We start from the raw sequence: 44,465 nt of genomic DNA, 5'->3' as shown, positions 1-44,465 counted from the left end.
CGTTCGGCTAATCGTTCCCCTTGCCGGGCCGACAGTGGACTTTCACCACCAAGTCATCCGGCCGCCACCACGCGTACCGGAACAGCGCCAGTCAAGGCGCTACGCGCCATGCCTGGCGCACGCCAAAAAAAATCGCCCCGCGAGTGCGGGGCGATTTGTTTAGCCAACCCATCCGGGCGCAGCGCCCGGATGGGCGGTTTTTGACCCAAACTGAATAATCAGTCCTGCAGGTAGTTTTCCGGCAGCGGCAGTTTCGCCACACCGCTGTCGATCGCCGCCTGTGCCACGGCGGATGCCACCGCTTTCAGCAGACGGGAATCGGTCGGTTTCGGAATGATGTACTGCGGACCGAACTCCAGAGAATCCAGGCCGTACGCAGTCAGTACTTCCTGGGTCACCGGTTCCTTGGCCAGCTCAGCAATGGCACGTACGGCTGCGGCTTTCATCTCTTCGTTGATCGCGGTGGCACGTACGTCCATTGCGCCGCGGAAGATGAACGGGAAGCCCAGTACGTTGTTGACCTGGTTCGGGAAGTCGGAACGGCCAGTGGCCATGATCACGTCATTGCGGGTTTCGTGAGCCAGTTCCGGACGGATCTCCGGATCCGGGTTGGCGCACGCGAAGACGATCGGATTGGCGGCCATCTTGGCCAGCTGTTCAGCAGCCAGCAGGTTCGGACCGGACAGACCGACGAAAACGTCGGCGCCGTCGATGGCGTCATCCAGAGTACGTTTGTCAGTTTCTGTTGCGAAAGCTGCTTTTTCCGGCGTCAGGTCTTCCCGACCAGAGTGGATCACACCCTTACGGTCCAGCATGTAGATGTTTTCTACTTTCGCACCCATGTTAACCAGCAGCTTCATACAGGCATTAGCTGCGGCACCAGCACCCAGGCATACGATGCTGGCTTCGGACAGTTTCTTACCGGCGATCTCCAGCGCGTTGATCATGCCGGCGGCGGTTACGATCGCCGTACCGTGCTGATCATCGTGGAAAACCGGGATACTACAACGCTCGATCAGAGCGCGTTCGATCTCGAAACACTCTGGCGCTTTGATATCTTCCAGGTTGATACCGCCGAAGGTATCAGCGATACGGGCAACCGTATCGATGAACGCCTGCGGGCTCTCGGCGTCGACCTCGATATCAATAGAGTCCAGACCTGCAAACTTCTTGAACAGCAGAGCCTTACCTTCCATTACCGGCTTGGAGGCCAGCGGCCCCAGATCGCCCAGGCCCAGAATCGCGGAACCGTTGGAGATAACCGCGACCAGGTTGCCTTTTGCCGTGTAGCGGTAGGCATTTTCCGGATCCTTGGCAATCTCACGAACCGGCTCGGCAACACCCGGGCTGTAAGCCAGGGCCAGATCACGAGCACTTTCGGCCTGGGTGGTCAGCTCGACGCTGATTTTCCCCGGACGCGGAAACTCGTGGTAATCGAGAGCGGCTTGTTTCATATCTTCAGACATGGCTGCTGTTCCAAATAGTTAACAAAAGACGAGCCACTCATCTTATATAAAAGGTATACCCCCTACAACTGAGGTTTTTTGCCACGCAACATGCAGGAAATTCGCCTTAACGGCGGGGCTTTCAGAGCGGTTTCAGATGATCGGGATGGGTCAGTGTCAGCAGCCAGCGACGCCAGCCGGGCTTCAGTGTCCGACCATCGGCCTGACGGTCGATCAGCCAGCCGCGTACCTGCACCGGTTGATTCAGCAGGTTCTGCAGCCGGGCCCGGCCGATCCGTTCAGCCAACGCACTGTCGATCCGCAGCGCCAGCCGCGCGTCCAGCTCGATATACCAGTGGCGGCGACCCGGTTGCACCCTGCTGACCCGGCCGCTCAGCAGCATGAAGCCGCCATCACCCGGTTGCAGCTGTGCGGCCGGCTTGGCTTTCGCCAGCGGGGTCCCCCAGACGCCAAGCCGCGCCTGCCGGGCTTCATATTCGGCCCGCTGCAGGCAGTCGGCCAGCCGGGTATTGGGTTCGACAGCCACCCAGAAACCGTCACCGTTACGCAGCAGTTGTTCGGACAGATTACGACCATCGGGTGAAAAAAGGTGGCCCAGCAGCCGACCGTAGTGGTCTTTTGGCTGGATGCCAACGACCAGCCGCAGCGGTTGATCGTCGATCAGTGCGAGCAATGCCTGGCGGGCAGCCTCGGCATGGGCTTGATCCGGCCGGCCATCGCGGCCCAGCTCCGGGGTATTGATACCGAGCAGACGCACCCGGCGGCCATCGCTCAGCTGGACGGTATCGCCATCGTAGATATGACGTACCCTGACCTGTTCGCCGCCCGGCAGTTGCGGGCAGTCGGCCAGTGCAAGGCCTGCGAACAGGCCGGAAAACAAAAAGGCACCCCAGAGGAGTGCCTTTTTGAACGAACGCCGGGCCATCGCTTACTTCTTGAGGGAGCGGGCACCGAAACGCTTGTTGAAGCGGTCAACACGACCACCGGTGGTCGCTTCTTTCTGCTTGCCGGTGTAGAACGGGTGGCAAGCGGAGCACACGTCCAGGTGCATGTCCTGACCCAGAGTGGATTTAGTCTTGATAGTGTTACCGCAAGAGCAGTTTGCAGTAATTTCTACGTAATTCGGATGGATGTCAGCTTTCATCGCTATATCTCTCAATGTGCGCCGCCACCCGGTCATTTTTCGCCAGGCACCGCGCTGAGTTAAGGTCCGGCCAAGGCCGATGGTGTGAGTAAGCGGCGCATTATACGCATCGGCCAAGATAGCTGCAATATAGACAACAGCTTTGAGTATTGAGTTTACAGTAGACAGTGAAGCTGCCGTTCTCCTTCCCCCCGACAGCCGCTACCGCCAACTGTATACTGTCTACTCAACACTTTGATCACCATTTATAACCCCCGATAAAGTCCCTACACTGTCGCCCTGTTCCGTACGCCCCGAGGAAACCATGTCAGTACTGCGCCTGGCGATCCCCAGCCCGGTTCGTCGCCTGTTCGATTACCTGCCGCCGGCCGGCGTCGATGCCACCGTCCTGCAGCCCGGTGTCAGGGTGCGGGTACCGTTCGGCCCGCGCCAGTTGATCGGCATGCTGATCAGCGTCGAGCCACACAGCGATCTACCGCGGGACAAGCTGAAGCCGGCATTGGAGATTCTCGATCCGACTCCGCCGCTACCGGCCCATCTGCTCAAGCTGGCCCGTTGGGCGGCCAGCTACTACCAGCATCCGGTCGGCGATGCGCTGCTGCAGGCACTACCGGTGCTACTACGCAAAGGCGCTCCCTGCGAGTACGCCCACGAACACCTGTGGCGCGCCACCGCCGATGCCTCGCTGGATGCGCTCGGTAAAGCGGCGCGGCGCCAGCGGGAACTGCTGCAACTGCTACAGGAGCATCCACAGGGGATCAGCAGCGACGCGATCCGTGCCGAGGGCGGCAACACCCAGCTATTGAAAACCCTGCTCGACAAGGGTTTGGCGGAGTCGTTCGTCCACCACCCTCCGTCCCGCCACGCCGGCGGCAAGGACTCGCTGCTGCGCCAGCCGTCACTGCCGCTGAACGACCAGCAGCGCCAGGCGGTCGAAGCGATCAATGGCGCCGACGGCTTCCAGCCGTTCCTGCTGGAAGGGGTAACCGGCTCCGGTAAGACCGAGGTCTACCTGCAGACGATCGAAGCGGTCCTGCAACAGGGCCGCCAGGCGCTGGTACTGGTACCGGAGATCGGCCTGACGCCGCAGACGGTGGCGCGCTTCAAGCAGCGCTTCCAGGTGCCGGTGGTGGTGCTGCACTCCAACCTGACCGACCGCCAGCGGCTGGACGCCTGGCTGAAAGTCCGCGAGGGGCTGGCCAGTATCGTGATCGGCACCCGCTCGGCGCTGTTCACACCGCTGCAGGCCCCCGGCATCATCATCGTCGACGAGGAGCACGACGCCTCCTTCAAGCAACAGGATGGTTTCCGTTACTCGGCCCGCGACCTGTCGGTGATGCGCGCCCGCGAGGAGGATGTGCCGCTGGTACTGGGCAGCGCCACACCATCGCTGGAGAGCCTGTGGAACGCCGAGCAGGGCCGCTACCGCCACCTGCAATTGACCGAACGGGCCGGCAACGCCCGGCCACCTAAGTTCGAACTGCTCGATATCCGTCAGCAGCCGATCCGCGATGGCCTGGCCGAGCCGATGATCGAACAGATCCGCCAGCACCTCGGCGCCGGCAACCAGGTGCTGGTGTTCCTGAACCGGCGCGGCTACTCGCCGACGCTGAGCTGCCACAACTGCGGCTGGATCGCCGACTGCAGCCGCTGCGACGCCCACATGACGCTGCACCTGAGCCCGCCGCATCTGCACTGCCACCACTGCGACAGCCAGCGGCCGATTCCGGCCCAGTGCCCGGACTGCGGCAGCCCGCAGCTGAAGCCGGTCGGCAGCGGTACCGAGCGTAGCGAACAGATCCTGCGCCAGCTGTTCAGCGACTACCCGGTGCTGCGGGTGGACCGCGACAGCACCGCCCGCAAGGACGCGCTGGCCCAGATCATGGCGCAGGTACACAGCGGCGAGCCCTGCATCCTGGTCGGCACCCAGATGCTGGCCAAGGGGCACCACTTTCCCAACGTCACCCTGGTGGCGATACTGAACGCCGATGGCGGCCTGTTCAGCGCCGATTTCCGCGGCATGGAACGTACCGCCCAGCTGCTGGTGCAGGTGGCCGGGCGGGCGGGCCGTGCCGAACGGCCCGGCCATGTGCTGATGCAGACCATGCACGCCGACCATCCGGCGATCCAGTGCCTGGTGGATCAGGGCTACAGCGCCTTCGCCCGCAGCGAACTGCATGACCGCCACCGGGCCGCACTGCCACCGTTTATGCACCTGGCGTTGCTGAAAGCCGAAGCCAGCCGCCAGGGCCGTGCCGAGGCCTTCCTGCGGGCGGTGCGCGATCTGCTGGAACGCGGCGGCTTGCCACCGGCGGTCGATCTGGTCGGTCCGTTCCCGTCGACAATGGAAAAGAAAGCCGGTGTATTCCGGGCCCAACTGCTGATCCAGAGCCCCCAGCGCGGCGTGCTGCAGCAGTGGCTCGGCATGCTGTGCGAGTTCCTCGAGCAACAACCGGAAGCGCGCAAGGTGCGCTGGACGCTGGACGTCGACCCGCTGGAGATGAACTGAGCGGCTAGGGGCCTGTCGGGCTTGGCCGATCGTAGCGAAGGAAAGCGGGATTGAGACAGATCTTTCGAACGACTGAGGCAAATAGCGAGCGATTTAACGAATTCGTTCGGAACAGATGACCAATAGCCGCTTTTCCGCACGACTGCATGGATGCAGGAGTTAGGGCGAAGCAGGAAGCCGGCGCCGAGTAGGCCAGAGCTAAGTCCGACAGACCCTTAGAAGCCGGTCAAGTCTCGAAATGTAAAAGGAATAGAACAACAGTGTTTCTTGAGCGATCCATCGCCCCGGCTGGACTTGGACTTTGGAGTGAGCTATAAGGGATTGCCCCTAGCCGTTGCTCATGTACGTTCGGGCCGACGCTTACCCCCATTGCGACGGTTGTTTTAGGAGGGGCCATAAAAATAACAAAGCAAGGATTGGGGAACATCATGAGTTTATCGATCACCCAGAAGATCGCACTGGGCTTTTCCACACTCGTACTGTTCATGATGGTGATCGCCGGCGGCGCCACCTTCGGCATCAACACCATCAGCTCCGGGATGTACCGGGTCACCGACGAAGCCCTGCCGAACCTGACCGGCGGCTTCAATCAGATGATCAACCTGCAGTCCGCCAACCAGGCGCTGTACAGTGCGTTGGCCCAGCAGCGGGTCAAGGACCTGAATGCAGAACGCAAACTGTTCGACAGCCGGCTGACCACATTCAACGAACAGCTGACCGCGCTGGAACCGCAGATCGCCGACCAGCCCGAGCTGACCGCCCTGCTCGGCGAGATCCGTAGCGCCAGCGGTGCCTTCGCCAATGCCGCCCAGCAGGTGATGGACAATCAGAAAAACCGGTTGATCCTCGATCGCCGGGTGGTCGAGGCTGAGATCAAGCTGCAGAGTGACAGCGACGCCCTCAATGGCTGGTCGCAGCGCTATATCAGCAACGAGGACACCCACCCCGACAACGCCCGCGTCGCCCGCGGCCTGACCCGGGCGGTCAGCGCGCACCACTTCCAGATGATCAACTACAAGCGTACCCGCGATATCGAGGATCTCAGCAAGGCGCTGGAACGCAACAAGGGCGAACTGGTCGACAGCCATGCGTCACTCGCCAAGGTCGAGCCCAAGGCCAAGCAGGTCAAGATCCTGGTCGACAAGATCAACAAGGCACTGTACGAAGAAGACGGCCTGGTGGCGATGTACCGCCAGCAGCACGCGCTGATCGCCACCCTGCAACAGCAGATGGAACAGACCAGCAAGCAGGTTGCGCAGACCAATCAGGCCGCCGAGCGCTTTATCGCCGCCGCCACCGCCCAGGCCGATCAAGCGCGCCAGCAGGCGGACAGCACCACCCGCTTCGCCGGCCTGCTGATCCTGGCGCTGGCGGCCGGTTCACTGCTGGTGGCAATCGCCGTCGCGGTATTGACCATCAACGCCATGCGTCGGCCGCTGGCCGAGATCCGCCAGAAGCTGGCCGGGGTACAGGACGGCAACCTGCAGGTGCGTTTCGACGACCAGCGCAAGGATGAGTTCGGTGAGCTTGGCGGGACGCTCAACGCAGTGGTGTCTGAGCTGCAGTCGGTACTGCGCCAGGTGGTCGACGGCTCCCACAAACTGGCGTCGGTGGCGGACCAGAACGCCGCCATCAGCCGCCACGCCACCGAAGCGATGAACGCCCAGAGCCGGCAGCTGGAGCAGACCGCCGCCGCCGCCACCGAGATGGAATCCAGCGTCGCCGAAGTGGCTGGCCACAGTAACACCACCCTGGAAGCGGTGCAGGATTGTGATCAGCTCGGCCAGGATGTTTACAGCTACGTCAAGCAGACCCTGCAGAGCATCCAGCAGCAGGCCAACGAGATCGAGACGGCGGTGGGGGTCAGCAACCAGTTGGCCGGCTACAGCAGCGAGATCGACAGTATCCTGGTCACCATCGGCTCAATCGCCGAGCAGACCAACCTGCTGGCACTGAACGCCGCCATCGAAGCGGCCCGTGCCGGCGAGCACGGCCGCGGCTTCGCGGTGGTGGCCGACGAGGTGCGCGAGCTGGCCAGCCGGACCCAGAACTCCACCCAGGAGATCCAGTCGATGGTCGAGAACATGCAGGGAGCGATCCGCCAGGTGGTGGATATCATGCAACGCTCGCAGCAGCAGGCCAGCGATTGCGTCGGCCATGCCAACACCTCGCGCGAGGCGCTCAAGCAGATGGGCGCGGCGGTCGCCGATATCCGCTCGATGAGCACCCAGATCGCCGAAGCGGCCAACCAGCAGCGCTCGGCCGTCGAAGAGGTCAGCCGCACCCTGGTGCAGGTCAATGAAGCGGCCGCGGAAACCGCCACCGGTGCCGAGCAGGCCGCCGGCGGCAGCAACGAATTGCTGAACCTGGCTCAGACCCAACAGCAGCTGGTACAGCGCTTCCAGATCTGATCATGCCAAGGCCGGCGGCGCCCGCCGCCGGCCGCTTTTCCCGGCCGGCATTGTGCTGCGCAAAAAACGGCCAACCGCCCCTTAACAATGTCACAGGATATCGCGATAATACGCGGTTCCTCGGCGGGGCCTGCAGTTAGTCGCCCCACCCCATACACCAACCGGTAACCACATTAGGCTGATGAAACAACAAATTGCGGAACTGATCGCGTCTGCCGTTGACGCACTGCTGGCCGACGGCACCCTGCCGGCCGAAACCCGGGTCAATGTCATGGTGGAAAACACCCGTGATAAATCCCACGGCGATTTTGCCTCCAATATCGCCCTGACCCTGGCAAAGCCGGCCCGACGCAATCCGCGCGAACTGGCCCAGGCGATCGTCGCCGCGCTGCCGACTTCCGAGCTCGTCGAAAAAACCGAGATCGCCGGCCCCGGGTTCATCAACTTCTTCGTCAGTCAGGCCTCCACCGCCGAGGTGGTCAAGCAGATCCTCGCCGAGCAGAGCCAGTTCGGTCGCGGCAAGGCCGACAGCCGCGAACGGGTGCAGGTCGAGTTCGTCTCCGCCAACCCGACCGGTCCGCTGCATGTCGGCCACGGCCGCGGCGCCGCTTACGGCGCTTCCGTCGCCGACCTGCTGGAAGCCGCCGGGGTACCGGTAGAACGCGAGTACTACGTCAACGACGCCGGCCGCCAGATGAACATCCTGGCCACCAGCGTCTGGCTGCGTTACATGGAAAAATGCGGTGCCGAACTGTGCTTCCCGAGCAACGGCTACAAGGGTGACTATATCCACGATATCGCCGCCGAGCTCTATGAGCAGCACGGCAACGCGCTGAGCCATCCGGTGTCCGACCTGATGCAGGGCATCCCGGCCGACGAGCCGGCCGGCGGCGACAAGGAAGCGCACATCGACGGTCTGATCGAGCGGGCCCGTCTGCTGCTCGGCGAAGAGGGCTACCGGCTGTTCTTCGATGCCGCGCTGGACTCGATCCTCGGCGATATCCGCGACGACCTGGCCGGCTTCGGCGTCACCTACCAGCAGTGGTTCTCAGAACGCAGCCTGACCAGCAACGGCGATGTCGACAGCGCACTGAACAAGCTGCAACAGAACGGCCACCTGTACGAGCAGGACGGCAACCTCTGGTTCCGCTCCACCGCCTTCGGCGACGACAAGGACCGGGTAGTACGCCGCGCCAACGGCCAGACCACCTACTTCGCCTCCGATATCGCCTACCTGCAAAACAAGTTCGAGCGCGGCTTCGACAAGGTGCTGTACATCTGGGGCGCCGACCACCACGGCTATATCGCCCGCATGAAAGCCGCCTGCCAGGCACTGGGTTACGACCCGGAACGGCTGCTGGTGCGGCTGGTACAGTTCGCGATCCTCTACCGTGGTGAAGAGCGGGTGCAGATGTCGACCCGTTCCGGTTCCTTCGTTACCCTGCGCGAGCTGCGCGACGAAGTGGGCAACGACGCCTGCCGGTTCTTCTATGTGACCCGCAAGGCCGACCAGCACATGGATTTCGACCTGGAGCTGGCCAAGTCCCAATCCAAGGACAACCCGGTGTACTACATCCAGTATGCCCACGCCCGGGTCCGCTCGGTGCAGCGCAAACTGGCCGAAGCCGGTCTGGAATGGGATCGCGAAGCCGGCCTGGCCAAGCTGGAACTGCTCGACACCGAGCACGAAAAGGACCTGATCACCAAGCTGTCCAAGTACCCGGAGGTGCTGACCAACGCCGCGCTGAACTATGAGCCGCACATGCTGGCCAACTACCTGCGCGAACTGGCCAACGACTTCCACTCCTACTACAACGCCAACAAGATGCTGATCGACGATGCCGCGCTGCGTAATGCCCGCATCACCCTCAGCGAAGCGGCTCGCCAGGTGCTCCATAACGGCCTGACCCTGCTGGGCGTGGAAGCACCGGAGCAGATGTAAGCCGATGGCAGCACGCAAGGACTACGGCCAGAAAAAGGGCGGCCGTGGCGCCAGCCGCACCGCGCCCAAGCGCCCCTCCGGCAATGCCCGCAAGCCGGCACCGGCCAAGCGCCGGCTACCCTGGCTGAAACTGCTGGTCGCAGTGGCCATGGTCGGCGGTCTGGGTTATCTGCTGTACAGCCTGACTCAGGTGAACCCGAGCCAGCGGATCAGCCAGCCGGCCCCGGCCAAGCCCAGCGTCCAGCCCGCCGCCAAGCCGGCGGCGAAAGCCAGTGTCGCCAAACCGGCGCCGCAGCCGGAGGCCGAACAGGGTGAGCGGTTCGAGTTTTACAAGATGCTGCCCAAGAGCGAGGTGCAGACCGACCAGGTAGACGCCTACAGCTCTACACCGCGCGATGCCAAGACTGAGTACAAGTACCTGCTGCAGGCCGGTTCGTTCCGCGATCCGGCCGATGCCGAACGGATGCGCGCCCAACTGATCCTGCTGGGACTGCCCAATGCTCACACCAGCAAGTCTACAGGCCAGAACGGTGTCTGGTACCGGGTACGGGTCGGCCCGTTCGACAACCGGTCGCTGATGAACCGCGCCCACGACAAGCTGGTGCGGCAGAATATCCAGCCGATGGAGATCAAGCTGAAGTAAGTGTCGGAGCGACAAGCTTTAAGCGCAAGCGACAAGCTTAAAGCAGTCCGCCGGATCGGATAGACCGGCGGTAGCGGAGGCGCTGAGCTTCGTAGATATCCTCTCTCGATTCCAGCCACAACGGCCTTTTACCGCCGTTGTGGTTGGAACTCTTGCTGATTCTTCAACACGCCAATGTAGGGCCGGACCCGGCCAGGTAGGCCCGGCCGGCCAAACGCCGGCAGGCGTTTTCAACCGCCTGCGGCGGTGGCGCCCCGGGTGACGCCCTACGGGGCCCCTCCACTCAACGCTCGCCGTAACGGCGCAGCAACCAGTGATCGAGCGACAATTTGCCCGGCCCGCTGACCACGAAATAGGCCAGCATCACGCCCCACATGATATGCTGCTGTACCCCGGCCGGACTGATATCCGGGTAGGAGGTCACCGCCACCAGGTTGAACACGAACAGCGCCAGCGCGCTGAACCGCCCCAACAGCCCCACCAATAGGAGCGACGGCAGGATCAGCTCCGCACCGGTCGCCAAGTAGGCAGCCATCGCCGGCGACAGCAGCGGTACATCGTATTCATACTCGAACAGCGTCAGGGTTGTCGACCAGCTCTGTATCTTGGTCAGCCCGGAGACAAAGAACACCCGGAACAGCCAGACCCGCAGTACCAGCGCGAACAGCGTCCGGGCCGGGGTTTCCAGCGGCTGCAGCCGCTGCATCAATCGGATAATCGCTCGCATACGCCTACCCCTGTTGGAAACCTTCAAGCCAGCCACATTGCAGGGCCAACGGCAGCAGTAAGGCGGCCTGCTCGCCCAGCCGATCGCAGATCTGCGGCAACGTCGCCCCCGCCATGACCAGCTGTAGCAGCTGCCACCGATCATCGTTCAGCCGCTCGATATACACCTGCCGGTCGGGCCGGTACACCACCAGCTTTACCGGCCCCTCGGCCAGATCGACCGTTTCATCCTCGGGCCAGTCCGGTTGATGAAACTGCCACAACCGGTCGACCGGAAAATCCGCCTGCAACAGGCTCAGCCCGGCCCGACAGCTAAAACGGAGTGTTTTTCCATTCGCCTTGCCCAGGGCGGTCGCCTGGGCAAAACCTTCGAAGTCAAATGTATTGGCGTTCGCTGCATGAAAGGCCCGCTGCCAGGCCCACTCCAGCTCGGCCAGGGCCGCCAGTTGCGGCACCGATCGGGCCGGCGGAAATTCGCCGATAAAGGCGGCCAGGGACTCACCATAGTCATCCAGCCGGTCGACCCGGGAGGGATGGCAACGGATATATTGCCCTGCCAATGCATCGAAAAAGTCCGCCCCGACGAACTGCCGGCAGACCGGATAGATCTCTGCCAGCGCCTTGTTCAGGATGCCGTACAGGCTACCCTTATAAGCCCGCAGGCCGCGCTCACCGTCTCCGCCCTGCAGCCCATCGCGCAACTGCACGGCGTCGATCGGTTGCTCGAAATAGAGCCGGTTCAGGAACTGCTGCTGGAAACGCGCCAGTGCGGCCAGGTCATCCATCGACGGCGACCTCCTCGCGCAACCGTTCCGCCCGCTGCGCCTCTTGCCAGAGTCGATCGAACGGCGGGATGTCGTTGTCCCACTCGATCAGTGTCGGCACCTGTCCGAAGCGGCACAGCGCATCCCGGTAGAGCTGCCAGACCGGCGGATGGACCGGCTGGGAGTGGCTGTCGAGCAGCAGCTCCCCTTGCAACTGATAGCCGGCCAGATGGATCTCCCGCACCCGCTCGACCGGGATACCGGCCAGGTAGTCCTGCGGGTCAAACCCCTGGTTACAGGCGCTGACATAGATATTGTTGACGTCCAGCAGCAGCTCGCAATCGGCGCGGCGGCAGATCTCGGCGACATACTGCCACTCGCTCATCTCCGATTCGGCGAAGGCGACATAACTGGACAGGTTCTCGACCAGAATCCGCCGCCCGAGCCGGTTCTGCACTTGGTCGATCCGTTCGCTCAGATGACGCACCGCCAGCTCGTTATAGGGCAACGGCAACAGGTCATGACTGTTGTGCTCGGCGCTGGCGCACCAGCACAGGTGCTCCGAGATCCAGGCCGGCTGATAGCGCTCGACCAGCGTCACCAGCCTGTCCAGGTAGGCCTCGCTGAGCGGCCGGGCCGAACCCAATGACAGGCCCACGCCGTGAAAAGTGATTGGGTAATCGTTGCGGATCCGGCTCAGGTAATAGTGCGGCTGGCCGCCATCGCCAAGGTAGTTGTCGGTCATCGCCTCGAACCAGGGGATCGCCGGCTGTTCGGCCAGGATGGTCTGATAGTGGCAGCTGCGCAGCCCCAACCCAACACCCTCGATACTCTGTCGTGTCATCGCGGTCTGTCCGGCCCGCAGGTGCAATCCGGCGTTCAAGGCCGAATCGCGCCTGCTATTATGGCTATTCGGTCAGTCACTTCTTACTCAAGACTGTACCGCCAACCAGCTTGCTACAGGTCCCTTCCGGCAGGTAAACCCACTCGGCCGCATCGCCATCCGCGGAGGCCTGGCCGGCGCAGCTGTGCTGAGCGGTACCGCAGTCGTTCATGCCGGCTTTAACCACCCCGGCACACTTCTCCATCCCCGCCTTGCCAGCCAGCGCAACGGGCGCCGCGCTCATGCCCAGTGCCAGGATTCCCGCCACCGCGGCAGTCTTGATTGCTTCTCGACGTTTCATCACAGGTTCTCCCAAGGCTCGTTTTCCAATCGCTTGCGACATTATTGAGTTGGCAAGCTTGCTGCTCAGTCAATAGGACCGGGTCAGCCACCGAAAGCTTGCAAAGTTTTTTGAATTTTTTTGAACCATCGCTCTCTTATCAGGCGTACGCCCCCCGCAATTGAACCGCAGAGAGCCTGACCATCATGGGCATTCTTGAGATCTTTCGCTGGCGTAGCCGCTCCCGATTCGAACAACTTGTCGAGCAGCACAGCGCGCCGATCTACAGCTATGCAATCTGGCTGACCGGTGATCGTTGCCGGGCGGAGGATCTGGTGCAGGAGGTATTTATCCGCGCCTGGCAGCATTTCAATCAGCTGCAGGAGCCGAAGGCCTGCCGCAGCTGGCTGCTCACGATTCTGCGCCGTGAGCATCTGCGCTGGCTGGCCAAACAGGCAAACGGCCATAACGAGGTGTCACTGACGCGGGAACAGGCCGACCCCACCACTCTGGATGAACAGCTGCAGCGCGACCAACTGCAGCAGGCGATTCTGGCGCTGGAACCCGGCTACCTGGAGCCGATCCTGCTGCAGGTGCTGGGCGGCTACTCGATCAGCGAGATCAGTGGCGAACTGGGGCTGAGCGAATCGGCGGTGCAGTCACGGCTCTATCGGGCCCGACAGCAGCTGTTGCGCCAACTGGCGCCCAACCAAAAAGCAACGCGAAGGATGGGGTAAGCGCAATGGATGACCTTGAATTCCGCCGCCGGGTGCTGAGCGGCGATACCCATTCAGCCGAGGTCGAGCAGGCCGCGGCACATAACGCCGAGCACCAGCGCTGGCTGGAGCAGGCCCGGACCCTCGAACAGGAGCTGCAGCAGGTGGCGCGACGGGAAGTGCCGGCCCCACTGGCGGCGAAACTGCAGCGAATCCCCCGCCGCCGCTCCCGGCTGCCGCTGCAGCTGGCGGCGGTCGCCGCCACGGTGGTGTTCAGCCTGTTGATCGGTCGCCTCTGGCTGCAGCCGTCACCAGAGTCGCTGCCGCAGGCGTTGATCAGCCATATCGAGGCGGAGCCGATCAGCCTGGCCCCCCACCCGGCGCTGTCAACCGACAGCGTGCAGCTGACCGTCAACCGGCTCGGCTACCGGTTCAACCAGCCACTGGCCAATGTCAGCTATGCCAGTATCTGCGCCCTGCGCGGCCGACCGGTGGTCCATCTGGCGCTGCGTAGCAATGGCCACACCGCGAGCCTGTTCCTGATGCCGGAGGAACCGCTGGAACGGCAGCTGCGTTTCCGCCAGCAGTTGCTGCACGGCCGGATACTGCCGCTGGGTGACGGCAGTGCGGCGGTGATCAGCGACGACCCCGCGCTGGTTGAACAGCTGGCGCGAATCACCCTGCGTCAATTGCAGTTGTAGGCCTTTTAGCGTCGCCCCCTTGAAATCCGGCTGGCTGCCTCCATCTCTGGAGCAATACCCACGCTTAGAGTTGGAGCTTCGCATGACCACGATCGTTTCCGTACGCCGTGATGACAAAGTCGTCGTCGGTGGTGACGGCCAGGTATCCCTCGGCAACACCGTGATGAAGGGAACCGCCCGCAAGGTGAACATGATCCCGAAACACCAGGTAATCACCGGTTTCGCCGGCAGCACCGCCGATGCGATCACGCTGCGGGACCTGTTCGAGCAGCAGCTGGAAAAGCACCACGGCAATATCGTCAATGCCTGCATCCACCTGGCCCGCGAATGGCGCAGCGATCGCGTGCTGCGTCGGCTGGAGGCACTGATGCTGGTCGCCAACCACGAAAAGACCTTCCTGATCTCTGGCAACGGCGACGTGATCGAACCGGAAGACGGCGTCATCGCGATCGGCTCCGGCGGCAACTTCGCGCTGGCCTCGGCCCGTGCGCTGGTCGACAACACCGCGCTGAGCGCCCGCGAGATCGTCGAGAAGAGCCTGCATATCGCCGCCGGCATCTGCGTGTTCACCAACGACAACCTGACTATCGAAGAGCTGGATTCCAGCCACTGATCCCGAGGAGCAACCGATGTCCAATATGACCCCGCGTGAGATCGTATCCGAGCTGGACCGCCATATCGTTGGCCAGGACGAAGCCAAGCGCGCCGTCTCCATCGCGCTGCGCAACCGCTGGCGCCGGATGCAGCTGGATGAGGAGCTGCGTGCCGAAGTCACCCCGAAAAATATCCTGATGATCGGCCCGACCGGGGTCGGCAAGACCGAGATCGCCCGCCGCCTGGCCAAGCTGGCCAACGCCCCGTTCATCAAGGTGGAAGCGACCAAGTTCACCGAAGTGGGCTACGTCGGCCGCGATGTGGAAACCATCGTCCGTGACCTGGTCGACATGGCGATCAAGATGATCCGCGAACAGGAGGTGGAGAAGAACCGCTTCCGCGCCGAGGAAGCCGCCGAGGAGCGGATCCTCGACGCACTGCTGCCGCCGGCCCGTAGCAGCGGTTTCGATCAGTCGGAGCCGAGCCGCGAAGAGAGCGCCACCCGCCAGGTGTTCCGCAAGAAGTTGCGCGAGCACCAGCTGGACGACAAGGAGATCGATATCGAGCTGGCCGAACCGCAGGTCGGCGTCGAGATCATGGCACCGCCGGGTATGGAGGAGATGACCAGCCAGCTGCAGAACATGTTCTCCAACCTTGGCCAGAGCCGCCGCAAGCAGCGCCGGCTGAAGGTCAAGGAGGCGTTCAAGCTGCTGGTCGACGAGGAAGCCGCCAACCTGGTCAATGAGGACGACCTCAAGCAGCGCGCCGTCGAAGCGGTCGAGCAGAACGGCATCGTATTCCTCGACGAGATCGACAAGGTCTGCAAGCGCACCGAGAACACCGGCGGCGATGTCTCCCGCGAAGGCGTGCAGCGCGACCTGCTGCCGCTGATCGAAGGCTGCACCGTCAGCACCAAGTACGGCATGATCAAGACCGACCACATCCTGTTCATCGCATCCGGTGCCTTCCACCTGGCCAAGCCGTCCGACCTGATCCCGGAACTGCAGGGCCGCCTGCCGATCCGGGTCGAACTGAACGCGCTGACGCCGGACGACTTCAAGCGGATTCTGACCGAGCCGAGCGCTTCGCTGACCACCCAGTACAAGGCGCTGCTGGCCACCGAAGGGGTCACCCTGAGCTTCACCGAGGATGGCATCGCACGGATCGCCGAGCTGGCCTACCAGGTCAACGAAAAGACCGAGAATATCGGCGCCCGCCGCCTGCACACCATGCTGGAGCGGCTGCTGGAGGAGCTGTCCTACAGTGCCGCCGATAACCAGGGCCAAACCGTGCAGGTCGACGCCGCTTACGTCAACAAGTCCCTCAGCGAGCTGAGCCAGGACGAAGATCTGAGCCACTATATCCTGTAACCGGGGTATCCCCGCCGGTTAATGATCAAGGGAGCCCATTGGGCTCCCTTTTTTATAACTAGTTATCAGATAACCGTGTTGAGCTGACAGCCCAGGCAGCAGGCTGGAATAGCTCGTGCCTTGTCGCTGGAAATACCGGTATGCAATCCGCGCAACTCAGCCGCAACCCAAGCGGCTGTCGCGGCTGCAGATGCGGTATAGTTGATAGGTAGAAACACCCTGGAAACAACATTGACCGATGAGATATTGAGCGCGTTGCCACGGCGACCGCCCGGAGAGCTGCAATGAGCGAAGTCCCGCGCCCGGAAGCGATCAAACTGCACAAGAAATCCCGCACCCTGGAACTGATCTACGCCGACGGCAGTTTCGAACTGACCGCCGAGTTCCTGAGGGTCCATTCACCGTCAGCCGAAGTGCGCGGTCACGGTATCGGCAACGGCATCCTGCAAACCGGCAAGAAACATGTCGCGCTGACCGGCGTACAGCCGGCCGGTAACTATGCCCTGAAACTGAGCTTCGACGACGGTCACGACAGCGGCTTGTTCACCTGGGAGTACCTGCACGACCTGGCCCATCGCCAGGACGAATACTGGCAGCACTACCTGCAGCAACTGGCCGAGGCCGGTGCCAGCCGTGACGGAGGGCTGATTGCCCGCGGCTAACACCAATCTGCGGCAGCGGCTGCAGCGGGCCCGCCAGAGCCAGGATCCACACCTGCTGATCCGGCTGGCAAGCGACCGCGAGCCGTTCGTCCGCTTCGCGGTGGCCGCCAATCCCGCCACCCCGGTCGCCCAGCTTACCTGCCTGGCGGAAGACCGCCGCTGGCACGGGCGCTGTGCCCAGCTGGTCGCCGCCAACCCGAATTGCGACCCGACCACCCTGCAGGCACTGAGCCACCATCCGCTCGACGCGGTCCGGCGGGCCCTGGTCCAACGGCCGGATCTGCCACCGGCGGCACTACGCCAGCTGGTTAATGATCCGCTGCCGGAGATCCGACTGGAAACCGCCCGCTCATCCCAGCTAAGTGCCGAAATGCAGTTCCAGCTGTGCCAGGACCCTGTGCCGGCGGTACGCGCCTTGCTGGCGCAGAATCCGGTCTGCACGGCGGCGATCAGCCGTCGCCTGTTGGCCGACCCGGACCCGCGGGTGCGCCTCTACGCATTGGAGCTACCGGCCCAGCCGCCAGAGCAGATCCTGCGCAGCTGCCAGGACCCGGATCCCGGCGTGCGCCAGGCCGCTAGCAGCCACCCCATCCTCGACGCCGGGCAATTGCGGCTGCTGGCGCAGGATAGCCGACTCGGCGTCGCCATCGCCCACCACCCCAACTGTCCGCCCGAACTGCTGATCAGCCTGGCCCACCTGCCGGACAGCAGCACCCGCCAGGCGGTGGCAGAGCGGCCGGACACCCCGGAACCGGTGCTCAACCGGCTGGCGGACGACGAGGATTTCTACGTCCGGGTCCGTGTCGCCGATAACCCGGCGGCACCGGCCGAAGCGCTGCAGCAGCTGGCCGGCGACTGCGACAGTCACCTGCGCTACCGGGTGGCGTTGAACCCGGCCTGCCCGCGGCCACTGCTGGCCCGGCTGGTGTGGGACGACGCCGACCAGGTCAGGCATGCCGCCCGCTACCGGATTCAGCACCACCGCTGAGGGCATAGCAAAGACAAACAGACTCTACAGCGCTACAATGGCTGCCTATTTTCCAGCCTGATACAGACCGCATCATGTCCGAGCAGAATAAAGATCAAACCACCCATTTCGGTTACCAGCAGGTCAAGACTGACGAAAAGGTCAAGCGCGTGGCCGACGTGTTCCATTCGGTCGCCGGCAAGTACGATCTGATGAACGACCTGATGTCCGGCGGCATCCACCGGCTCTGGAAGCGGATCACCATCGAGCAAAGTGGTGTTCGGCGTGGCATGCAGGTGCTGGATATCGCCGGCGGTACCGGCGACCTGACCATGCGCTTCGCCCGGCTGGTCGGCGCCGAAGGCAAGGTGGTGTTGGCCGATATCAACGACTCGATGCTGAAGGTCGGCCGCGACAAGCTCTATGACCACGGTGTCACCGGCAATGTCGAGTTCGTCCAGGCCAACGCCGAGTGCCTGCCGTTCCCGGACAACAGCTTCGACGTGATTACCATCGCCTTCGGCCTGCGCAACGTCACCGACAAGGACGCCGCACTGCGCTCAATGACCCGGGTGCTGAAGCCGGGCGGCAAGCTGATGGTGCTGGAGTTCTCCAAGACCGACAATCCGCTGCTGACCAAGGCCTACGATATCTACTCGTTCAATATCCTGCCGCAGATGGGCCAGTTGATCGCCGGCGACGCCGACAGTTACCGTTACCTGGCGGAGTCGATCCGCATGCACCCGGATCAGGAGACACTGAAGGGGATGATGGAGCAGGCCGGCCTGGTAAACTGTAAGTACCAGAACATGACCGGCGGCATCGTCGCGCTGCACACCGGCATCAAGCCCTGATCACAACGGAGCCCCACCATGCTGGAGCTGCTCAACGCCACCCTGCTGACCGTCGCCGAACAGAGCATCAACGGCCTGCTGGGGCGAGATCCTGTCACCCTCGAGCGCCTTGCCGGGCTGGAGGGTAAGGTGATCGTCGTCGAACTGAGTGCGCCGACGCTGCGCTTCAGCCTGATGCCCTGCGCCGACGGCCTGCAGCTGTACAGCCAGCTGGATACCGAGGCCGATGTCACCCTGCGCGGCCTGCCGGCCGACTTCGTGCGGCTGCTCGGCAGCGCCGACCAGGCGGAGGCGATGTTCGGTAACGGTATCGAGGTGCAGGGCGACAGCGGCCTGGCGACCCGGCTGCAGAAGATCCTGGCGGACGCCCGCATCGACTGGGAGGCGCAACTGGCAGAGCTGATCGGCGACCTGCCGGCCCACCAGCTGGCTAACCTGGTCGGCTTCAAGGTGCGCCAGTACCGCACCACCGGCGACAGCCTGTTGGCCAACCTGCAGGAGTACATCAAGGAAGAGAGCCAACTACTGGCACCGCGCCCGGAAGTCGAGGCGTTCATGGCCCAGATCGACCGGCTGCGTGATGACAGCGACCGGCTGGCGGCCCGCTTCGAACGGCTGCGCAGCCAGGTTTTTCAGGACCGGGATTAAAACTGCGGCCCGGCTTAGCGGTCGCGGCTGAAGCCCCACCTACAGACCCCGCTGTTAACTGTCCACTCCAACCTGTTTACTCACAAAACAAAAAAACCGGCACCACCGAAGTGGCGCCGGCCAGGCAGGGTGCTTACCCCTAGAAACTGGCCCGATCAGCTGGCCACGCAGCTACGTACGCCGCTGTCGGTCTTGGCGGCTGCCGGCTGACCCGCTTTCGGGTCGACGACACGCACCGTGGCAACCTTGTTCTGGGTGAAGAAGTCGATCCCCTCCTTACCCTGCACCTTGTTGTTACCCACCAGCGAGTCCTTGATACCGCCGAACGGCATATACGGATGCGGCGCGCAGATGCCGACGTTGACGCCGACCATGCCGACATCCGCCTCGTTGATGAACTTCTCGATGTAGTAGGCGTTCTGGGTGAAGATGCAGGCACCGTTGCCCATCGGGTGGTTGCGGATCATCCGCAGCGCACCGTCGATGCAGCCGACCTTCATCACGCTCAGTACCGGACCGAAGATCTCTTCGCGGGCGATCTGCATGCAGGGGGTCACGTCGGTGAACACGGTCGGGCCGACGAAGTAACCATCTTTGTTGGCATCCGCCAGCTGCGGGTTGCGGCCATCCAGCGCCAGGGTGGCACCACCTTCGACACCGATGTTGATGTAGTTCTCAATGCGTTCCTTGGCACGGCTGGAGATTACCGGCCCCATGAACACGTCCGGATTCAGCGCGTCGCCGACAGTCACCTTCCTGGAGGCTTCCAGCAGCCGCTCGACGAACTCGTCGTGGATCTCCGGTACGCAGGCGATATTGGACACCGCCAGGCAGCGCTGGCCGGCGGAACCGTAGCCGGACATCAGCACGTTGTCGATCAGCAGATCCATCGGCGCATCTTCCATCACCGCCAGGAAGTTCTTGGCACCGCCCAGCAGCATGGTTTTCTTGCCGTTGCGGCCACAGCCTTCGGCGATCGCCTTGGCGGTCGGCGAGCTGCCGACCAGACAGACACCGGCGACGTTTTCATCGTCATACCAGGCTTCCACCACCTCACGGTCGCCGTGCACCACGTTGACCACCCCTTTCGGCAGACCGATATCCACCAGCAGCTGCATCAGCTTCTGCATGAACAGTGGCGATTCGGTGGACGGCTTATAGACAAAGGTGTTGCCGGTACCGATAGCGAACGGGATGAACCAGCCGAATACCAGCGCCGGAAAGTTGAACGGCGCCACGCCGCAGAACACGCCCAGCGGCGCCTTGTAGATACGACCGCTGATATTGTTGGCGATACCGCTGATGGTCTCGCCCTGGATCAGCGCCGGGATGGTGCAGGCCATCTGCAAAATCTCGATCACCCGCTGCACTTCGCCACGAGCCTCGGCGATATGTTTGGCCTGGTCCAGCGCGATCGCCTGGGCCAGTTCTTCCTTACGGTTGACCATCTCCGATTGCATCGCGAACAGGAAATCCATCCGCTTCGGCAGCGGGGTATCGCGCCAGGCCGGGTAGGCTTCCGCCGCCGCCGCCACCGCGGCTTTGGAGGTGCTGGCATTACCCAGCGGCACCTGGCCGATCTGGGCGCCGGTGGAGGGGTTGTACAGCGGCGCCGTCGGCAGCTGGCGCTGCTCGATCCATTCGCCGTTGATATGGTCGCGGATAACGATCTCTGAGTTGCTCATACGCTGAATCCTGTTGCCGACGGCGTACCGTCGCTCGGTTGAACGATGGATCCAGTGTAGGGAGCCGACCGGTCGGCGCAGAGCACCAGTTGAACAACGCAGCGGCGGCCAACTGATACCCTACCTTCGGATGAGTATGGAGCCAGTAGCCGCTTCTCAGTTACCCACAGGGCTGTGGATAAGTTCCGCCAAGCGGCGGATACCGGGCTCGATCCGCTCCGCCGGGATCGAGCTGTAACCCAGTTTGAAGCAGTTCTGCGGCGGGTTGGTCGAATAATACACCTCGCCCGGTTCGATCAGGATTCCCTGCTGGCGCGCCTGTTCGGCCAGCTGCCGGCTGTCGAGCGAAGCCGGCCCCTCCACCCAGTAGGAGGAACCACCGAAACTGGGTGGATTGGAGCTGTCCGGCAGATGTTGATGCAACGCCTCGGCCATCAACCGCCAGCGCTCCTTGTAGACCAGCGCCTGCTTGTTGATCAACTGGTCGTAATAGCCGCGCGAGATGAACAGCGCCACGGTGCGCTGGTTGTTCATCGGCGCATGGCGCATCATCAGCCGGCGCAGCGCGTGCACCTCGCGGATCAGGGTTTCGTCGGCCACCATGTAGCCCAGCCGCAGGCCCGGCGCCAGGGTCTTGGAAAAGCTGCCGACATAGATCACCCGGCCACCGTGGTCGATGCTCTTCAGCGCCGGACAGGGGGTGGCGGTGAAGTTGGCTTCCGCCTCGTAGTCGTCCTCGATGATCAGGAAGTCGTGCTCGGCCGCCGCCGCCAGCAGCTGCTTGCGGCGCGCCAGCGACATGGTCACGGTGGTCGGGAACTGGTGGCTGGGGGTGACGTAGACGCAGTCGCATGAGGCCAGCCGCTGGTCCACCCGCATCCCCTCGTCGTCCAGCGGGATCGGCACCAGTTCGGCCGGCCGGCTGGCGGCGATATTGCGCACATCGACATAGTTCGGATCCTCGATCGCGAACCGGTCGCCCGGCTTCAGTACCAACTGGGTCACCAGGTAGACCGCGTGCTGGGCGCCGCAGGTGATCAAAATCTGCTCCGGCCGGGCCCAGATACCGCGGCGCGGCAGGATATGGGTCTGGATATGCTCGATCAGCATCGGGTCGTCCAGCAGCTGGTCGGCGGCCCAGTTGCCGACCGCCGCCTCGGTCACCGAATCGCGGCAGCACTCGCGCCACTGCTGGATCGGAAAGCTCTGCGGGTCGAACTGGCCGTAGACGAATGGGTACTGATAGCGCTGCCAGTGCTGCTGCTTGACGATATTGCGTTGCTCGCTGGGGCGCTGATGCAGGAAGCGCTCCCAATTGACCTGTTCGGTCGGCTCGACCGGAACCGGTTCCGGCACCGCCTGGGGGCGGAAGTCGGGATTGACGAAATAACCGCTGCGCTCACGTGACAAGATCACCCCGTCGGCCAGCATCTGCTCGTAAACCCGGATCACGGTGTTGCGCGACACCCGCAATAGCTGCGACAGCTTACGGGTCGACGGCAGCGGCATATCAGCGGGGATATTGCCGTTAAGGATCGCTGCGGTCAGCTGGGAACGGATCTGTTGTTGCAGGCTGCGGCCGCTTTCCGGCTCGAGGTGGAACAGGTGAAACACCATCTCTTCATTCGCTCCACGGGTTGAATGGCTCGAGTATGAAGGCCGTTTACGGGACGGTCAAACAGCACCGCCGGCCCGCAAACGGCATTATATCTGGCCTGAGAACGCGCCCGGCAGAATAACCGGGATGAAAGCGCCAGGTCTTAAACGATGCTGCTTTCCGGTTCCTATCAGGCGGTTGAAAATCGCTGTGATGGCAACGCAGGCGTTTTTTAGACAGCCGGCAAAGAACAGATAAACCCATTCCGGTATACATTTTTGGGTAGCGGATATTCTCTGTTTTGCCCGCGCATCGTCGCTCTCGGACGACCCGGCAGGAATGTTTGTCGTTTTTGGATAACTTTTTGGCGGCCGGGGTTTCTATACTCGGATACAGGTGCCGCAACGGCGCTGCGAGTGGAATGACAAGGAGGGGGCGCAATGACCGAACTCTCTGGCACCGGGGACAGATCCCAACCCTATCGGGTCGGCTTTTTACTGGTCGACAACTTCACGCTCATCGCCCTGGCGACCGCAATCGAGCCGTTGCGCATGGCCAACCAGATAGCTGGCTCTGAGATCTATACTTGGCAGTTGCTGTCGGTGGACGGCCAGCCTGCGCGTGCCAGCGATGGTATTGCCATGCTCCCCGACGCCGCCATCTCCCACCGGCAACGCTTTGACCTGGTGATCGTCGTGGCGGGGGTCGATGTGACCCGCAGCTATTCGCGCCGCGAACTGACCTGGTTGAAAGCCATGGCGCGCCAGCGGACGTCGATGGGCGCAGTCTGTACCGGCGCCTATGTGCTCGCCAGTGCCGGTCTGCTGGACGGCTACGGCTGCAGCACCCATTGGGAGTGCCTGGCCGCCATGCGGGAAGGATTCCCCAAGGTCCATTGCAACGATCGCCTCTATACCCTGGAGCGCGACCGGATGACCTGTACCGGCGGCAGCGTGCCCCTGCACATGATGTTGAATTTCCTGGCTCGCCGACACGGCAAGGCGCTGGTCGACGCGGTGTCCGATATGTTTATCTGCGACCGGGTGCGAGAGGCAACCGAGCAGCAGCCCATGTCGCTACGCCAGCAACTGATGAGCTCCCAGCCCAAGCTCGCCGAGGTGGCCCAACTGATGGAGGCCAACATCGAGGAACCCCTGGCGCTGCAGGAGTTGGCCCAACTGGCCGGGGTGTCGCGACGGAAACTGGAACGCTGGTTCCTCAAGCACCTCGGCTGCAGTCCCTGGCGTTACTATCTGAAGCTGCGCCTGGCTCGGGCTCGGCGGCTGCTGAAACAGACCGCCTGCCCCATTGTGGAGGTCGCCTCCATGTGCGGGTTTGTCTCCGCCACCCATTTCAGCCGCTGTTATCGAAAATACATGGGCATTGCGCCCCGAGCAGAACGGCTCATGACTTGCGAAGACCCGCCTCCTGTTGATCCGCAGGCCGAACCCTTGGAAGAGGTGTTTTCCGCTTCACGTCATGCATTGCGCAAGGCGCGCGTCGAGCCAACCTATGGCGTGTGCGACAGCAGCAGGATTTCTCAGGCCGCTGACCGGGTGACGAAAGGGTGAGAGACTGCCGGGATATCGGCTGGCGTCTGCCGACACCCATGCGTCTACGAAAGCCCGATCACCCGCCCTTCCCGATCCAGTGAGATGTCCAGCGCCGCCGGGCGGCGGGGCAGACCGGGCATGGTCATGATGTCGCCACAGAACACAACCACGAAGCCGGCACCGGCGCAGAGACGCGCCTCGCGTACCGGCAGGGTGTGACCTCGGGGAGCGCCGCGCCGTTTCGGGTCAGCGGAAAAACTGTATTGGGTTTTGGCGATGCAGACCGGCAGGTGCCCGAAACCGAGTTGTTCATACTCTTCCAGTTGTCTCCGTGCCTGTGGCGCAATCTCTACGTCTGCCGCACCATAGAGCCGGGTAGCCAGGGTGTGGATTTTCTCCGCCAGCGGCATGTCGTCCGGGTAGAGCAAGCGAACGTCGTGCGGCTCGCTCGCCAGCTGATCCATCAATGCCCGGGCCAGTTCAGTGGCCCCGTCGCCGCCCTTCGCCCAGTGTTCTGCCACCACCGCTGTCACGCCCCATTGCGCGCACAGTGTTTCCAGTAACGCCAGTTCCTGGCGGCTGTCGCCGGGGAACCGGTTGATGCACACCAGGGGATCGAGGCCGAATTGCCGCAGGTTGTTGATGTGCTGCTGCAGATTTACGCTGCCGGACTTCAGCGCCAGGATGTCGGGAGCCTGCAGCTGGCTGGCACTGACACCACCATGCATTTTGAGTGCCCGTACCGTACATACCAGCACCACCGCATCCGGACGCAGTCCGCTTTGTCGGCATTTGATATCGATAAACTTCTCCGCGCCCAGATCGGCACCGAAACCGGCCTCGGTCACCACCACATCGTTCAGCGCCAGAGCCGCGCGCGTGGCGATCACCGAGTTGCAGCCATGGGCGATGTTGGCAAAGGGACCGCCGTGTATGAATACGGGGTTGTGCTCCAGGCTTTGCGCCAGGTTGGGCTGCAAAGCATCCTTGAGCAGTACCGTCATGGCGCCTTCGGCACCCAGTTCCGCGACCCTGACCGGCGACAGATCACGGCGCCGGCCCACTATGATCCGGCCCAACCGTCGACGCAGATCCGACAGATCTTCCGCCAGGCACAGAATGGCCATGATCTCCGAGGACACCGTGATGTCGAAGCCGGACTCCCGAGGTGTACCGTGCGCCGGTCCGCCGAGGCCCGTCAGGGTGTGACGGAGCGTGCGGTCATTGAGATCCATCACCCGCCGCCAGCTGACCCGGTGCGGATCCAGATCGGCTTCATTACCCCAGTGAATATGATTGTCGATCAGCGAGGCAAGCAGGTTGTGGGCCACGGTGACGGCGTGAAAGTCGCCGTTGAAGTGCAGGTTGATATCTTCCATCGGGATCACCTGGGCGCGGCCGCCACCGGTGGCCCCGCCCTTCATGCCGAAGCAGGGCCCCAGTGAGGGTTCGCGCAGGCAAACCGACGCACGGACGCCGAGCCGGTTCAGTCCGTCGTTCAGCCCCACGCTGGTGGTGGTCTTGCCTTCGCCGGCGGGGGTGGGCGAGATGGCGGTCACCAACACCAGCTTACCCTGTCTGTCGGGCTCGTTGCGCTGGCAGTGGCCAAGATTGAGCTTAGCCTTGTAGTGACCGAACGGGATCAGGCTGTCGGCGTTCAGGCCCCAGTGTTGTTGCGCGAGCAGCAGTATGGACTGGGGTTGTACCGCCCGGGCAATGTCGATATCGGGACTACCCGGCGGAGGCAGTGGAGTATCGTCGGTGGTGCGGTTTTGCAGTTCGTTTTGCGGCATGCTCACGGCGATTTCCCCTTTTCCATGCGGGTGCGCGGGGGCACCCTGCTTTGACTGTCACAACGCTTCATTTCGACAGCTACGAACTTTTTCTCTGCGGCTCGTCCCGCAGCCGATGCAACCAGTGAGCGGCGCTTTCCAGCCCGCCGAAGGTGAACAGGTGCATGCCCGCCAGCTGCGTCCCCGGATGCGTCAGGTAATGCTGTGCCAGCGCCTCAACCACGCCGTCCGGTTTCCAGCAACTCAGCAGGCGGGCAGCACCGGGCGTGCGCCGGAGCAGCCGGGCCGAAACCCCCACCCCGCAATGAGCGGCGTAGGCCAACAGGGTTCGGATGCGCGTAGGACCCGGCAGGCCACAATACACCGGCAGCGGCTGTGTGCTGTCATCAAACCGGGCCAACCAGTCCGTGAAGCTGGTTGCATCAAAGGCGAACTGGGTCACCACCCAGAGCCGGGCACCCGTGCTGCGCGCATAGTCCCGCTTGGTTTCCAGCGCCTGCATCAGGGCTTTTTCATTGACGAATGGGTGGCCATCGGGGTGTCCGGCGATTCCCAACTGATGAAAACCCTGCTCAGCCAGGAGGCCGCATTGCAACAGGTCCAGCGTGTCCCGGAAGGGCCCGGCGGGCCGCTCGACATCGCCGGCAATCAGCATCAGCTGCCGGGCGCCGGTTGCGTGCAGGCGCGACAGTCGCTCACGCAGTTCAGCGCGACTGCTCAACCGACGGGCCGCCAGATGGGGCACCGGTTGCAACCCATCGGCCAGCAATTGTCGGCAGGCCGCCAGGATGTCATCGAAGCGGGTCTGAGGCAGGCTGGGCAGATAGACAGCCGTGCCGGCCGGCAGCAGCTGCGCCACCGGCGGTGTCTGCGATCCCAGAATTCGCCCGGTGGTGACTTCGACAGAAGCGGTTCGCGCCAGCCTGCGGACGACAGCGGCGGTTTCGTCAACCGCCGACTGCCCCCAGGGTTCTTTGAACAGTTTCATGACATTTTCGCTCGCGTGCATCAGTCCGCGAAGTCGATCCCCTTGGCCCGGGCCCGCTCGCGGGCATTGGGGTTGACCGAGGGGCGGAACGGAACTTCGACCACTTGCGCGTCCACCTCCGTGGCGCCGTATTCGACCGGCAGCCGGACGGTCAGTGCGGTGCCGATACCGCGCATCTCCCAGGGCACATAGGCCAGGGCGATATTGGTGTTCAGCTCCGGCGAATACCAGGGGGAGGTCACATAGCCCACCGCGGCCCCGCTGTCGGGGTGGCCCACCAGCCAGAAATCGTTGGCGTAGTCGGTCACCTCTGCGCCGCCGAAACGCAGCCCCACCATGGTCAGCAGAAACGGCGGAGTGCCCGCTTCAATCTGTTGGCGAACCGCTTCCAGTTTCCGCTTGCCGATATAGTCCGCCTGTTTGTTTCGCGGCACCTGGTAGGCAAGGTTGCACTGAAACGGCAGGGTTTCCTGATCGAGATCCTGGCCCCAGGAGAGTATGCCGGCAGCGATACGCCGGTGGTGCGCCGGGGCGATCACCCGGAGGTTGTGTGCTTCTCCGGCCTGGAGCACGGCGTACCACAGATCCTCGGCATAGCGGGTGGCGTCATAGAGGTAGATTTCGTAGCCCTTTTCGCCGGTGAAGCCGGTCTGGGAGACAATGACGTCCCGGCCGGCCACCTTGCCACGCATCAACCCGTAGAAGGGGATCTTGCGCACCTCGTCGCCGAACAGATCGACCATCAGCGCCTCGGATTTCGGGCCCTGAATCTGCACCGGGGCCACGTCGATTTCGGCGATGCTGACGTTGTAACCCAGTCCCAGGTTGACGCCGCGCAGCCAGAGTTCCAGGTCGCTGTCGGACACTGAAAACCAGAATTCGTCTTGCGCCAGGCGGAGCAGCACGGGGTCATTGAGAATGCCGCCGTCCTCGTTGCAAAGAATGACGTACTTGCCGTGCATGGGGTTGATTTTGGTGGCGTCACGGGTGATCACATAGTTCACAAAGGCTTCGGCGTCCGGTCCCTTGACCTGGATCTGCCGTTCCACGGCCACGTTCCAAAGGGTGACGTCATTGACCAGCGACTGGTATTCCACCATGGCGCCACCGTCTTCGGGACGCACGTAACCACGCGGGTGGTACATGCGATTGTAGACGGTGGCACGCCAGCAACCGGCCTCGTAGGCCAGATGCCAGTAGGGTGATTTGCGCACGCGGGTGGAAATAAGCATCTCCACCGGTGTCGGGCCGGACTGGCGCAGGTTGATGGGCACGCGGCGGCCGGTCTGGTCGATACTCGCGGGTTGGCGGGCCGCGCCGGCGCGCTGCTGGGGGAAATCCATCAGTGCGTGTTCGAATTGAATGGCCATCTCTGTCTCCCGTTGATCATCTGGGTGGCTGATGGCTTTAATGTGGTCGGGGTTGGCGGGCGAGACTGGTAGCGGTACGACACTCAATAGACCAAAAGCGGCAAGCAGTCTGCTTGCTGCTTGCCGCTGTTAGCTTTCAGGTGACTTTCGAAGGATTGTCAGACTGGCCACAGGAGCCTGTTTAAAAGCCGGCGCTTTAAAGCTCTTCACGCCCCAGCGCGCGCAGGACCCGGTTCAGCTTCTCCTTGCCGCCGATGCTGTCGTAATGCTTCGGCCAGACCTGGCCGATCGCCCGTTCGGCCCACTTATCCTCGTCCACCGGGGTATCGATCTGCATACCGTACTTGTTGACCAGCTCGTCGCGGATACCGGCCTCTTTCCGTTGCAGCCAGTCGATACTGTAAGTGGTCGCTTCCTTACCGGCATCCACCAGCAACTTTTGCATCTCCGGACTCTGCTGCTGGAACAGCGCCTCGGAGATCACCAGCGGCTCCAGCAGGAACAGGTAGTGCAGGTCGGCGATATACTTCTGCACCTCCTGGAACTTCATCGAGTAGATGGTGATGTACGGGGTGTCCTGGCCATCGACCACCCCCTGCTGCAGGGCGGTGAAGGTTTCCGCCCAGGCCATTGGCGTCGGGTTGATACCCCAGGCCTGGTAGGTGTCGATCATGATCTCGTTCTTCGGCACCCGCACCACCAGCCCCTCAAGATCCTCGAGACGCTTGATCGGCTTCTTGGAGTTGCTCAGCACCCGGAAGCCGGAGAAGGTCCAGCCCAGGATACGGGCACCGGCATCGCGCACGGTATTGGCCACCAGTTCGTCGCCGATCGGCCCCTGCACGAGGGTACGCGCCTCGTCGACGCTGCGGATCAGGTAGGGCATCGACAGCGCCCCCAGCGACGGCGAGAACGGCGTCAGGTTGTTGCTGGCCAGGATCGAGAAGTCCAGGATGCCGATCGCCACTTCGTTGACGGTATCCTGCTCGGAACCCAGCTGACCGTTCAGGAACAGCTTCATCTGGTAGTTGCCGTCGGTCCGCTCGGACACCAGCTCGGCGAACTTCTTGCCCAGCGCCTCCTGGGCGCTACCGCCACCGTCGCCCACCGCCACCTTCCAGCTGGTTCCGGCCAGGGCCGAGCCGCTGGCAGCCAGCATCATGCCGATAGCCAGCAAAACCGCTGTTAACACTCTGTTTTTTAATTTCATCGCTGCACCTGACATGTTTATTTTCGCTGTCGGAACCTTGTTCCCAGATTCGGTAAAGAGAAAGGCCGGGTTCAATTAACAGAACGGGTTTCTGATTAAACGATTAGCAGCCGCTGCTGTGGCCGGCGAGTAATGGTCGTATCCAGTTGCCCAGGAATATGAGGGCACGCAAAACCGGGTCACGACCAAAGTATGAGTAACAGGGGCACGGCTTGCCACAGGCGGAAGGCAGACCGGGAATGATTTAGCCGGCGCCCTTGCGGCCCCGGCTATCAGAAAGACTCAGAACGGTTTGACCACCACCAGGATCAGGATCGGGATGAAGATCAGCAGCGGCAGTTCGTTGAACAGCCGGAAGAAGCGTCCGCTGCGGTCCAGGGTGCCGGCACGCAACTTCTTAAGATAGGCCAGGCACCAGTGGTGATAGCCGATCAGCAACACCACGAACGCCAGTTTGGCGTGCAACCAGCCGCCGCTGAAGCCCCAGCCCAGCCAGAGCCAAAGGCCCAGCGCCAGGGTGAACAGCATCATGATGTTCATGAAGCCGTACAGTTTGTTGGCCATGATCTCCAGCCGGGAGACATCCTGGCCCGCCTCGCGCCCCTCGACATAGTGCACGAAGATCCGCGGCAGATAGAAAATACCGGCCATCCAGCTGGTCATGGCCAGAATATGAAAGGTCTTCACCCAAAGCATCGGCGGCTCCATGAACGAATCTGTTACCTTTTAGGATGCAGTCATCCTACAGTGGCGCCGAGTGTACCGCCCGGCGCCGTAGATACCAAGGCAACCGATCTCAACGGGCGGAGGTGTCGACCTTCAACAGCTCCACCAGCTCGACCTGCAACTGGTCGCCCGGCCGTACCGGGCCGACCCCGGCCGGGGTGCCGGTCAGCACCACATCGCCGGGATTGAGGGTGAAGAAACGCGAGATATAGCTGATCAACGGCAGTACCGGGTTCAGCATCTGGCTGCTGTTGCCATCCTGACGCACCTCGTCGTTGACGGTCAGCCGGATCTGCACGTCCTGCAGATCCGCCACCGCCTGCGGCGCCAGGAACGCGGACAGCGGGCAGGCGCCGTCGAAGCTCTTGGCCTTCTCCCAAGGGTGACCGGCTTTCTTCAGTTCGCTCTGCAGATCGCGCAGGGTCAGGTCCAGCCCCAGGCCGATACCGGTGATCGCCCCAGCCGCCTGCTGCTCGTCGGCATCGGTCAGGGTGTCGCCGATCAACACCGCCAGCTCGGTCTCGAAGTGCACCTCGCCCAGGTCGCGCGGCAGCCGGAACGGCTCGGCCATCGGCACCACGCTGCTGGCCGGCTTGATGAACAGCAGCGGCACGGTCGGTACCGGATTGTTCAGCTCGGCGGCATGATCGGCGTAGTTGCGGCCGACACAAACCACCTTACCCAGCGGCCACGGACACTCGCGACCATCGACAAACTGATGCTGGTATTCCATCTTCGATTCCTCTGTGAACAGCGTGATTGCCGGGCAGCAGTCTACCAGATCAGGCGGTGACCGCCGCATCGCGACGGCTTAAGTAGAGCCACAGCGACAGCCCCAGCGTCAGGCTCAGCACCAGCCAGGAGCCGATCACCACGCCCTGCCAGCCGGCCCACTGCCAGAACGGATCCAGGTAGAAACCACCACTGCTGGCCCCCAGGTAGTAGAACAGCAGGTACAGCGACGAGGCGCTGGCGCGGGCCCGCTGGGCGTTATGGCTGACCCAGTTGCTGGCGCTGGAGTGAGCGATGAAGAAACCGAAGGCGTTGATCAGGAAGCCGAGGATGATCGCCCAGACCGCCGGGATCAGGGTCACCAGCGAGCCGGCCATCAGGATCAGCACGCCGCCGGCCATCACCAGCGGCGGCGGCAGGTGGCCAACCAGGCGGCCGGACAGCGCCGAGCCGAGGGTGCCGCTCAGGTAGGTCAGGAACAGCATGCCCAGCAGGCTGGCCGGCAACTGGTAGGGCTCGCCGGCCAGCAGGAAGGTGGCGTAGCTGTACTGGTTGATGAAAATGAAGAAGTTGAAACCGCCGATCAGATAGGCCGCCAGCAGCAGCGGATTACGCAGGTGGCCGATCAGGTCCTGCAGCATCAACCGGGGCCGTAGCGCCTGCGGCTGGAAATTTCGGGATGGCGGCAGCAACCAGACGAACAGCGCCAGGCAGACCAGGCTGATCAGCGACATCACCAGGAACGCATCGCTCCAGCCGAGCCAGTCGCCGACGAAACCACCCACCAGCCGGCCACCGATGCCGCCCAGGGTATTGCCGCTGATATAGAGCCCCACCGCAACAGTGAGCGCACGCTTACTGAACTCATCGCCCATATAGGCGATGGCAATCGCCGGCAGCCCGCCGAGGCAGACGCCCTGCAGCGCCCGCAGCAGCAACAGGCTGTGATAATCGGAGGTCTGCGACAGCAGCAGGGTACAGAGCGTGGCGCCGGCCATGCTGGCCAACATGATCCAGCGCCGCCCCAGGGCATCGGACAACGGTCCGTAGCACAGCAGCGACAGCCCCAGCATCAGGGTGGTGATGGTGAAGCTCCAGCCCGCCTGCAGCGCCGACACCTGGAACGCCTCTGCCAGCATCGGCAGCAACGGCTGGGTGACGTAGACGTTGGCGAAGATCATGAACGAACCGAACGCGAACGCCAGAGACGCCCGCCTGAATGCTGTCGAACCCGCTTCGATCATGATTGCCTCTACCCGGTCTGTGCGGTGCTGATGCAGCCGCTGATGTGATGCAGGCAAAGGTAGCAATCGGTCTCAAATCATAGAAATATATAATTCTGATCAATTCCATAACGGACGCTTATCAAATGCTGGATCTGAAACAGCTGCGTTATTTCCGTGCCGTGGCCGCACAGCAGAGCTTCACCCGCGCCGCCGAACAGCTGCATGTCGCCCAGCCGGCGGTCAGCATGGCGATCCGCAAGCTGGAGCAGCAGCTGGAGCTGACCCTGTTCCACCGCCAGGATCGCGGCATCAGCCTGACCGACGAAGGTAAGCGTTTACTTCACCATGCCGAGCGCTTGCTGCAGGCGGCCGACGATGCCGAGCTGGAGATGCGCGAACTGAAGGGGTTGCGCCAGGGCGAGGTGCGGGTCGGCATCCCCAGCATGCTGGGCTCCTATTACTTCCCGCCGATCCTGATGGCGTTCCACCACCGCTATCCGCAATTGCGGCTGTCAGTGGTCGAGGGCGGCACCTGGCAGCTGCAGCAGATGCTGGAGCGCGGCGAGCTGGACCTGGGGGTGATCGTCGCCGAATTCGTGCCGCCGGAACTGACCGCCGAGGTGTTCCTGCGCGAGCAGATGCTGGTCACCGTCGGCCGCCAGCACCCCTATGCCACGCTGGCGCAGGTGGAGCTGGAGCAGTTCTTCAGTGAAGAGCTGGTGATGTTCAAGGAGGGCTACTTCCACCGCAAGGTGGTCGACCGGCTGGCGGCGGAGGCCGGCACCCAGCCGAGGATCGGTTTCGAGACCAACCTGATCCCGCTGATCAAGTCGATCGTACGGCAGGGCTTCGGCATCTCCACCCTGTTGGGGATGGTGATTCAACCCGACGACGAGCTGGTCACCATCCCGTTTGCCGAGCCGGTCTGGCTCGACCTGTCGATCGCCTGGCGCCGGGAGGGCTACCTGTCGCACGCCAACCGCGCCTTCGTCGAGTTCCTGCGCGAACAGCGCCCGCCACCGGCCGATTAAAGGTTCTTCACGGATTAGCGGGAAACATATCTACGTCAGTCATAAGCTTGCCGCTGGCCCCCTGTCTACGCCGACTCTGAGCGACCTGGCCGGCCGCTCCCTAGCACGGTTCGATACAGTGGCGATCAGGCAAAAAGCTGTCTGAGCGAGGTACGCGCGAGTCCCCCCTGGCCCTAATAAAGAGCGCCAGCCGATGGATCGGACCGCGCAGCCAAACTCAAGGGCATAAACGCAGGATCAGACGCACAGTGGAGGCAAGCGGGATTGTAGGGGAGCGCCCAGCTGCGGGCGGCCAGCTGCGGGCGGCCAGCCGGCGGTAGCCCCTGCGCGGGCCGCCTTGACCCGCCAGCCGGCGCAACCCCAGATCGAATACAGATGACAGCCGAATTGGCAGGCCACAGGGCGTATGCTTCCCACTTACAATCACCCGGCCTGGTATTACTGCTGCAATCAACTGGTTCGAGATTTTCACGCTAACCTGCGAAGAACCTAACTAGATATCAAAGCACAATCAGAATGATCGGTGCTTGCGGAGCTTGGAGATATAGAAACCGTCCATCTCGGCGCTGGGCAGGATCCGCACCGTGCGCTCGACCTGTGGATCCAGCGTCTTCTTACCCCACTGAGTGACACCGGGCAGCCAGTTGTCGAACGGCAGCTCGACCGGCTCCACCTCGATCGCATCACCGAACTTGTGCAGTTGGGCGTGGACGATCATCTCGTCCTCCTCCGGCGACAGCGCGCAGGTGCAGTAGATCAGGCAGCCGCCCGGTTTCAGGCTGTACAACGCCGATTGCAGCAGCCGCTTCTGCTTGTGGGCGGTCTCCTTGACCTTACGCGGACTCCAGTGGGCCCAGCTGGCCGGATCGAGCCGGCTGAAACGGGCCTCGGAGGAACAGGGCGCGTCCAGCAGCACCCGGTCGAACATCTCCGGGCACTTGCTGCCCACCGAACGGCCGTCGGTCAGGTAGGTGCGCACCATGCTGGCACCCTGCTGTTCCAGGTTGGCCTTCAGCTTGAAGTAGCGCCCCTTGACCGCCTCCACCGCATTCAGGGTGCCGCGATTGTCCATCATCGCCGCCATCAGCAGGGTCTTGCCGCCCGGCGCGGCGGCCAGGTCCAGTACCGTCTCCTCCGGCTGCGGCGCCAGCAGCAACGGCGCAATCATGCTGGACAGGTTCTGGATGTAGATCCGGCCATCGTAGAACGCCGCCGTCTCGGTCAATGCCCGGCGCTGGCTGTTGTCCATCAGCGTGAACGCCCCCTGGAACCAGTCCACCGGCTGCAGCTGGAAGCCCTCCGCTTCCAGTTCGGCACGTACCTCGTCGATGCCGGCCTTCAGGGTGTTGACCCGAAAGCTGGTCGGCTTCTCCACGCAGTAGCTGGCCCGCACCGCGTCCAGGCGATCGGCGGGCACCAACTGCTCCAGCTTGGCGAGGAACTCTTCTGGCAGCGGCGGCAAAATGTCAGTCATAGCAGTATCCATCGTTGCAGGAGGGCGCTATTTTAGACAACCTGCCGCGCCGGCTCTATCGCCCGGCGAGAACTAATCAGGAGAACATGTGATGTTGAAGGTAAACGAATATTTCAATGGTCAGGTCAAATCGATCGGCTTCGAGAACAGCGAAGGCCGGGTGACCGCCGGAGTGATGGAAGCGGGCGAATACGAGTTCGGCACCAGCGAGAACGAGCTGATGAAAGTGGTTTCCGGCGAGCTGATCGTCAAGCTGCCGGGCTCCGAACTGTTCCAGAGCTTCCCGGCCGGCAGCGAGTTCAAGGTCGCCGCCGGGCAGACCTTCCAGCTCAAGGTGGAGCAGACCAGCGCCTACCTCTGCTTCTACGGCTGATTTTGCAGCCAGGCCGCCCGGGGTTTACCGCTGGGCGGCCATAACCCCTGCCGCCCTGCCCCTGCTACACTCAATAACCGTCCCCCGAACAGCACTGGGCCACCCCCGATCGGTAGCTTCATTCACGCTAAGTTGAATAACTTTCCACCAATTAGTCTAGGACCCGCGACCTATTCATATTGGCCTGTGCTAACATAAGCGCCCAATTTTCGCCGATTGCACCGGCGGCTCTGCTGCCGGTAAACAGAGAACAGAGTTCGAGAAATGAGCCAACAGACTTCCCTGGATAAGAGCAAGATCAAGATCTTGCTGCTGGAGGGCGTGCATCAGTCTGCGATCGACACGCTGAACGCGCACGGCTATACCAATATCGAGTTCCATACCGGTTCGCTGCCGGAAGAGCAGCTGCTGGAGTCGATTCAGGATGCCCACTTCATCGGTATCCGCTCCCGTACGCAACTGACTGAAAAGGTGTTCGAAGCCGCCAAGAAACTGGTCGCCGTAGGCTGTTTCTGCATCGGCACCAACCAGGTCAACCTGCAGGCCGCTACCGAGCGCGGCGTGGCGGTGTTCAACGCGCCTTACTCCAACACCCGTTCGGTGGCCGAGCTGGTGCTGGCCGAAGCGATCATCCTGCTGCGTGGCGTGGCTGAGAAAAACGCCAAGGCACACCGTGGCGAGTGGCAGAAATCCGCCAAGAACTCCTACGAGATCCGCGGCAAGAAGCTGGGTATCGTCGGCTACGGCAGCATCGGCTCCCAGCTGAGCGTGCTGGCCGAATCGCTCGGTATGGAGGTCTACTTCTACGACGTGATCACCAAGCTGCCGCTCGGGAACGCGACCCAGATCGGCTCGCTGCCGGAACTGCTGGGGATGTGCGACATCATCTCGCTGCACGTACCGGAAACCGCTTCCACCAAGGATATGATGGGCGCCGAACAGTTCGCCCAGATGAAGGATGGCTCGATCTTCATCAACGCCGCCCGCGGTACCGTGGTGGTGATCGACGAACTGTGCAAGGCACTGGCCTCCGGCAAGCTGCTGGGTGCAGCGGTCGACGTGTTCCCGGTAGAACCGCGCACTAACGCCGACGAGTTCGTCTCGCCGCTGCGTGAGTTCGACAACGTGATCCTGACCCCGCACGTCGGCGGTTCCACCATGGAAGCGCAGGAAAACATCGGGTACGAAGTCGCCGAGAAGCTGGCCAAGTACAGCGACAACGGTTCCTCCATCACCTCCGTCAACTTCCCGGAAGTGGCACTGCCGGAGCACCCGCACGTGCACCGTCTGCTACACGTCCACCAGAACGTACCGGGCGTGCTGACCGCGATCAACACCGTGTTCTCGGAGAACGACATCAACATCTCCGGTCAGTACCTGCAGACCAACGACAAGATCGGTTACGTGGTAATCGACGTCGATGCCGACTACTCGGAACTGGCCCTGGAGAAGCTGAAACAGATCAAAGGCACCATCCGCTGCCGTCGCCTGTTCTAACGGCTCTCCCGACTGACATGAAAAGCGGCTCCCTGAGCCGCTTTTTTTGTTTCTTAATGGCCCCGCTCAATGCAGTGCCAGCGCGTTGTGCTCCGGCCGCATCGCGCCCTGCAGGATCTTGAACAGCCGCTGTTGGTACGGCGGGCTCTCGTTGATCAGCTGGTGGCGGGCCCCCTCAATCAGCGCGACCCGGCAGGCCGGATAGAGCCGACTCAACACCGCCAGGTTATGCGGCCAGTCCACCGTGCCATCCTCCAGCCCCTGCACAACCAGCACCTCGCCCGGCAACGGCCCGGCCAGCTCGACCCGGCGCTCCCACGCCAGCATCGCCGCGATCCAGTCCACCGGAATCCGGTTGTGCTGCAAGGGATCCTGCTCGCGGACGAAATGCAGGTAACGGGCATCGTGGCTGTTGACGCTGTAGAAGCGCGCCACCGTCCGCAGCAGGTACTTCAAGCAGTGATACTTGGTGCGAATCGAGCGCCACTGTGCGGGCCGGATCAGCGGCGCCAGCAGGATCCGCCGCGCCAGGGGCCATCGGCCGGTATCGCCAAGCAGCAGCTGCTGCATGATGACCACCGCCGCACCGGTACTGAAACCGATCAGGTAGCCAGGCCCGGACAGACGCTCCTGCAACCGCTGGATCAGCTCACCGAGCTGACAGCCATAGCGGGAGAAGTCGTCAATCCAGTAGCGTGGCCCCTCGGACAGGCCATGGCCGGGCAGGTCGTAACAGAGCACCCGGAAGCGATGTCCCAGCAGTGCGGCGATCAACGGTTGGTAGAGGCCTGTGTGCTCCATATAGCCGTGCACCACCAGGGCGCAGCCGATCGCCGGCTGCAATGGCGAAAACAGCTGCACGCAGAGCCGACTGCCATGACAGTCGAGCAGCCCGAGCCGATGCTCGCCAAGCGGCTGCAACCGATCCAGCCGATAGTGCCGGCAGTACGGCTGCAGGGCCGCAGCCGGATGGCACGGCGCACAGTCAAATTCGGGTATCAGACCGGCTAGCGACTGCGGATTAAAAGACACCTGCTCACCCCCTGTCGGCTGACCGAGCGACAACAATGCTACTACTGTAGCCAAAAGCTCCGGCGACGCTTTCCAACTTTGCTAAAAAACCGTATGTTGACGGTTCGCCAAGCCTGGAGTCCGCTATGAGCCATCCTCAGAACACCGATCGCAAACTGCTGCATAGCTGTGTGCTACCGCTTCGTTGGGGGGATATGGATGCCTACGGCCACGTCAATAACGCGATGTATATGCGCTATCTGGAGGAAGCCCGCTGCCAGATGCTGGCAGCGATGGATGTGCAGCTGGAGGGCAGCCGTCTGGCACCGGTGATCATCAACGTCGGCTGCACTTTCCTGCGCCCGCTGATCTACCCGGATACCGTCACGATCCACTGCTACGGCAGTGAACCGGGCCGCAGCAGCTTCATGTCGACCTACGAGATCTTCAGCGAAGCCCAAGGCGGCCAGAAGGTCAGCGAGGGCTATGCCAAGATCGTCTGGATGGATCATCAGACCGGCAAATCGGTACCGCTGCCGGACCATGTCCGTGGCCAACTCGACTAGTCTCAGCCCGCCCCCTCCGCTCAGGCAGGATTCAGCCAGGTATTGCCACCTTTAGGCCACTATGAAGCTATCGCCACTCGCCCCGCTGATACTGTTGTTGCTGCTGGTCCAACTGCTGTGGGCCCCGCTCGTCCAGGCCGATATCGACGACGAGCTGAAGGCCGCCCGCGAGCAGCTCAGCCGGCTGGACCCGGAAGAGCCGTCCCTGCAGCCGCTGCGCGACAACTATCAGCAGGCGATCAACGCCCTGCAAAACGCCCAGAAGTACGAAGCCAAGGCGCTGCAAACCCGCCAGCTGATCGAGCGACTACCGGACCAAACCCAACGCCTGCAGCAGCAACTGGCCGAGCCCGGTGCCGAACCTGAGCCAACCGATTTCAGCGCTATCGAGCTGGCCGTGCTGGAACAGCAGCTGACTCTAGGCAAGGCCGAGCTACTGGAATTGGAGCGTGAAGCGATGCTGTTGGAACAGCAGCTGCAGCAGAGCGACCAACGCCAGGTCAGTCTGCAGGAACAGCTGGCCCAGTTGCGCCAACAACGCCAACCGGTGACGCCGAGCACACCGTCATCCGCCGTCAAAGGCCGTGACAGCGAAGCGGTCCAGCTACTGCATAACGCCTTGTTCAGCGAGCGCACCGCACAGATCCAAGCCCTGGAGCTGGAGCTGCTGGCACTGCCGGGCCGACGCGAGCTGGCCGACCTGAACCTGCGCCTGCTGCGCCGCCAGATCGACAGCAAGCAGGAGCGGCTCGGCCAGATCGAGGACAACATCCAACGGCGCCGCCGGCAGGAAGCCGAGCAGGCGATCAGTGCGCTGGAAAGCGGCCCGGCATCGGATGAACACCCGTTGCTGAGCGAAGCACGCCAGCAGAACCAGCTGCTCAGCCAGCAGCTACGCGAAGCGATCGTCGCCAGCGAAGGGCCGCGCCAAAGCCGCGCCACGCTGAACGAGCAACTGACCAAGCTGGGCGACAACTACCGTAACATCCAGCAGCAGCTGGAGTTGAATATCGGCTATATCGGCAGCGATCTTCGCCGCCTGATCCTGCGGCTGACCCAGCCGATCGACACCCGCACCACACTCGGCCAGATCAACAACCTGCGGCTGCGCAACCTGGAGATGAGCCAGCAGGCAACACAGCTGCAGACCGACCTGGCGGGCCAGCCGATCATCCCCGGTACCGAACTCAGCAGCAGTCAACGCCAGCAATACCTGGAGCTGATGCGCGACCGCCAGGCGCTGCGCACCCGGCTACTGGACGCCCGCCAGCAGCAGATCAACGAACTCTCCCAGCTGTTGGCGGTCCAGCAGCAGTTCAACGAACAAACCCGCAGCAGCCGCGAGTTGCTCAACCGCCACCTGCTCTGGGTGCCGAGCGTGGCCACCATCGGCCTGGACTGGCCGGCGGCCGTCGCCGATAACCTCCGTCTATTGCTGCAGCACGGCCACGAAGCACTGGCCAGCGCCCCGCTACGCTGGCACGCCCCCCTGGCTGCCTGTCTCGGCGGCATCCTGCTGTTGGCACTGCTGTCCTGGCAGTTGGCCCGCTACAAGCGCACCCGCCAGCGGCTTTGGCACCAGCAGATCGGCAATGTACGCCACGACAGGATCAGCCATACCCTGGCCCTGCTGACCTTCGCGCCGCTGATCGCTCTGCCGTTGCCGGCGCTGCTGTGGGCGCTGTCGCGTTATGGCGTGAATCCGGCCTATACCGACGCTGACGCCCTGCGCAACGCGCTACAGGCCTCCGCGCTGCTGCTGTGGCTGGGCCATACCCTGCATATCTGGCTGCGCGTACCGGATGGCCTGTTCAGCGCCCACTTCGGCGTGCCGGCCAACCTGGCCACACTGCTGCGCCGCCGAGTCGTCAGCATAGTGCTGCTGGCGATACCGCTATTAAGCGCCCTGCTGCTGATCGATCAGATCGGCCTGGGTGAGCTGCGCTACGGCATCGGTCGGTTGCTGCTGATCGTACTGTTCGGCCTGCTGCTGCTGTTCTGGCTCGACCTGTGGCGAGTGGCACCGGCTATCAACCAGCTCAGCCGCGGCGATGCCTGGTGGAAACGGGCCAAGGTCTGGCTCAGCATGCTGGCGCTTTTCCAGCTGGCGATGATCGCGCTGGCGCTGTGGGGCTACCTGTTCACCGCCGGGGTGCTGACCCGGCTGCTGTTCGACGCGCTGGCCCTGCTGTTCGGCGTGTTCCTGCTCTATCGGCTGGGCCGTCGCTGGTTGTTGGTAGAGGAGCGCAAGCTGGCGTTCAGCCGTGCGCTGGCCCGCCGTGCCGAAATCCTGGCTGCCCGCGAGAAGAACGAAGAGGAGCCGCCGCTTGAGGAGAACTACCTGGACCTGCAGACCATCTCCGACCAGGCATTGATGCTGCTGAAAGCGGCGGCGGTGTTGCTGCTGTTCAGTCTGCTCTGGCTGGTACTGGGTGACATGCTGCCGACACTGGACGTGCTGGACAACGTCGAACTCTGGTCCAGCAGTATCAGCACCGCCGAAGGCACAGTGCTGGAGGCGATCTCACTACAGGACCTGCTGTTTGCCGCGCTGGTACTGGCGATGAGCCTGCTGGCGGCCTACAACCTGCCCGGTCTGCTGGAACTGCTGATCCTGCGACACCTGCCGCTGGCGCCGGGCAGCGGCTATGCGATCACCTCGCTGGTCAAATACCTGCTGATCCTGGTCGGCATCCTGAGCGGTTTCAGCCAGCTCGGCGTGGCCTGGGAGAAGCTGCAGTGGCTGGTTGCCGCACTCAGCGTCGGTCTCGGCTTCGGTTTGCAGGAGGTGGTCGCCAACTTCGTCTCCGGCCTGATCATCCTGTTCGAGAAACCGGTGCGGATCGGCGATACGGTGACCATCGGCGGCCTGACCGGCACCGTAACGCGGATCCAGATCCGCGCCACCACCATCGTCGACTGGGACCGCAAGGAGGTGATCATCCCGAACAAGACCTTTATCACCGACCAGCTGGTCAACTGGTCACTCAGTGATGCGATCACCCGGGTGGTGATCCCGGTCGGCCTGGCCTACGGCTCGGATACCGAGCTGGCGCACCAGTTGTTGCTGCAGAGTGCCGCCGGTAATCCGCGGGTATTGCCAGAGCCGGCGCCGGAAGCTTATTTCCTCGGCTTTGGTGACAGCACCCTGAATTTCGAGCTGCGGATCTATGTCAGCGCCATGGCGGACCGGCTACAGGTGACTCACGAGCTGAACGGCGCTATCGATAGTGCCTTCAAGGCCCACAAGATCGATATCGCCTTCCGCCAGCTGGACGTGCACCTGCACCGGGCAACGAAAAAGTAACCGCCGGGAGATCAGATACTGGATATACTGAATGACCGAGCAACCATCGACAGGGAGTCTATTCAACGTGAACGACATTACCGACATCAGCAAGGACAAGACCGGTCAGGTTAAACTGATCTACGTCCTCTACCTCGCCTCACTACTGCTGGGGATCACCGGCCTGGTCGGCCTGGTGATGGCCTACGTCTACCGGGAAAACAACGGCGGCATCGAGGAAAGCCATTTCCGGTACCAGATCCGCACCTTCTGGATCGGGCTGCTCTACTCGCTGGTCTGCGCGCCGCTGCTGCTGATCCCGCTGCTCGGCATGCTGCCCTACCTGCTGATCACCATCTGGTTCATCTGGCGCGCCATCAAGGGGCTGAAACTGGCCTCCGCCGGCCAACCGGTCAGCAACCCGGCCAGCTGGCTGGTCTAAGCGGTCGTATTCACGGCGGCCCGGGGGCTCTCCCCGGGCCCACCAGAGCCTGTTTCCCGCCTCCTCCCTTTACCGGATCCGCTTCATACTTTAGGCGCGGATAGGGCGACAGTGCCGGTCATTTTGGTTACTGTTGCATAGCACAAATCCGTCCGCGGATACGCTAAAAATAATCAGCTTCCGGTTGCCTCACGCCGGAAGCCGGGCATTTATAACAGAGGCATATCACTATGAGCCAAAGGGTACAGACCGGCGACCTGCAGGTTGCACAGGTTCTCTACGATTTCATCAACAACGAAGCGCTGCCGGGTACCGGTGTCAGCAGCGACCAGTACTGGTCCGCGTTCGACGCCATCGTTCACGACCTGGCACCGCGCAACCGCGAGCTGCTGAGCAAGCGCGACCAGCTGCAGGCCCAGATCGACGCCTGGCATAAGGAGCGCAACGGCCAACCGTTCGATTTCGCCAGCTATAAAGATTTCCTGCAGCAGATCGGTTACCTGCTGCCGGAAGGCGACCCGTTCACCGCCAGCACCAATAATGTCGATCCCGAAATGGCCACCATGGCCGGCCCGCAGTTGGTGGTGCCGGTGATGAACTCCCGTTTCGCGCTGAATGCCGCCAACGCGCGCTGGGGCAGCCTGTATGACGCGCTGTACGGCACCGATGCGATCGCCGAAACCGGCGGCGCGGAAAAAGGTGCCGGCTACAACCCGGCCCGCGGTGCCAAGGTGATCGAATTTGCCCGTGAATTCCTCGACCAGGCCGCGGCGTTGGCGGACGGTTCTCACAAGGACTCCGCCGGCTACAGCATCAAGGATGGCAAGCTGCAGGTGGTGCTGCGCGACGGCAGTGAAACCAGCCTGGCCGACGCCAGTCAGCTGATCGGCTATCGGGGCGAAGCCGGCAACCCGTCGGCGGTGCTGTTGAAGCACAACGGCCTGCATATCGAGATCCAGATCGACCGCACCAGCCAGATCGGCCAGAGCGATGCCGCCGGCATCAGCGACCTGCTGCTGGAAGCGGCGCTGACCACCATCATGGACTGCGAGGACTCGGTGGCCGCGGTCGATGCCGACGACAAGGTGCTGGTCTACCGTAACTGGCTCGGCCTGATGAAGGGCGACCTGACCGAAGAGGTCAGCAAAGGCGGCCAGACCTTCACCCGTCGAATCAACGCCGACCGCGAGTACAGCGCACTGGATGGCTCCAGCCTGTCGCTGAAAGGCCGTAGCCTGATGTTCGTGCGCAACGTCGGTCACCTGATGACCAACGGCGCGATCCTGGACCGGGACGGTAACGAAGTGCCGGAAGGGATCATGGACGCCCTGGTTACCACGCTGATCTCGGTCCACGACCTGAAGGGCAACAGCCCGTTCAGCAACACCACCACCGGCTCTATCTATATTGTGAAGCCGAAGATGCACGGCCCGGAAGAGGTCGCCTTCGCCAACGAACTGTTCGGCCGGGTTGAAGACGCCCTGGGCCTGGCGCGCTTTACGCTGAAAATGGGGATCATGGACGAGGAGCGCCGCACCACGGTGAACCTGAAGGAGTGTATCCGTGCCGCCAAGGAGCGGGTGGTGTTTATCAACACCGGCTTCCTCGACCGGACCGGCGACGAGATCCACACCTCGATGGAAGCCGGCCCGATGATCCGTAAGGGCGATATGAAGCAGGCCGCCTGGATCAACGCCTACGAGAACTGGAACGTTGATATCGGCCTGGAGTGCGGCCTCAGCGGTCGCGCCCAGATCGGCAAAGGGATGTGGCCGATTCCGGACCAGATGGCCAACATGCTGCAGGCCAAGATCGGCCACCCCCAGGCCGGCGCCAACACCGCCTGGGTGCCCTCACCGACCGCTGCTGTACTGCATGCGCTGCACTACCATCAGGTCGACGTATTCGCCCGCCAGCAGGAGCTGCGCAGCCGTGGTCGTGCATCGCTGGACGACATCCTGACCATTCCGGTGGCGGAGAACCCCAATTGGTCGGCCGAAGAGATCCAGCAGGAGCTGGACAACAACGCCCAGGGTATCCTCGGCTACGTGGTGCGCTGGATCGACCAGGGCGTCGGCTGCTCCAAGGTGCCGGACATCAACGATGTCGGCCTGATGGAGGACCGTGCCACCCTGCGGATCTCCAGCCAGCACATCGCCAACTGGCTGCACCACGGCATCTGCAGCAACGAGCAAGTACTGGAAACCCTGCAGCGGATGGCCGCCGTGGTCGACCGCCAGAACGAAGGCGACCCGGCATACCGGCCGATGGCTGCCGATTTCGACGCCAGCGTTGCCTTCCAGGCCGCCTGCGAGCTGGTATTCGAAGGCTGCGCCCAGCCGAACGGCTATACCGAGCCGGTGCTGCACCGCCGCCGCCTGGAGGCCAAAGCCAAGTTCGGCGCCTGAAACAACTAGCAACTAAAAACCGGGGCACAGCCCTAATGCCGATCAGTTAAGCTCTTTAACTTGCTGATCAGGCAAGAGAAAATCCGGAATCCACGTTAAGGGTTCCGGATTTTTTTATGCATTTCAGTCAGGCAGTGGATGCCATCTCTCGCGTTTCTCCCGACCAATTCGCTTCGTTGTCTGAAGTGCTCTCCCCGGAGTTGATCGAGCAGTGCCT

Annotated in this window: 38 protein-coding genes; 20 read left to right on the top strand and 18 right to left on the bottom strand. The window is 62.8% G+C overall.

What is annotated here, in order from left to right; translation table 11 throughout:
* Positions 1–218: 218 nt before the first annotated feature.
* The 3 genes from K6T12_RS15920 to rpmE all read right to left on the bottom strand — a co-directional run bounded on the left by K6T12_RS15920 (position 219) and on the right by rpmE (position 2,610).
* Positions 219–1,466 carry a malic enzyme-like NAD(P)-binding protein gene (locus K6T12_RS15920; protein ID WP_222223853.1) on the bottom strand — a complete coding sequence of 416 codons (1,248 nt, stop codon included), beginning with the start codon at positions 1,464–1,466 and terminating at the stop codon, positions 219–221.
* Between the two features lie 121 nt (positions 1,467–1,587).
* Entirely contained in the window at positions 1,588–2,391 is an 804-nt protein-coding gene (locus tag K6T12_RS15915; RefSeq protein ID WP_222223852.1) for a thermonuclease family protein, read from the bottom strand.
* Positions 2,392–2,394: 3 nt separating this feature from the next.
* Positions 2,395–2,610 carry a 50S ribosomal protein L31 gene (gene rpmE / locus K6T12_RS15910; protein ID WP_222223851.1) on the bottom strand — a complete coding sequence of 72 codons (216 nt, stop codon included), beginning with the start codon at positions 2,608–2,610 and terminating at the stop codon, positions 2,395–2,397.
* 304 nt (positions 2,611–2,914) lie between these two features.
* Here rpmE and K6T12_RS15905 point away from each other — a divergent pair, with 304 nt between their 5' ends.
* The 4 genes from K6T12_RS15905 (at position 2,915) to K6T12_RS15890 (ending at position 10,115) form a co-directional block, all read left to right on the top strand.
* A complete protein-coding gene (locus tag K6T12_RS15905; RefSeq protein WP_222223850.1) occupies positions 2,915–5,119 on the top strand; it encodes a primosomal protein N' in 2,205 nt (734 codons plus the stop codon).
* 428 nt (positions 5,120–5,547) lie between these two features.
* A complete protein-coding gene (locus tag K6T12_RS15900; RefSeq protein ID WP_222223849.1) occupies positions 5,548–7,530 on the top strand; it encodes a methyl-accepting chemotaxis protein in 1,983 nt (660 codons plus the stop codon).
* A gap of 181 nt (positions 7,531–7,711) precedes the next feature.
* Positions 7,712–9,472, top strand: a complete 1,761-nt coding sequence (argS, locus tag K6T12_RS15895; RefSeq protein ID WP_222223848.1) for an arginine--tRNA ligase — start codon at positions 7,712–7,714, stop codon at positions 9,470–9,472.
* A 4-nt stretch (positions 9,473–9,476) separates the two neighbouring features.
* Positions 9,477–10,115 carry an SPOR domain-containing protein gene (locus K6T12_RS15890; RefSeq protein ID WP_222223847.1) on the top strand — a complete coding sequence of 213 codons (639 nt, stop codon included), beginning with the start codon at positions 9,477–9,479 and terminating at the stop codon, positions 10,113–10,115.
* 283 nt (positions 10,116–10,398) lie between these two features.
* Here K6T12_RS15890 and K6T12_RS15885 read toward each other — a convergent pair whose 3' ends face one another.
* The 4 genes from K6T12_RS15885 to K6T12_RS15870 form a co-directional block, all read right to left on the bottom strand.
* Positions 10,399–10,842 carry a DoxX family protein gene (locus K6T12_RS15885; RefSeq protein WP_222223846.1) on the bottom strand — a complete coding sequence of 148 codons (444 nt, stop codon included), beginning with the start codon at positions 10,840–10,842 and terminating at the stop codon, positions 10,399–10,401.
* Between the two features lie 4 nt (positions 10,843–10,846).
* Positions 10,847–11,626: an HvfC/BufC N-terminal domain-containing protein gene (locus K6T12_RS15880; protein ID WP_222223845.1), complete on the bottom strand. Its 780-nt coding sequence runs from the start codon at positions 11,624–11,626 to the stop codon at positions 10,847–10,849.
* Positions 11,619–12,449 (bottom strand): MNIO family bufferin maturase, encoded by an 831-nt coding sequence (bufB, locus tag K6T12_RS15875; protein ID WP_222223844.1) that lies wholly within the window; start codon positions 12,447–12,449, stop codon positions 11,619–11,621. The genes K6T12_RS15880 and bufB overlap by 8 nt, the downstream gene beginning before the upstream one ends.
* 76 nt (positions 12,450–12,525) lie before the next feature.
* Entirely contained in the window at positions 12,526–12,789 is a 264-nt protein-coding gene (locus K6T12_RS15870) for a BufA1 family periplasmic bufferin-type metallophore (RefSeq protein ID WP_222223843.1), read from the bottom strand.
* Positions 12,790–12,974: 185 nt separating this feature from the next.
* Here K6T12_RS15870 and K6T12_RS15865 point away from each other — a divergent pair, with 185 nt between their 5' ends.
* From K6T12_RS15865 to K6T12_RS15830, 8 genes are all read left to right on the top strand, one after another.
* The gene (locus K6T12_RS15865) at positions 12,975–13,505 is read left to right on the top strand and encodes a sigma-70 family RNA polymerase sigma factor (RefSeq protein WP_222223842.1); all 531 of its coding nucleotides are present in this window, start codon (positions 12,975–12,977) and stop codon (positions 13,503–13,505) included.
* A gap of 5 nt (positions 13,506–13,510) precedes the next feature.
* A complete protein-coding gene (locus K6T12_RS15860) occupies positions 13,511–14,185 on the top strand; it encodes a DUF3379 family protein (protein ID WP_222223841.1) in 675 nt (224 codons plus the stop codon).
* A gap of 82 nt (positions 14,186–14,267) precedes the next feature.
* The gene (hslV, locus tag K6T12_RS15855; RefSeq protein WP_222223840.1) at positions 14,268–14,798 is read left to right on the top strand and encodes an ATP-dependent protease subunit HslV; all 531 of its coding nucleotides are present in this window, start codon (positions 14,268–14,270) and stop codon (positions 14,796–14,798) included.
* A 16-nt stretch (positions 14,799–14,814) separates the two neighbouring features.
* Entirely contained in the window at positions 14,815–16,149 is a 1,335-nt protein-coding gene (gene hslU / locus K6T12_RS15850; protein ID WP_222223839.1) for an ATP-dependent protease ATPase subunit HslU, read from the top strand.
* 284 nt (positions 16,150–16,433) lie between these two features.
* Positions 16,434–16,811, top strand: coding sequence for a gamma-butyrobetaine hydroxylase-like domain-containing protein (locus K6T12_RS15845; RefSeq protein ID WP_222223838.1), 378 nt, complete (start codon positions 16,434–16,436; stop codon positions 16,809–16,811).
* Positions 16,798–17,799 (top strand): variant leucine-rich repeat-containing protein, encoded by a 1,002-nt coding sequence (locus K6T12_RS15840; RefSeq protein WP_222223837.1) that lies wholly within the window; start codon positions 16,798–16,800, stop codon positions 17,797–17,799. The genes K6T12_RS15845 and K6T12_RS15840 overlap by 14 nt, the downstream gene beginning before the upstream one ends.
* 74 nt (positions 17,800–17,873) lie before the next feature.
* The gene (gene ubiE, locus K6T12_RS15835) at positions 17,874–18,632 is read left to right on the top strand and encodes a bifunctional demethylmenaquinone methyltransferase/2-methoxy-6-polyprenyl-1,4-benzoquinol methylase UbiE (protein ID WP_222223836.1); all 759 of its coding nucleotides are present in this window, start codon (positions 17,874–17,876) and stop codon (positions 18,630–18,632) included.
* An 18-nt stretch (positions 18,633–18,650) separates the two neighbouring features.
* The gene (locus tag K6T12_RS15830) at positions 18,651–19,280 is read left to right on the top strand and encodes a ubiquinone biosynthesis accessory factor UbiJ (protein ID WP_222223835.1); all 630 of its coding nucleotides are present in this window, start codon (positions 18,651–18,653) and stop codon (positions 19,278–19,280) included.
* Between the two features lie 155 nt (positions 19,281–19,435).
* Here the strand turns inward: K6T12_RS15830 and mmsA are convergent, their stop codons facing one another.
* Entirely contained in the window at positions 19,436–20,965 is a 1,530-nt protein-coding gene (gene mmsA, locus K6T12_RS15825) for a CoA-acylating methylmalonate-semialdehyde dehydrogenase (RefSeq protein WP_222223834.1), read from the bottom strand.
* 156 nt (positions 20,966–21,121) lie between these two features.
* Positions 21,122–22,582 carry a MocR-like pyridoxine biosynthesis transcription factor PdxR gene (pdxR, locus tag K6T12_RS15820; RefSeq protein WP_255611808.1) on the bottom strand — a complete coding sequence of 487 codons (1,461 nt, stop codon included), beginning with the start codon at positions 22,580–22,582 and terminating at the stop codon, positions 21,122–21,124.
* 420 nt (positions 22,583–23,002) lie between these two features.
* Here pdxR and gbdR point away from each other — a divergent pair, with 420 nt between their 5' ends.
* Positions 23,003–24,133, top strand: coding sequence for a choline metabolism transcriptional regulator GbdR (gbdR, locus tag K6T12_RS15815; protein ID WP_222223833.1), 1,131 nt, complete (start codon positions 23,003–23,005; stop codon positions 24,131–24,133).
* Between the two features lie 44 nt (positions 24,134–24,177).
* Here the strand turns inward: gbdR and K6T12_RS15810 are convergent, their stop codons facing one another.
* The 7 genes from K6T12_RS15810 to K6T12_RS15780 form a co-directional block, all read right to left on the bottom strand.
* On the bottom strand, positions 24,178–25,908 hold the full coding sequence (locus K6T12_RS15810) for a formate--tetrahydrofolate ligase (protein ID WP_222223857.1): 1,731 nt from the start codon (positions 25,906–25,908) through the stop codon (positions 24,178–24,180).
* A gap of 79 nt (positions 25,909–25,987) precedes the next feature.
* Positions 25,988–26,896, bottom strand: coding sequence for a methylenetetrahydrofolate reductase (locus K6T12_RS15805; protein ID WP_222223832.1), 909 nt, complete (start codon positions 26,894–26,896; stop codon positions 25,988–25,990).
* Positions 26,897–26,916: 20 nt separating this feature from the next.
* Positions 26,917–28,266, bottom strand: coding sequence for a glycine cleavage T C-terminal barrel domain-containing protein (locus tag K6T12_RS15800; protein ID WP_255611807.1), 1,350 nt, complete (start codon positions 28,264–28,266; stop codon positions 26,917–26,919).
* A 196-nt stretch (positions 28,267–28,462) separates the two neighbouring features.
* Positions 28,463–29,476, bottom strand: coding sequence for a TRAP transporter substrate-binding protein (locus K6T12_RS15795; protein WP_255611806.1), 1,014 nt, complete (start codon positions 29,474–29,476; stop codon positions 28,463–28,465).
* 282 nt (positions 29,477–29,758) lie between these two features.
* Positions 29,759–30,172: a CopD family protein gene (locus tag K6T12_RS15790; RefSeq protein ID WP_222223831.1), complete on the bottom strand. Its 414-nt coding sequence runs from the start codon at positions 30,170–30,172 to the stop codon at positions 29,759–29,761.
* A 100-nt stretch (positions 30,173–30,272) separates the two neighbouring features.
* Entirely contained in the window at positions 30,273–30,935 is a 663-nt protein-coding gene (locus K6T12_RS15785) for a fumarylacetoacetate hydrolase family protein (RefSeq protein ID WP_222223830.1), read from the bottom strand.
* A 49-nt stretch (positions 30,936–30,984) separates the two neighbouring features.
* Positions 30,985–32,178 (bottom strand): MFS transporter, encoded by a 1,194-nt coding sequence (locus K6T12_RS15780; RefSeq protein WP_222223829.1) that lies wholly within the window; start codon positions 32,176–32,178, stop codon positions 30,985–30,987.
* A gap of 128 nt (positions 32,179–32,306) precedes the next feature.
* Between K6T12_RS15780 and K6T12_RS15775 the strand changes: the two genes are divergently transcribed.
* On the top strand, positions 32,307–33,191 hold the full coding sequence (locus tag K6T12_RS15775; RefSeq protein WP_222223854.1) for a LysR family transcriptional regulator: 885 nt from the start codon (positions 32,307–32,309) through the stop codon (positions 33,189–33,191).
* A 511-nt stretch (positions 33,192–33,702) separates the two neighbouring features.
* Here the strand turns inward: K6T12_RS15775 and K6T12_RS15770 are convergent.
* Positions 33,703–34,665, bottom strand: a complete 963-nt coding sequence (locus K6T12_RS15770; RefSeq protein ID WP_222223828.1) for an RsmB/NOP family class I SAM-dependent RNA methyltransferase — start codon at positions 34,663–34,665, stop codon at positions 33,703–33,705.
* 91 nt (positions 34,666–34,756) lie between these two features.
* Here K6T12_RS15770 and ppnP point away from each other — a divergent pair, with 91 nt between their 5' ends.
* Both ppnP and serA read left to right on the top strand, forming a co-directional pair.
* Positions 34,757–35,038, top strand: coding sequence for a pyrimidine/purine nucleoside phosphorylase (gene ppnP, locus K6T12_RS15765; RefSeq protein ID WP_222223827.1), 282 nt, complete (start codon positions 34,757–34,759; stop codon positions 35,036–35,038).
* A 264-nt stretch (positions 35,039–35,302) separates the two neighbouring features.
* On the top strand, positions 35,303–36,535 hold the full coding sequence (gene serA, locus K6T12_RS15760) for a phosphoglycerate dehydrogenase (protein ID WP_222223826.1): 1,233 nt from the start codon (positions 35,303–35,305) through the stop codon (positions 36,533–36,535).
* A gap of 66 nt (positions 36,536–36,601) precedes the next feature.
* On the opposite strand, the gene K6T12_RS15755 is transcribed toward serA, so the two are convergent.
* A complete protein-coding gene (locus K6T12_RS15755; RefSeq protein ID WP_222223825.1) occupies positions 36,602–37,567 on the bottom strand; it encodes an alpha/beta hydrolase in 966 nt (321 codons plus the stop codon).
* A gap of 125 nt (positions 37,568–37,692) precedes the next feature.
* Between K6T12_RS15755 and K6T12_RS15750 the strand changes: the two genes are divergently transcribed.
* The 4 genes from K6T12_RS15750 (at position 37,693) to K6T12_RS15735 (ending at position 44,248) form a co-directional block, all read left to right on the top strand.
* Entirely contained in the window at positions 37,693–38,112 is a 420-nt protein-coding gene (locus tag K6T12_RS15750) for an acyl-CoA thioesterase (RefSeq protein WP_222223824.1), read from the top strand.
* Between the two features lie 61 nt (positions 38,113–38,173).
* Complete coding sequence (locus tag K6T12_RS15745; protein ID WP_222223823.1) at positions 38,174–41,419, top strand: mechanosensitive ion channel domain-containing protein; 3,246 nt, start codon at positions 38,174–38,176, stop codon at positions 41,417–41,419.
* A 67-nt stretch (positions 41,420–41,486) separates the two neighbouring features.
* On the top strand, positions 41,487–41,840 hold the full coding sequence (locus K6T12_RS15740; protein WP_222223822.1) for a DUF4870 family protein: 354 nt from the start codon (positions 41,487–41,489) through the stop codon (positions 41,838–41,840).
* A gap of 230 nt (positions 41,841–42,070) precedes the next feature.
* Positions 42,071–44,248, top strand: coding sequence for a malate synthase G (locus tag K6T12_RS15735; RefSeq protein ID WP_222223821.1), 2,178 nt, complete (start codon positions 42,071–42,073; stop codon positions 44,246–44,248).
* Positions 44,249–44,465 lie beyond the last annotated feature (217 nt).

Source organism: Marinobacterium arenosum, from assembly GCF_019795155.1.
GTDB lineage: Bacteria > Pseudomonadota > Gammaproteobacteria > Pseudomonadales > Balneatricaceae > Marinobacterium_C > Marinobacterium_C arenosum.
This window is presented reverse-complemented; position numbering and strand designations above follow the sequence as displayed.

What these genes read in the sequence shown, in the direction of transcription:
- K6T12_RS15790 (WP_222223831.1), bottom strand. Translation starts at nt 30,172, where the DNA reads ATGCTTTGGGTGAAGACCTTTCATATTCTGGCCATGACCAGCTGGATG.
- K6T12_RS15905 (WP_222223850.1), top strand. Translation starts at nt 2,915, where the DNA reads ATGTCAGTACTGCGCCTGGCGATCCCCAGCCCGGTTCGTCGCCTGTTC.
- K6T12_RS15915 (WP_222223852.1), bottom strand. Translation starts at nt 2,391, where the DNA reads ATGGCCCGGCGTTCGTTCAAAAAGGCACTCCTCTGGGGTGCCTTTTTG.
- K6T12_RS15810 (WP_222223857.1), bottom strand. Translation starts at nt 25,908, where the DNA reads ATGCCGCAAAACGAACTGCAAAACCGCACCACCGACGATACTCCACTG.
- ppnP (WP_222223827.1), top strand. Translation starts at nt 34,757, where the DNA reads ATGTTGAAGGTAAACGAATATTTCAATGGTCAGGTCAAATCGATCGGC.
- K6T12_RS15900 (WP_222223849.1), top strand. Translation starts at nt 5,548, where the DNA reads ATGAGTTTATCGATCACCCAGAAGATCGCACTGGGCTTTTCCACACTC.
- K6T12_RS15795 (WP_255611806.1), bottom strand. Translation starts at nt 29,476, where the DNA reads ATGAAATTAAAAAACAGAGTGTTAACAGCGGTTTTGCTGGCTATCGGC.
- argS (WP_222223848.1), top strand. Translation starts at nt 7,712, where the DNA reads ATGAAACAACAAATTGCGGAACTGATCGCGTCTGCCGTTGACGCACTG.
- hslU (WP_222223839.1), top strand. Translation starts at nt 14,815, where the DNA reads ATGTCCAATATGACCCCGCGTGAGATCGTATCCGAGCTGGACCGCCAT.
- K6T12_RS15865 (WP_222223842.1), top strand. Translation starts at nt 12,975, where the DNA reads ATGGGCATTCTTGAGATCTTTCGCTGGCGTAGCCGCTCCCGATTCGAA.
- K6T12_RS15830 (WP_222223835.1), top strand. Translation starts at nt 18,651, where the DNA reads ATGCTGGAGCTGCTCAACGCCACCCTGCTGACCGTCGCCGAACAGAGC.
- K6T12_RS15805 (WP_222223832.1), bottom strand. Translation starts at nt 26,896, where the DNA reads ATGAAACTGTTCAAAGAACCCTGGGGGCAGTCGGCGGTTGACGAAACC.
- K6T12_RS15890 (WP_222223847.1), top strand. Translation starts at nt 9,477, where the DNA reads ATGGCAGCACGCAAGGACTACGGCCAGAAAAAGGGCGGCCGTGGCGCC.
- K6T12_RS15845 (WP_222223838.1), top strand. Translation starts at nt 16,434, where the DNA reads ATGAGCGAAGTCCCGCGCCCGGAAGCGATCAAACTGCACAAGAAATCC.
- K6T12_RS15870 (WP_222223843.1), bottom strand. Translation starts at nt 12,789, where the DNA reads ATGAAACGTCGAGAAGCAATCAAGACTGCCGCGGTGGCGGGAATCCTG.
- ubiE (WP_222223836.1), top strand. Translation starts at nt 17,874, where the DNA reads ATGTCCGAGCAGAATAAAGATCAAACCACCCATTTCGGTTACCAGCAG.
- K6T12_RS15860 (WP_222223841.1), top strand. Translation starts at nt 13,511, where the DNA reads ATGGATGACCTTGAATTCCGCCGCCGGGTGCTGAGCGGCGATACCCAT.
- K6T12_RS15770 (WP_222223828.1), bottom strand. Translation starts at nt 34,665, where the DNA reads ATGACTGACATTTTGCCGCCGCTGCCAGAAGAGTTCCTCGCCAAGCTG.
- K6T12_RS15885 (WP_222223846.1), bottom strand. Translation starts at nt 10,842, where the DNA reads ATGCGAGCGATTATCCGATTGATGCAGCGGCTGCAGCCGCTGGAAACC.
- K6T12_RS15745 (WP_222223823.1), top strand. Translation starts at nt 38,174, where the DNA reads ATGAAGCTATCGCCACTCGCCCCGCTGATACTGTTGTTGCTGCTGGTC.
- K6T12_RS15780 (WP_222223829.1), bottom strand. Translation starts at nt 32,178, where the DNA reads ATGATCGAAGCGGGTTCGACAGCATTCAGGCGGGCGTCTCTGGCGTTC.
- K6T12_RS15920 (WP_222223853.1), bottom strand. Translation starts at nt 1,466, where the DNA reads ATGTCTGAAGATATGAAACAAGCCGCTCTCGATTACCACGAGTTTCCG.
- hslV (WP_222223840.1), top strand. Translation starts at nt 14,268, where the DNA reads ATGACCACGATCGTTTCCGTACGCCGTGATGACAAAGTCGTCGTCGGT.
- serA (WP_222223826.1), top strand. Translation starts at nt 35,303, where the DNA reads ATGAGCCAACAGACTTCCCTGGATAAGAGCAAGATCAAGATCTTGCTG.
- K6T12_RS15785 (WP_222223830.1), bottom strand. Translation starts at nt 30,935, where the DNA reads ATGGAATACCAGCATCAGTTTGTCGATGGTCGCGAGTGTCCGTGGCCG.
- gbdR (WP_222223833.1), top strand. Translation starts at nt 23,003, where the DNA reads ATGACCGAACTCTCTGGCACCGGGGACAGATCCCAACCCTATCGGGTC.
- rpmE (WP_222223851.1), bottom strand. Translation starts at nt 2,610, where the DNA reads ATGAAAGCTGACATCCATCCGAATTACGTAGAAATTACTGCAAACTGC.
- K6T12_RS15750 (WP_222223824.1), top strand. Translation starts at nt 37,693, where the DNA reads ATGAGCCATCCTCAGAACACCGATCGCAAACTGCTGCATAGCTGTGTG.
- bufB (WP_222223844.1), bottom strand. Translation starts at nt 12,449, where the DNA reads ATGACACGACAGAGTATCGAGGGTGTTGGGTTGGGGCTGCGCAGCTGC.
- K6T12_RS15800 (WP_255611807.1), bottom strand. Translation starts at nt 28,266, where the DNA reads ATGGCCATTCAATTCGAACACGCACTGATGGATTTCCCCCAGCAGCGC.
- mmsA (WP_222223834.1), bottom strand. Translation starts at nt 20,965, where the DNA reads ATGAGCAACTCAGAGATCGTTATCCGCGACCATATCAACGGCGAATGG.
- pdxR (WP_255611808.1), bottom strand. Translation starts at nt 22,582, where the DNA reads ATGGTGTTTCACCTGTTCCACCTCGAGCCGGAAAGCGGCCGCAGCCTG.
- K6T12_RS15880 (WP_222223845.1), bottom strand. Translation starts at nt 11,626, where the DNA reads ATGGATGACCTGGCCGCACTGGCGCGTTTCCAGCAGCAGTTCCTGAAC.
- K6T12_RS15735 (WP_222223821.1), top strand. Translation starts at nt 42,071, where the DNA reads ATGAGCCAAAGGGTACAGACCGGCGACCTGCAGGTTGCACAGGTTCTC.